Source organism: Acidaminococcus sp. BV3L6 (assembly GCF_000468835.1).
In the GTDB taxonomy this organism is placed as follows: Bacteria; Bacillota; Negativicutes; order Acidaminococcales; family Acidaminococcaceae; genus Acidaminococcus; species Acidaminococcus intestini.
Genome location: NZ_AWUR01000042.1, coordinates 1 through 56392 on the forward strand (window position 1 = coordinate 1; position 56392 = coordinate 56392).

The 56392-nt window shown below is 50.3% G+C and carries 53 protein-coding genes, 4 tRNA genes and 2 pseudogenes (1 of these 59 cut by a window edge); 12 read left to right on the forward strand and 47 right to left on the reverse strand.

Annotation, left to right across the window (positions count from 1 at the left end):
- Window positions 1-45: 45 nt before the first annotated feature.
- The 3 genes and pseudogenes from HMPREF1246_RS10910 to HMPREF1246_RS11110 all read left to right on the forward strand — a co-directional run.
- A complete protein-coding gene (locus HMPREF1246_RS10910; RefSeq protein WP_231368261.1) occupies window positions 46-450 on the forward strand; it encodes a transposase family protein in 405 nt (134 codons plus the stop codon).
- Between the two features lie 145 nt (window positions 451-595).
- Window positions 596-763, forward strand: a pseudogene (locus tag HMPREF1246_RS10915) (transposase); the annotation flags it as partial.
- Between the two features lie 22 nt (window positions 764-785).
- Window positions 786-1109 (forward strand): annotated as a pseudogene (locus HMPREF1246_RS11110) (transposase); the annotation flags it as partial.
- Between the two features lie 151 nt (window positions 1110-1260).
- On the opposite strand, the gene HMPREF1246_RS07615 reads toward HMPREF1246_RS11110, so the two are convergent.
- Window positions 1261-2259 carry an alpha/beta hydrolase gene (locus HMPREF1246_RS07615; protein ID WP_009015921.1) on the reverse strand — a complete coding sequence of 333 codons (999 nt, stop codon included), beginning with the start codon at window positions 2257-2259 and terminating at the stop codon, window positions 1261-1263.
- A 660-nt stretch (window positions 2260-2919) separates the two neighbouring features.
- Here HMPREF1246_RS07615 and HMPREF1246_RS10595 point away from each other — a divergent pair.
- Window positions 2920-3054, forward strand: coding sequence for a transposase (locus HMPREF1246_RS10595; RefSeq protein ID WP_158306811.1), 135 nt, complete (start codon window positions 2920-2922; stop codon window positions 3052-3054).
- A 220-nt stretch (window positions 3055-3274) separates the two neighbouring features.
- On the opposite strand, the gene HMPREF1246_RS07625 is transcribed toward HMPREF1246_RS10595, so the two are convergent.
- The 10 genes from HMPREF1246_RS07625 to HMPREF1246_RS07670 all read right to left on the reverse strand — a co-directional run bounded on the left by HMPREF1246_RS07625 (window position 3275) and on the right by HMPREF1246_RS07670 (window position 11227).
- Entirely contained in the window at window positions 3275-3748 is a 474-nt protein-coding gene (locus HMPREF1246_RS07625; protein ID WP_021737170.1) for a GatB/YqeY domain-containing protein, read from the reverse strand.
- Between the two features lie 20 nt (window positions 3749-3768).
- Window positions 3769-3945, reverse strand: coding sequence for a 30S ribosomal protein S21 (rpsU, locus tag HMPREF1246_RS07630; protein ID WP_009015923.1), 177 nt, complete (start codon window positions 3943-3945; stop codon window positions 3769-3771).
- Window positions 3946-4039: 94 nt separating this feature from the next.
- On the reverse strand, window positions 4040-4375 hold the full coding sequence (locus HMPREF1246_RS07635; RefSeq protein WP_009015924.1) for a histidine triad nucleotide-binding protein: 336 nt from the start codon (window positions 4373-4375) through the stop codon (window positions 4040-4042).
- 60 nt (window positions 4376-4435) lie between these two features.
- Window positions 4436-5743, reverse strand: coding sequence for a tRNA (N(6)-L-threonylcarbamoyladenosine(37)-C(2))-methylthiotransferase MtaB (gene mtaB, locus HMPREF1246_RS07640; RefSeq protein WP_021737160.1), 1308 nt, complete (start codon window positions 5741-5743; stop codon window positions 4436-4438).
- 2 nt (window positions 5744-5745) lie between these two features.
- On the reverse strand, window positions 5746-6489 hold the full coding sequence (locus HMPREF1246_RS07645; RefSeq protein ID WP_231368262.1) for a 16S rRNA (uracil(1498)-N(3))-methyltransferase: 744 nt from the start codon (window positions 6487-6489) through the stop codon (window positions 5746-5748).
- Complete coding sequence (gene prmA, locus HMPREF1246_RS07650; protein ID WP_021737162.1) at window positions 6482-7423, reverse strand: 50S ribosomal protein L11 methyltransferase; 942 nt, start codon at window positions 7421-7423, stop codon at window positions 6482-6484. The genes HMPREF1246_RS07645 and prmA overlap by 8 nt, the downstream gene beginning before the upstream one ends.
- Window positions 7424-7506: 83 nt before the next feature.
- Window positions 7507-7800 carry a hypothetical protein gene (locus tag HMPREF1246_RS07655; RefSeq protein ID WP_009015928.1) on the reverse strand — a complete coding sequence of 98 codons (294 nt, stop codon included), beginning with the start codon at window positions 7798-7800 and terminating at the stop codon, window positions 7507-7509.
- Between the two features lie 10 nt (window positions 7801-7810).
- Window positions 7811-9256 (reverse strand): TrkH family potassium uptake protein, encoded by a 1446-nt coding sequence (locus HMPREF1246_RS07660; RefSeq protein ID WP_009015929.1) that lies wholly within the window; start codon window positions 9254-9256, stop codon window positions 7811-7813.
- Between the two features lie 12 nt (window positions 9257-9268).
- Window positions 9269-10627 carry a Trk system potassium transporter TrkA gene (gene trkA / locus HMPREF1246_RS07665; protein WP_021737164.1) on the reverse strand — a complete coding sequence of 453 codons (1359 nt, stop codon included), beginning with the start codon at window positions 10625-10627 and terminating at the stop codon, window positions 9269-9271.
- Window positions 10628-10711: 84 nt separating this feature from the next.
- Window positions 10712-11227 (reverse strand): hypothetical protein, encoded by a 516-nt coding sequence (locus tag HMPREF1246_RS07670; protein ID WP_021737171.1) that lies wholly within the window; start codon window positions 11225-11227, stop codon window positions 10712-10714.
- Between the two features lie 134 nt (window positions 11228-11361).
- Here HMPREF1246_RS07670 and HMPREF1246_RS07675 point away from each other — a divergent pair, with 134 nt between their 5' ends.
- Complete coding sequence (locus HMPREF1246_RS07675) at window positions 11362-12480, forward strand: acyltransferase (protein WP_021737201.1); 1119 nt, start codon at window positions 11362-11364, stop codon at window positions 12478-12480.
- Between the two features lie 46 nt (window positions 12481-12526).
- Here the strand turns inward: HMPREF1246_RS07675 and HMPREF1246_RS07680 are convergent, their stop codons facing one another.
- The 31 genes from HMPREF1246_RS07680 to thrC form a co-directional block, all read right to left on the reverse strand.
- Window positions 12527-13417: an AEC family transporter gene (locus HMPREF1246_RS07680; protein WP_231368263.1), complete on the reverse strand. Its 891-nt coding sequence runs from the start codon at window positions 13415-13417 to the stop codon at window positions 12527-12529.
- A 209-nt stretch (window positions 13418-13626) separates the two neighbouring features.
- Window positions 13627-15375 (reverse strand): pyruvate kinase, encoded by a 1749-nt coding sequence (gene pyk / locus HMPREF1246_RS07685; RefSeq protein WP_035224600.1) that lies wholly within the window; start codon window positions 15373-15375, stop codon window positions 13627-13629.
- Between the two features lie 400 nt (window positions 15376-15775).
- The gene (locus HMPREF1246_RS07695) at window positions 15776-16786 is read right to left on the reverse strand and encodes an electron transfer flavoprotein subunit alpha/FixB family protein (RefSeq protein WP_016459648.1); all 1011 of its coding nucleotides are present in this window, start codon (window positions 16784-16786) and stop codon (window positions 15776-15778) included.
- 13 nt (window positions 16787-16799) lie between these two features.
- Window positions 16800-17591, reverse strand: a complete 792-nt coding sequence (locus tag HMPREF1246_RS07700; protein ID WP_016459649.1) for an electron transfer flavoprotein subunit beta/FixA family protein — start codon at window positions 17589-17591, stop codon at window positions 16800-16802.
- 505 nt (window positions 17592-18096) lie between these two features.
- On the reverse strand, window positions 18097-21513 hold the full coding sequence (locus tag HMPREF1246_RS07710) for a DNA polymerase III subunit alpha (RefSeq protein WP_021737186.1): 3417 nt from the start codon (window positions 21511-21513) through the stop codon (window positions 18097-18099).
- A 98-nt stretch (window positions 21514-21611) separates the two neighbouring features.
- Window positions 21612-21887 carry a DUF1294 domain-containing protein gene (locus HMPREF1246_RS07715; RefSeq protein WP_021737178.1) on the reverse strand — a complete coding sequence of 92 codons (276 nt, stop codon included), beginning with the start codon at window positions 21885-21887 and terminating at the stop codon, window positions 21612-21614.
- Window positions 21888-21893: 6 nt separating this feature from the next.
- Window positions 21894-23282, reverse strand: a complete 1389-nt coding sequence (locus tag HMPREF1246_RS07720) for an NAD(P)/FAD-dependent oxidoreductase (protein WP_021737203.1) — start codon at window positions 23280-23282, stop codon at window positions 21894-21896.
- Window positions 23279-24238: a serine hydrolase gene (locus tag HMPREF1246_RS07725; protein WP_021737204.1), complete on the reverse strand. Its 960-nt coding sequence runs from the start codon at window positions 24236-24238 to the stop codon at window positions 23279-23281. The genes HMPREF1246_RS07720 and HMPREF1246_RS07725 overlap by 4 nt, the downstream gene beginning before the upstream one ends.
- Window positions 24235-24897, reverse strand: coding sequence for a M48 family metallopeptidase (locus tag HMPREF1246_RS07730; RefSeq protein ID WP_021737207.1), 663 nt, complete (start codon window positions 24895-24897; stop codon window positions 24235-24237). Before HMPREF1246_RS07730 ends, HMPREF1246_RS07725 begins: the two co-directional genes overlap by 4 nt.
- A 218-nt stretch (window positions 24898-25115) precedes the next feature.
- A complete protein-coding gene (locus tag HMPREF1246_RS07735) occupies window positions 25116-26408 on the reverse strand; it encodes an HlyC/CorC family transporter (protein ID WP_051296793.1) in 1293 nt (430 codons plus the stop codon).
- Window positions 26409-26489: 81 nt separating this feature from the next.
- Window positions 26490-27152, reverse strand: a complete 663-nt coding sequence (locus HMPREF1246_RS07740) for an HAD-IA family hydrolase (protein ID WP_016459653.1) — start codon at window positions 27150-27152, stop codon at window positions 26490-26492.
- A gap of 106 nt (window positions 27153-27258) precedes the next feature.
- Window positions 27259-27621: a hypothetical protein gene (locus tag HMPREF1246_RS07745; protein ID WP_021737189.1), complete on the reverse strand. Its 363-nt coding sequence runs from the start codon at window positions 27619-27621 to the stop codon at window positions 27259-27261.
- A gap of 12 nt (window positions 27622-27633) precedes the next feature.
- Window positions 27634-28629 (reverse strand): flotillin-like protein FloA, encoded by a 996-nt coding sequence (gene floA, locus HMPREF1246_RS07750; protein ID WP_009015944.1) that lies wholly within the window; start codon window positions 28627-28629, stop codon window positions 27634-27636.
- A complete protein-coding gene (locus HMPREF1246_RS07755) occupies window positions 28626-29093 on the reverse strand; it encodes an NfeD family protein (protein ID WP_021737194.1) in 468 nt (155 codons plus the stop codon). The genes floA and HMPREF1246_RS07755 overlap by 4 nt, the downstream gene beginning before the upstream one ends.
- A gap of 119 nt (window positions 29094-29212) precedes the next feature.
- Window positions 29213-29288: transfer RNA gene (locus HMPREF1246_RS07760), tRNA-Val, on the reverse strand.
- A gap of 8 nt (window positions 29289-29296) precedes the next feature.
- A tRNA-Glu gene (locus tag HMPREF1246_RS07765) sits at window positions 29297-29371 on the reverse strand.
- Between the two features lie 8 nt (window positions 29372-29379).
- A tRNA-Lys gene (locus tag HMPREF1246_RS07770) sits at window positions 29380-29455 on the reverse strand.
- Between the two features lie 214 nt (window positions 29456-29669).
- Entirely contained in the window at window positions 29670-30557 is an 888-nt protein-coding gene (secF, locus tag HMPREF1246_RS07780) for a protein translocase subunit SecF (protein ID WP_014128298.1), read from the reverse strand.
- Entirely contained in the window at window positions 30554-31792 is a 1239-nt protein-coding gene (gene secD / locus HMPREF1246_RS07785; protein WP_021737192.1) for a protein translocase subunit SecD, read from the reverse strand. The genes secF and secD overlap by 4 nt, the downstream gene beginning before the upstream one ends.
- Window positions 31793-31927: 135 nt before the next feature.
- Entirely contained in the window at window positions 31928-32494 is a 567-nt protein-coding gene (locus HMPREF1246_RS07790; RefSeq protein WP_009016307.1) for a 5-formyltetrahydrofolate cyclo-ligase, read from the reverse strand.
- A gap of 1 nt (window position 32495) precedes the next feature.
- Window positions 32496-32879 carry a preprotein translocase subunit YajC gene (yajC, locus tag HMPREF1246_RS07795; protein ID WP_009016306.1) on the reverse strand — a complete coding sequence of 128 codons (384 nt, stop codon included), beginning with the start codon at window positions 32877-32879 and terminating at the stop codon, window positions 32496-32498.
- Window positions 32880-32886: 7 nt separating this feature from the next.
- On the reverse strand, window positions 32887-34011 hold the full coding sequence (tgt, locus tag HMPREF1246_RS07800) for a tRNA guanosine(34) transglycosylase Tgt (protein WP_009016305.1): 1125 nt from the start codon (window positions 34009-34011) through the stop codon (window positions 32887-32889).
- 13 nt (window positions 34012-34024) lie between these two features.
- Window positions 34025-35044, reverse strand: a complete 1020-nt coding sequence (gene queA / locus HMPREF1246_RS07805) for a tRNA preQ1(34) S-adenosylmethionine ribosyltransferase-isomerase QueA (RefSeq protein WP_021737169.1) — start codon at window positions 35042-35044, stop codon at window positions 34025-34027.
- A 169-nt stretch (window positions 35045-35213) separates the two neighbouring features.
- Complete coding sequence (locus HMPREF1246_RS07810; protein WP_021737185.1) at window positions 35214-36536, reverse strand: SpoIID/LytB domain-containing protein; 1323 nt, start codon at window positions 36534-36536, stop codon at window positions 35214-35216.
- On the reverse strand, window positions 36533-37111 hold the full coding sequence (locus HMPREF1246_RS07815) for an epoxyqueuosine reductase QueH (protein WP_016459655.1): 579 nt from the start codon (window positions 37109-37111) through the stop codon (window positions 36533-36535). Before HMPREF1246_RS07815 ends, HMPREF1246_RS07810 begins: the two co-directional genes overlap by 4 nt.
- A gap of 2 nt (window positions 37112-37113) precedes the next feature.
- Window positions 37114-38121: a Holliday junction branch migration DNA helicase RuvB gene (gene ruvB / locus HMPREF1246_RS07820; RefSeq protein WP_009016301.1), complete on the reverse strand. Its 1008-nt coding sequence runs from the start codon at window positions 38119-38121 to the stop codon at window positions 37114-37116.
- Window positions 38122-38124: 3 nt separating this feature from the next.
- Window positions 38125-38730 (reverse strand): Holliday junction branch migration protein RuvA, encoded by a 606-nt coding sequence (gene ruvA / locus HMPREF1246_RS07825; protein WP_009016300.1) that lies wholly within the window; start codon window positions 38728-38730, stop codon window positions 38125-38127.
- Window positions 38727-39224 (reverse strand): crossover junction endodeoxyribonuclease RuvC, encoded by a 498-nt coding sequence (gene ruvC, locus HMPREF1246_RS07830; RefSeq protein WP_009016299.1) that lies wholly within the window; start codon window positions 39222-39224, stop codon window positions 38727-38729. Before ruvC ends, ruvA begins: the two co-directional genes overlap by 4 nt.
- Window positions 39225-39308: 84 nt before the next feature.
- The gene (locus HMPREF1246_RS07835) at window positions 39309-40040 is read right to left on the reverse strand and encodes a YebC/PmpR family DNA-binding transcriptional regulator (protein WP_009016298.1); all 732 of its coding nucleotides are present in this window, start codon (window positions 40038-40040) and stop codon (window positions 39309-39311) included.
- A gap of 55 nt (window positions 40041-40095) precedes the next feature.
- Window positions 40096-41601: a 4Fe-4S dicluster domain-containing protein gene (locus tag HMPREF1246_RS07840; RefSeq protein ID WP_009016297.1), complete on the reverse strand. Its 1506-nt coding sequence runs from the start codon at window positions 41599-41601 to the stop codon at window positions 40096-40098.
- 567 nt (window positions 41602-42168) lie between these two features.
- The gene (thrC, locus tag HMPREF1246_RS07845) at window positions 42169-43671 is read right to left on the reverse strand and encodes a threonine synthase (RefSeq protein ID WP_035224612.1); all 1503 of its coding nucleotides are present in this window, start codon (window positions 43669-43671) and stop codon (window positions 42169-42171) included.
- Between the two features lie 281 nt (window positions 43672-43952).
- Here thrC and nadE point away from each other — a divergent pair, with 281 nt between their 5' ends.
- On the forward strand, window positions 43953-45848 hold the full coding sequence (gene nadE, locus HMPREF1246_RS07850) for an NAD(+) synthase (RefSeq protein WP_021737177.1): 1896 nt from the start codon (window positions 43953-43955) through the stop codon (window positions 45846-45848).
- The gene (locus HMPREF1246_RS07855; protein ID WP_021737180.1) at window positions 45845-46348 is read left to right on the forward strand and encodes a QueT transporter family protein; all 504 of its coding nucleotides are present in this window, start codon (window positions 45845-45847) and stop codon (window positions 46346-46348) included. Before nadE ends, HMPREF1246_RS07855 begins: the two co-directional genes overlap by 4 nt.
- A gap of 77 nt (window positions 46349-46425) precedes the next feature.
- On the opposite strand, the gene HMPREF1246_RS07860 is transcribed toward HMPREF1246_RS07855, so the two are convergent.
- From HMPREF1246_RS07860 to HMPREF1246_RS07870, 3 genes are all read right to left on the reverse strand, one after another.
- Window positions 46426-47619 (reverse strand): anaerobic nitric oxide reductase flavorubredoxin, encoded by a 1194-nt coding sequence (locus tag HMPREF1246_RS07860; protein WP_009015966.1) that lies wholly within the window; start codon window positions 47617-47619, stop codon window positions 46426-46428.
- Window positions 47620-48000: 381 nt separating this feature from the next.
- A complete protein-coding gene (gene rbr, locus HMPREF1246_RS07865) occupies window positions 48001-48543 on the reverse strand; it encodes a rubrerythrin (protein ID WP_009015965.1) in 543 nt (180 codons plus the stop codon).
- Window positions 48544-48707: 164 nt separating this feature from the next.
- On the reverse strand, window positions 48708-49781 hold the full coding sequence (locus HMPREF1246_RS07870) for a hypothetical protein (protein ID WP_021737173.1): 1074 nt from the start codon (window positions 49779-49781) through the stop codon (window positions 48708-48710).
- 208 nt (window positions 49782-49989) lie between these two features.
- On the opposite strand from HMPREF1246_RS07870, the gene HMPREF1246_RS07875 reads away from it, so the two are divergent.
- From HMPREF1246_RS07875 to HMPREF1246_RS07895, 5 genes are all read left to right on the forward strand, one after another.
- Window positions 49990-50802, forward strand: a complete 813-nt coding sequence (locus HMPREF1246_RS07875; protein ID WP_021737176.1) for a hypothetical protein — start codon at window positions 49990-49992, stop codon at window positions 50800-50802.
- Between the two features lie 79 nt (window positions 50803-50881).
- Window positions 50882-50967 (forward strand) — tRNA-Leu (locus HMPREF1246_RS07880).
- Between the two features lie 581 nt (window positions 50968-51548).
- Window positions 51549-52430 carry a bifunctional hydroxymethylpyrimidine kinase/phosphomethylpyrimidine kinase gene (locus HMPREF1246_RS07885; protein WP_009015962.1) on the forward strand — a complete coding sequence of 294 codons (882 nt, stop codon included), beginning with the start codon at window positions 51549-51551 and terminating at the stop codon, window positions 52428-52430.
- On the forward strand, window positions 52411-52977 hold the full coding sequence (locus HMPREF1246_RS07890; RefSeq protein ID WP_021737200.1) for a TIGR04002 family protein: 567 nt from the start codon (window positions 52411-52413) through the stop codon (window positions 52975-52977). The genes HMPREF1246_RS07885 and HMPREF1246_RS07890 overlap by 20 nt, the downstream gene beginning before the upstream one ends.
- Complete coding sequence (locus tag HMPREF1246_RS07895) at window positions 52952-53551, forward strand: TIGR04100 family radical SAM protein (RefSeq protein ID WP_021737197.1); 600 nt, start codon at window positions 52952-52954, stop codon at window positions 53549-53551. Before HMPREF1246_RS07890 ends, HMPREF1246_RS07895 begins: the two co-directional genes overlap by 26 nt.
- An 87-nt stretch (window positions 53552-53638) precedes the next feature.
- Here HMPREF1246_RS07895 and HMPREF1246_RS07900 read toward each other — a convergent pair whose 3' ends face one another.
- Together HMPREF1246_RS07900 and HMPREF1246_RS07905 are read right to left on the reverse strand one after the other, a co-directional pair.
- Window positions 53639-54874 carry a [Fe-Fe] hydrogenase large subunit C-terminal domain-containing protein gene (locus HMPREF1246_RS07900; protein ID WP_009015959.1) on the reverse strand — a complete coding sequence of 412 codons (1236 nt, stop codon included), beginning with the start codon at window positions 54872-54874 and terminating at the stop codon, window positions 53639-53641.
- A gap of 111 nt (window positions 54875-54985) precedes the next feature.
- Window positions 54986-56392 carry the 3' portion of an ABC-F family ATP-binding cassette domain-containing protein gene (locus tag HMPREF1246_RS07905; protein WP_021737193.1) on the reverse strand. It continues 150 nt past the right edge of the window, so 1407 of the gene's 1557 nt are visible here — the last part of the coding sequence; its start codon lies beyond the right edge, outside the window — the gene reads right to left on this strand; its stop codon occupies window positions 54986-54988.

Below are 56392 nucleotides of genomic sequence, written 5' to 3' on the forward strand. Positions count from 1 at the left end.
TACAATTAAAGTGATCAAACAATAAAGAAAGTGAGTTGAATCCATATGCCTTTCCTAGATTATATCGAAAAATTAACAGGAATTAAAGAGGAATGGATTCAAAATTTAAAGGAAACGGAATCAGCCTTGGTTTTAGCGGTTCAGCTGCCGCCTCAAGAACACATCTGCCCTCATTGTAAGGCCGCTACAAGACGCATAAAGGGCTGCTATACGCGCCTCATTAAACATTTCCCACTTCTCCATAAAAAGTTGCATCTCCTGTATCGCCAGAGGCGCTATAGATGCAGCTGTGGTCACACAGTTAACGAGAAGGGCCCCTTTGCCTCTCCGTATTTCCAACCCTCTTCCTCGCTTCAACAAGTCATGCTCCAGGAGCTGCGTCAACACCTTTTTTCAAGAAGCGGCCAGACGATGCCATGTCAGCACCAGCCAGGTCATTCGCGTCTTTAATGAAGTCCATATTCCTCGTCCCAGTCACCTTCCCCGCGTGCTTTCCATCGATGAATGTAAAGGAAATGCCGCGGGTCAGAAGTATCAGGTCATCATCACTGACTCTGAAGCCAAGCGGATAATGGTCATTCTTCCGGCACGAACCACCAACGGCTTTACTGAAGGCTGCAACAATAAAATCAAGGTGGTAAAACGGATCTCATTTGGTCTGCGCAATTTTGAGCGCTTTCGTCATAGGATCTTGTACATTAACACACGCAACGAAAAAGGGCACGCACTATCTTTCGTGCATGTCCTCTTCAGGAGAGCATAGACACTTTAGCACCCCAAAATTTGACAAAGAACCGAAAAAATGGACGCCCTATTATCCGGCGTCCATGAAGCGATGGTTTGACAACTGGGATGTCATCTCACCAATTTTTAAATTTTCAACAGAGGTTCGTACGGTCTTTTATACCATGAATGCGATAGAGAGTTTGAATTCATCCTACCGCCGCTTGAATTGCCAGAGAAGCGTTTTCCCGAGTGCGCAGGCATTGCTAAAAACGTTATATCTTGCAACGTTTGAAGCCACTAAGAAATGGACTATGGCTATTAGAAACTGGGGCAAGGTCAGAGGCGAGCTGTCTATTATGTATCCAAATCGATTAATTCCGTAAGATTAGCGTATACAATTAGCATACGCTACTATATATCATAGAAGACCTTATTTACAGACTTTTCTTCATACCCTCCAGTAAAATAACCATAATTTTTGACGCATGCCTTAACACCCATGCAGATACCAACCAAAATTTCATTAATTTATATTTATCTGTTCATAAAACAATCAACTTTGTAAGCAACAGTATTCCAGAAATCAATAGTTGCTTTAGCATTTGGAACCGCTGCATCGAAACCATGGTAAACGCCCGGGATTACGTGCATTTCCGTATCAATCCCCTGAGAAATTAATTTATTGCCATAGCTGATGTCTTCATTTACAAAAAGATCTAAATCGCCAACATAAATCATGGCTGGCGGTAAGTCTTTTAAGTTTTTAGCAAAGGCAGGAGAATAATATTGACGCATTTTTTTAGGAATCTTTTTGTAACCGGCCAATTTTTTCCATGCAAACGCGTTAGTTTCGCGATCCCAGCAAACTTGGCCTGTGTACGGAGCATTATAAATGTCATCCTTACTGCCAGTACGGCTATCCAACATAGGATAAATCAAAATTTGTCCGTTGAGCTTTAGATTATCGTGATCGCGGTTGTAGAGAGCTAAAGCAGCCGTTAATCCACCACCGGCACTATCGCCCATGATTATAATTTTATCAGTGTTCAAGCCGTAGTTAGCACCGCTAGTCTTAACAAATTTTAAGCCTTTGTACGCATCCTCAAGTGCTGCAGGGAACGAAGCTTCCATTGAAGTTCTGTATTTTGGTGTTACTACTGCAACATTCATTCGGTCAGCCATCATTTGGTATTTAGGCATATTGTTATAAGCGCCACGCAACAAATATCCACCACCGTGAGAATAGTAAATAACAGGCAGGGCGGTACCGCTTTCTGTATTTTTAGGACGATAAATACGTAATTCAACATTGTCCGCATGTATTACTTCAGGAGTTATATTGGGGAAGGACTGAACAGGAGCTTTCATAAAAGCTTCTACATCTGCTTCATTTTCCATATGAAAGAGGAAGGTTGCAGCTTTTTCACGATATTCAGGTAAAATTTTATGCATGGAAGTGAGCTCAGCTGCAAAGCCTTGGGCTGTAATGATAAATCCGACAAAAAGAGGCAGTAATATTTTTGTCAATCTCATTTTTTACTCCTTTTAAATAGAAATAATTTTCACTTTATTTGTATTATACATAAATAACCATATATTATCAAGGTTCTTCACGGAAATTTGTGGAGTCATAGACAGATGGATATTGAAAAAGGACATCAAATTCTCCAAAATATAAGGTGACCAAACCAAAATAAAGGAGAATTGAGATATCCTCTATTTAGTACATTATTCAAGCAGACCTTTTTTGTCAAGACCCCAATTACCTTGTTTTCTTCCCTGAAGATCCTTTGGATGATTCCACGGCATGGGTGGTCACCGGCCAGAAACGTCATACCGATTTTCTCTGCCCTTGCTGCGGAGAGCCGATGCATGTCTATGGCACGTACCGAACCCGCCTAAGGACGGTGCCTATGCAGCCAAATGCCAGGCGCACTGTCCTTTTCGAGGGGTACCGCTTCCGGTGCCCTTGCTGTCAGGAAACGATTACGGAACTCAATCCGTACAGATGTCCTGGAACGAGAATCACCAAACGGGCCGCTGTGTAGATTAAATCACTGCTTTCCCAGGGCCTTACGATTGCCGGCGTGCAGAAGATAGCGGGCATCCATTGGGACACCATTCGCCAAGCTGAAGGAAAAGCGAATCGACGGTCTGGCAACCCCCGCCAAATGCCCTATTAACACAGGCCGATTGGAAGGATGCAACAACAAAATCACGGTTGCCAAACGAAATGCGTATGGGTACAAGAACGACAGATACTTTTTTACCTTGATTCGGTACCTGTCTTTACCTACGTATGATTTGGCATCCCCCAAAAATGCGTGAGGAACCAAGTTATAGCATAATTTTATGAATTTTTCTCCTCTCTGGTCATTGGTTGGAAGATTTTTATTTTCTGCCGGAATGACCATCACTACATCCCCTTAGGAAGTTAAAAAGAATAAAAAAGAAGATGGGGAACAAACAAAAGCTCTCCCTGTCTAATCTTACGATGATTTTGAGGACTTTCCCAATGGCTGGTGAAAAACAAAAAACTCCGATAGGCTCACCTATTCGGAGTTTTTTTTACTATTTTGAGCAATTCCTTGACGAGGGCACTGACGCGCGAACCAGCTGCGCGGCCTTGGGTCTGGGCAAGTACCCGGCCCATGACCTTTCCCATGTCCTTCATGGACTTGGCGCCGGTTGTGGCAATGACATCTTGAATCACTTTTTTCAGTTCCTCATCACTGAGCGGTTCGGGGAGATACTTCTTAAGAATCTCGATTTCCTCTTCGTTCTTAGCGACAAGGTCAGGACGATTGGCATCCTTGATTTCCTTGATGGTGTCTTCGCGCTGCTTGACTTCTTTCATCAAGACGGCCATGACGGCATCATCCGTAAGTTCGGTCTTTTCATCAATCTCTTTGTTCCGGACAGCAGCCCAGACCATACGCAGGACGGAAAGGCGTTCCTTACCGCTTTCCCGTTCTTTCATGGCGGTCTTCATATCCGTCTGCAAGAGTTCTCGTAAAGACATCACTAAAGCCCCCAAACGAATTATCTGGATTTGCGTTTTCTGGCAGCTTCAGACTTCTTTTTGCGTTTTACGCTGGGCTTCTCATAGTGTTCGCGTTTTCTCACTTCGGAGAGGACGCCGGCCTTCTGAGTCGCACGCTTAAAACGACGAAGCGCACTGTCAATGGATTCAGTTTTGCCAACTCTGATCTCAGTCATCTATATCCCTCCCTCCACGATCTCTTTCGGGAAGTGTAATTTAACATTAATACTCGGTTATTATACCGTAAAAGAGGGGTACCTGTCAACGATTTTAGAGCTTCGGCCAACCTAGTTCTTTACCGCCCAGGATATGGAAGTGCAAATGAGGAACTGTTTGGCCGCCTTCGGCGCCTGTATTGACAATGAGACGGAAGCCTTTTTCAGCAATTCCAAGTTTTTTTGTTACTTCCGGCAGGATTTTCTTTACATGAGCCACCAGTTCCACCGGCGCCGTAACGATATTTTCCGTGTGTTTCTTGGGAATGATGAGGACATGGATTGGTGCTATGGGACTAAGGTCATTGATGGCAATGACTTCATCATCTTCATAGACGCGGGGGCTTGGAATCTCACCGGAAACAATTTTACAAAATACACAATCACTCATAAAAAACACCTCTTTCTCTTGACGGGCGACGCTTGAGTGCGTCCCCTTCATCACTGACTGTCAGCAGGGTTCGGCAAGGACGCCATCATCAAAAAGGCCGGTTACGGCAACGGTCGTAAGGGTTCCCGTAAGGTCTTCTTTGGACTTAAGGTAGACCCGGACATAATTGGGTGTGAGACCTTCCCAAAGCCCTTTCCTGCCTATTTGTTCCCACAAGACGGGGTACTGGCGCCCAATGAGGGTCTTTCGGAAGATTTCATTTCCTTTGCGGTCCACTGCCTCCAAACGATGGACCCTGTCTTCCTTTTCCTTATTGGAAAGCTGGTCCTTCCGTTCTGCTGCCGGCGTTCCCTTGCGTTTGGAATAAGGAAAGATATGGATCTTGGCAAAGCCGCAGGCCTCAGCAAAGGTCAGGGTTTGGGCAAAGTCAGCTTCCGTCTCCCCCGGGAATCCGACTATGATATCCGTTGTAATGGCTACATCCGGAACAGCTGCACGGATCCTATCAATGAGCTCCTTGAAGCGGGCTGTGTCATAAGGCCGGTTCATCGCCTTTAGTATCTTATCGCAGCCAGATTGAAGAGGCAAATGAAGATGGCAGCAAAAACGCGGATCTTCCTGCATGAGCCGAAGGAGCTCCGGCTGGACTTCCACCGATTCCAAGGAGCCTAAGCGCAGACGGCACAGGGCCGGTACAGAAAGGGCAGCGCTAACGGCATCGGAGAGACGCTCGCCATTTGCCGTCTCCTTACCATAACAGCCAAGATGGATACCAAGGAGAACGACTTCCTTATACCCTTCTTCTGTAAGGTGCTCCACTTCGCGGCGGATACTTGATAGCGGTCGGGAACGCAGATGACCTCTTGCATAGGGGATGATGCAGTACGAGCAGTACTGATCACAGCCTTCCTGAATCTTTAGGAAGGCCCGGTCACGGCTGTCATCGACAGAAGCCGCAAGATCTTCAAATTCACTGCCTACAGGCAGGTCAAGGACGTCATTGACGGGCGCCGCGTCCCGCTCACCGAGGCGCTCTTCCACAAGCTCAACGATGCGGGCCCGGTCACGGTTGCCGACAAGCAGGTCCACGCCCTCAAGGGCCGCAACCTCTTCCGGCGCCGTCTGGGGATAACACCCTGTAACGACTATGAGCGGTTTGGGATCACGTTTGATGGTACGGCGGATCATGCGCCGGGATTTCCCCTGCCCCATATTGGTGACGACGCAGGTATTGATGAGACAAATATCACTGGCTTCTCCAAAAGGAACGATTTCATAGCCAGCTTCACGGAAAAGTTTTTCCATGGAAGCCGTATCGGACTGGTTCACTTTGCAGCCCAGAGTATAAAAACTGATGCTGTGCTTCACACTTAACCTCCCAGGTTTCCGGTTTCGTATTGGATAGCCGCAAGGGCCGCAAGAGCCGCGGTTTCCGTGCGCAGGATGCGTGGTCCAAGGCTGACAGACTGCCAGTCATGGGCAGCAGCAAGATCAAATTCATCCCCTGAAATACCGCCTTCAGGCCCAATGAGAAGAGCAATAGATTTTGCATCAGGAGTCTTCTGAAGAGTCCTGCGCAGGCTGCCTTCTTCCTCGACTTCGTAGGCCATGAGCTTTAGGTCCGCTTCACAGGAAGTCAGGGCGAGCGCTACCGGCAGAGGGGCCTTGATAACAGGGACGATATCCCGCTTGCTTTGCTTGGCCGCTGCCTCAGCAATCTTTTGCCAGCGCTCCAGCTTTTTGGCAGCTTTCCCCTCGTCGAGGCGAACGACACAATGAGCCATACTGACAGGTTGGATCTCCGAAATACCCAGTTCAATGGCTTTTTGGATGATCCATTCCATCTTGTCCTGCTTGGGAAGCCCCTGATAGAGGGTGACCCTCACTGTCGGTTCGTGGTTTTCTTCAAGGATCCGTACTGTTTCAAGGGTGACGGCATCTTTGGAAAAGGCCGTAATTTTCATAACGGCGGCAATCTGGTCAAGGCTTACGATTTGAACCTCGTCCCCTACTTTCATGCGCAGGACATGGCCCATGTGATGGGCATCCTGGCCTGTCACTTCCAGGGTATCGGCAAAGGGTTTGCCTAAAAAGAAACGGTACACGTCAGGCATCCTTTCTCATGGTGATTGCGGTCCAACCAGCACGGTTTTTAACATCAAGGACAGTAAAACCATGTTGCCGAGCCGCTTTTTCCACATCGCAAAGGCGCTCCTTGATGACGCCCGAGGCGAGGAAGAGCCCGCCTTGACGGAGCTTTTTGAATGCATCGGGAAGGAGCGTGATGATGATGTCAGCAATAATGTTTGCCACAATGAGATCGGCCTTTTCATCGGCATCATCGAGGAGATTGCCCTTTTTGACCGTAATCCGGTTGGAAAGGTGATTTTTGGCAATATTTTCCTTGGCCACTTCCACAGCCTTGCCGTCAATATCAATGGCATGAATGGAACGCGCGCCCATAAGCGCGGCCGTCATGGCAAGGATCCCGCTTCCTGTACCGACGTCATACACATCGATATTGGGCGTGACCAGTTCCTCAAGGCGTTCGATACACATCCGCGTTGTAGCATGCGTTCCCGTACCAAAGGCCATACCGGGATCAAGTTCGATGACTTTTTCTTCCGCCGTCGGGGTATAGCTTTCCCAATCGGGTTTGATGACAATCTGACTGCCGATCTTCGTCGTATGGAAATACTGCTTCCATTCATTGGCCCAATCTTTTTCACTCACCTTACGGAAGCGGAGCTGACCTATCTGGAAGCTGCCAATTCTCTTTTCTATCTCTGACAAGCCTTCCTTAATGGTGGAAAGGCGTCCGGACAGTTCTTCATCTTCAGGATAATAGGCAGAAACGGTCACAATCTCCGTTTCTTCCGGCATGGGAAGGTCACACAGTTCCCACGTTGTATGTTCCTTGAGCTCCTTGAGGAGCAGGGGATCGTCTATTTCAACTCCGTTACGGGCGCCGGCTTCACAAAAAAGATTGGCTGTTGCTTCGACGGCTTCACGGGTTACACTGATGCTGACTTGCTGCCAAGTATCCATTTGCTTCATCCTTTCTTTGTTATCAGCTCATTATACCACAGGTAGGGCGCTCCGTCATACAGCCGAAAAAAAAGACCAGGCCCTCAGTCCTGGTCTTTTTTGCGGTCTCGATTATACCACGCGTTCACTTTTTGGCTGTAATATTCAGCTTCCTTTTTACGGCGCCATGCGTCTCGTTCATCGCAGATGGCAAGCATTTCATCAGCAATGTCCTCAGCCGAAGCCGGCTGATTGTGCGCGACATAAAGGGCCAAACGGCGGATGCTTTTTTCAGAGCCCAAATTTGCAGCAAGCAGACGTCCAAATTCAGCAGGGTGACCCAGCAGGACAACTTCTTTTATAAGACGCTCCGTCCAGTATTCCACTTCATTTGTCATATGAGGCTCCTTAGCATTTGCTGGACCAAGTCCGTGGGTAAAAAAGCAGCAGCATGGGGAGCAGTTCCAAACGGCCAGCGAGCATATCAAAGATCAGGACCAACTTGGAAAAGTCTCCATATACGCCAAAGTTACGGCTCGGACCCACTTCTGCAAGTCCCGGTCCGATATTGTTGAGGGTGGCCGCAACAGCCGTAAAGTTGGTCGTAAAACTAAAGTTTTCGAGACTGATGGCAAGCACGGAAAGACCAAAGACAAAGAAATAACTCGTCAAATAGACATAAAGGGAACTGAGGACCTTGCGGTCCACGGTCTTCTTGTCCATCCGGACACACTGTACACCATGGGGATGAATGATTTGGCGCAGTTCCTGCTTGATACTCTTCATGACAAGGACAACGCGGCTGACTTTGACGCCGCCCCCTGTTGATCCGGCACAGGCTCCGATGATCATGAGCATGACAAGGATGGTTTTGGAAAAGCTTGGCCATAGGTCAAAGTCCACCGTTGAAAACCCTGTCGTCGTAATGATGCTGCCGACTTGAAAATAGGCCACGCGCAGGGCTTCCTCAAAATTGCCATACCGCGGTTCAATCTGCCAGGTAATGGCAAGGCCGGCACAAAGGATGATGGCAAGATACGCCCCCACTTCTTCCAGATGGAAGGCTTCATAGAAATTCTTTGTCAGAAGCAAGTAATAGAAACTGAAATTGACGCCAAAGGCAATCATAAAAATGGTGATGATCCACTGCTGAAAGGGCGTATACTCAGCGCAGCTGCTGTTGAGGACCCCGAAGCCCCCCGTTCCCGCCGTGCCAAAAGTAATGCACAGGTTATGGAACCAGTTCATCCCAGAAAAAGCCAAGATGGCAATCATGAGAAGGGTCATACCAAGATAGATACGGTAAAGGACGATGGCCGTGTTCTTTACACGGGGCACGAACTTTGATACATCAGGACCGGGGCTTTCCGCTTTCATGAGATTGATCTGCGTACCACCGCTGCCTGAGGGGATCATCATGAGAATGAAGACCAAGACGCCCATCCCGCCAATCCAGTGGGAAAAGCTCCGCCAAAACAGGCTTGTATGAGAGAGCGCCTCCACATTGGCCAATATGGAAGAACCTGTCGTCGTAAACCCTGACACAATCTCAAAAAGGGCATCAAGAAAAACCGGAATCTCACCGGTAATGACAAAGGGAATTGCTCCATAAAGGGAAAGGACAACCCAAGAAAGCCCAACGGACACAAAGCCTTCGCGCTGATAGATGGCGGGATTGGCAATCTTTTTGCGGGAAAGGAGCCAGCCTGCCGCTATGGCCCCGACTCCCAGGGCAAGATAGACCAGGCCCTGCCACTCCCCATAAATGAGGGCAATGAGGCAGGGAAGCAGCATTAAGAGGCCTTCCGTACGAAGGACCCAGGAAAGGATCCTTCCAATCACAGCATAATTCATGGCCTCACCCCACTATTTTAAAATATTATAAATATCGTGGAACCCGATATGGGTTGTTACGACAATGACCGTATCCCCAATCCGGAATTCATCCTGACCGCCTGGGATAATCAGCCTGCCGCCGCGCAGGATTCCAGCAATGATGACACCGTCCTTGATTTTCATATCGACGAGCTTCTGCCCGGTCACCAAGGAATCCTTATCAATGAAAAATTCCATGGCTTCGACGCGCCCATTCATAAGGCGATAAAGGGTTTCCACATTGGACTCCATGCTGTTGCCGGCAGCCCGGACATACTGCACAATCTTTTGGGCCGTAATCTCCTTCGGATTGATGACGCTGTCCAGATGAAGGTTATCCAAAAGTTCCCCAAAATCGACATGATTCAGCTTTGTGACAACCTTTTTCTTCACACGGTTCATGACGTAAAGGGAAAGGATGGCGTTAACTTCATCGATGCCCGTGCAGGCCACAAAGCCGTCCATATTTTCCAGATGTTCCTCATCAAGCAGTTGGCGGTCCGTTCCATCCCCACAATCGACAGTTACATCGGGCAAGGCATCCACAAGCTCTTCGCAGCGTTTCATATCCTTTTCGATGATGGCCACGTGGATATTGCGGCTGGAAAGAAGCTTGGCCAAATAATAGCTTGTAGCTCCGCCGCCGACAATCATGACGTTTTCCGCTTTGTTTGTCTTGACACCGATTTTGCGGAAAAATTCCTCGACATCGCTGGGCATAGCCATGATGGTCAGGATGTCGCCGCTCATGATGACTGTATCCCCGTTAGGAACAATGATTTCACTATTGCGTTCAATGATGCAGATAAGCAGATTATTTGTCGTCAGCTGCGCCAACTGCTTTAAGGAAATCCCAATGAGCATGGACCGCTGGGGAACGCGGAAGCGCAGCATATCGATTCGGTCCTTGGCAAAGCTGAAGATATCAATTGCCGTAGGAAAATTAAGGAGCCGCGTCATTTCCTTGGCAGCTTCCAGTTCCGGATTGATGGTCATGGAAAGATTCAGGCCCTTTTGCAGGAAATGGCTTTCCTCCGAATAATGCGGGCTCCGCACACGGGCAATGGTGTGACAGCCGCTATTATTGAGTTTGGCAATGACGCAGGTCAAAAGATTGACTTCATCGCTTTCCGTCACGGCAATAAGCATATCCGCATGCTTAAGATCGGCCTGCCGCAAGACGTTGAAACTTGAGCCGTTGCCTATGATACCCATGACGTCGTAGTTGGTCGAAATATGGTGGATGAGGTCCGCATTGGTATCAATGACGGTCACATTATTGTTTTCCTTGATAAGCTGCGTAACGATATTTCGTCCCACCTTACCGCAGCCGACAACGATAATTTGCATTTTGTTCTCCCCCACAGCAAATCTAAAAGCGTATCAATCTATTATATAACGGGCCTTTCCAAAAAGCCATATGATTGTACCATTTCATACACTTTCTTTTCCAGCAAGACGCCGAGCCACAAGTTCGAAAAAGAGGCAGCCTAAAAAGGAGGTCGCCCATTGCATGCTCCCATAGAACAGAAGAAACCGCCAGACGAGTTGAGGGCCGACCTGAAAGAGGGAGCTCACGGCAAAAAGCCCCGCTGTCATACAGGATGCCTTGAAAAGCGGGGCAATCAAGATACGAAGGCGCGCACGCTGCGCTTCTTTACAGAAAAAAGCGTAAGCCGCGTTTGAGAAAAAGACCACAGGAATCATGAAGGGAAGGGCCAGATGACCTTGCATAAAGGCCACTGCAGGCAGGGCCGCACTCATGGCCCAGATTACGGCAGGCGCCGTAAAGCGCCCCGCAAGGACCAGGGACAAATTGACAAGGCTCCCGATGATGAGCGTCATCACAAAAGGCGGCAAAGGCAGCAAAATACGCAGCTGCTGCACCATAAGAGCGAAAGCCAAAAAAAGGCTCCCCCGCGCAAAAGCCTGCATCGTATGATGGTTCATAGGGATCCCTCCTTTCTTATTTTCATTGTAGCAAGGCAAGGTCCATCTGACCAGTTGATTTTTTCGATGGCCTTTTCCCTTTGGGTATATTATAATTGATAAGTTAAGGAAACACCGTTTAGAGGAGCTCTTTTATGAAAAAACGAAACATTATCTTTGACCATTTGCGCGCCCTTTCCATGCTGGGCGTCGTTGCCATCCACGTCGGTGACCTTGTCATGCAGTCCGGTACACCATGGAACTGGCTCTACCTTTTGTGTGAAGTGCTGAGCCGCTACAGCGTGCCCACCTTCTTTTTTATCTCCGGCTACGGACTTTTTTATTCCCATCCCTTGGAAAAGCCCTTGGAGTATAGGTCCTTTATCAAGAAAAGATTCAAGAGCATCGGGATTCCCTATGTAGTGACGAGCCTCTTTTATATGGGTGTCGCAAGTCTCATGGCCCGAAACCTTGCCATGTGGCATCCCAAATACGTGCTTTTCACCCTCTTTTTTGGACTGGGAAATTATCACATCTATTTTCTCGTCATCCTCATGTGGTTCTATCTGCTCTTTCCCCTATGGAGAAGCCTCATGAAAAAGATGGAAGCCATGGGCCTTTATCTGAGCCTATCCATCCTGTTTATCTTAGAGCTTTTCTTATACCGGGTCAGTGCCCACTTCTGGGCCTATCCCCAATGGGTTGTCGATACGCCCCTTCTGTATGACCTGCTCCAATACAGGCTGAACTATTTTCCCTTCTTCTATCTCTTTGTCTTTATGATGGGCGGCGTCATTGCCCGTCATTATGAGGCCTTCCTTACCTTCATCAGAAAATGGAAAAAAGTCTTGGGCGCGGCTTTTGTGCTATCTGCAAGCTGCAACACGCTGATCTTCTACCGCTGGATCCTCATCCATCACATGCCCCTTGAGGATACGACGAATGCACTGCAGCAGCTTTCCACACCGGGCCTGACCTATACAGTCATCTTCATCCTCTTTGCCAGTGCCATTCTGGACCGCTATCCTGAAGGAAAACTGCCTTTATTGGAAAAAATATCGGATCGTTCCTTTTATATCTACCTCATCCATCCCTTCTTTCTCGACCAATTAAGCTACTGGATCGATCGAGCCATCGTTCCCTTTGACAGATTCCCCATGCCCGTCTTTTACGTGCTCCTTGTCACGGTCTCCTATGTTGCGGCCGGTCTTTTGCAACGCGTCGTCCCGCCCCTTAAAAGAAACCTTCTGGCACGTTTACCCAATAAGGCATAAAAATCTCCCAGCAACTTCCAATCATGGATTTGTTGGGAGTTCTTTTTTAGAGGAAAAGAGCCAAAAAGGGCACCGTCACGAGACTTGTCACGGTTGACGTAAAGACACAGGCAGAAGCAAATTCCGCATTGGCCCCATATTTTGCAGCAAGGATGGCCGTCGTAGACCCGATAGGCATTCCCGTAAGGATGGTTGCGACCGCCGTCAGAAGGGGATCGATGTGAAGGCCGCGAAGGCTAAGAAGGAGCACCAACGGCATGAAAAGCTGACGGATAGCGGATAGAAGCAAAGCCTTGCCCGATAGGAAGTTCTTTAATGGAATCTCTGCCAAAATCATCCCCACAATGATCATGGCAAGGGGCGTCGTGCATTCACCCAAGGCGTGGATTGCACTCACGGCAACCAGCGGCAGGTCGGGTTCAAAGAGCATCCGCAGGAGCCCCAGTTCTACGGCAATGATGCCCGGGTTGAATAGGACCCTCTTTATACGCTCCCAGCGCGGTGCCGTCGTAAAAAGGCTGATGCCCGCACTCCACATGAGGATCCTTGTAGGGATGATGTAGAGGCTGGCATAAAAAAGACCATCCAGCCCATACCCATTTTCAATAACCGGCAGACCGGCAAAACCGGAGTTACTGACCAGCGTCCCGTAGCGCATGATAGGAATTTCATCTTTTTTACAGAACCGAAAGGCTACGTTGCTGATTATGAGTGAAAGGACTTCCACAGAAGAGGCGACAAAAAGGCTCAGGAGCCCTTTTTGCAGCGTTTCAACTGTCAAGGTAATCTGGAAGGACTCAAAGATCATGCACGGCAGGGTAACAAGGATGACAAATTCCGTAAAAGCATCCCGCGCCTCCGCTTTGAGGATTTTCCCTTTACGCAGTCCATAGCCAATGGCCATATAGACAAAAAGCAACATCTGGATGGAGAGCATCTGCCAAAAGCCTTCCACATTCTTCACCTTCCTCCATTTTAATTCTATTGTAGCAGATTGGATTCCAAGAAAACGGGAAAAGCGGCCATTGCCTTCTTTTTAAATTCACGAAAGGGCCTTAGTATTTTTAAGAATAACCAAAACAGCGCCACGGAAAAAAGCCTCCGTGACGCTGTTTGTAAAGTTTTTTTAATCCATCAATGCGCTTTTTATTTGACGTTGATTTTCCCGGCATAGACCGTACCGGACTCCACGTCAAGGGTCACCACATCGCCATCTTCCAATTCCTTCATGGCTCCAGCGGCCCCAACAATCACAGGGATTCCGAAATTGATGCCCACAATGGCCGCCGGCGAGGTAAAGCCCCCTTCTTCAGCAATGATGCCCGCTGATTGGGCCGCTTTGGCGCCCATTTCGTTTTCAAGGGCGGAACAGACAAGAATGGAACCCTCTTTTATTTTATCGACATCACTGAGATGCTCCACGCGGACCACTTCGCCCGTAACGGATTTACGGCCAATGCCCTGCCCTTTGACGACAATTTCACCGACATTGACAACCTGAATAAGGTTCGTACTTCCTACTTTCCCCACGTTCTTACCAGCCGTGACAATGACCGAATCCCCTTTCCGGACAAGACCTGCATTTCTGGCTTCGTTGACGGCAAGGTCAATGAGGGCATCCGTATTGGGTTTATTGAGGCCTTTAAGGGGAACGACGCCCCAATAAAGCGCCATGCGGCGCAGGCTCTCTTCTTTCGGGGAAACACCGACTACCATGGCGTGGGGACGATATTTGGCAACCATGCGGGCCGTGTATCCAGATTCCGTAATGGACAGGATCACGTTGGCATCAAGTTCCTGAGCAATCTGCACCGTGGCATGGGAAATAGCGTCCGTCATCTGGACCTGTGCCCCAATGCCTTTATGTTTAAAGACATTCACATAGTCAAGGGAAGCTTCCGTCCGTTTGGCAATCCGGCTCATGGTTTCCACGGCTTCGACAGGATAGGCACCGGAAGCGGTTTCACCGCTCAGCATGATGGCATCGGTCCCGTCATAGATGGCATTTGCCACATCACTTGCCTCAGCACGCGTGGCATGGTAATTTGTGATCATGCTCTCAAGCATTTGGGTTGCCGTGACGGCAGGTTTGCCAGCTGCATTGCATTTTGCGATGATCTGCTTTTGGACAACAGGAACATCTTCCATAGGAATCTCGACACCCAAATCACCACGGGCGACCATGACACCGTCGACAACTTTCAGGATTTCATCGATGTTATCGACGCCTTCCTGGTTTTCAATCTTGGCAATGATGCCCATATTGGAGCCGAGGCTCTCCAGAAGGCGCCGGATCTGCATGGCATCATCGGCGCTGCGTACAAAGGAGGCTGCAATATAATCCATTCCCGCATTTGCCGCAAAGGTAATATCGGACACGTCTGCTTCCGACATAAAGGGCAGCTTCAAGATAGCCCCTGGCACAGCGACACGCTTACGGGAAGAAATCTCCCCGCCGTTGGTGACCGTTGTATGGATTTCAGTATCCGTCGTTGATTCTACCCGAAGGGTCAGTTTCCCATCATTCAGAAGGATCGTATCACCTTTTTTCACCTCTTGGGGAAGACCGCTGTAGTTTACATGGGCTTTTTCCGCTGTGCCCTCGCAGGCTTCTGCAGTCAGTGTAAAGGCGTCCCCGTCCTTCAGTGTCACCTTGTCCCCCTTAAACAGGCCCAGGCGCATTTCCGGTCCCTTTGTATCGCCGATAAAACCGATGACACGGCCTGTTTCGGCAATGGCTTCCTTCAAAAGGGCCAATCGTTTGGCACATTCCTCATGGGATCCATGGGAAAAGTTGAAACGAGCCAAATCCATGCCGCTTTCAATCATCTTGACAAGGATCTCTTTTCTGTCCGTTGCCGGACCCAAAGTACAAATAATCTTCGTTTTTTTCATGGTAAGAACTCCTTTATCTTGACCTTTCTTCCCACCGGGGAGAGTCTTTGGTGTTGTATTCATCCATCCCTGTAAAAAAGCCGTCATCCCAGGAAATAGATCGTATAGCCCACAAGCCGCGGTGCGCATGGATTGCCCTCGCAAGGAAGGGGAACTTTCCATCCAGAACAGGATCGGTACGGAACCAATCCAGGTAAAGAATGAGGACCTTCTCCTTAGCCATCCAGCAAGTGACATTTCCTGAAACCGGCTCATTTCATTGTACTACAAAGAAAGTAGCGGGGCAAATCCCTTTGACCAGAAAAGGGCAATCTCTTGACCTTCTTTTTTCGAGAGAAAACGCAAGAAGCCCGGGCCAAAAAGGCTCGGGCTTTACGAAACTTCATAGGAGTGCCGCTAATTAGGATTCCTTGAATTCCTTGATCTTCTGGGTGAGCAGAGGCAGGACTTTCAGGGCATCGCCAACGATACCATAGCGGGAGATTTCAAACATCGGAGCATCCGGATCCTTGTTGATGCAGACGATGGTATCAGATTTACTCATACCTGCTTTGTGCTGAACAGAACCGGAAATACCGCAGGCGAAGTAAATCTTCGGCGTAACGGTCTTACCAGACTGGCCAACTTGGCGAGGATGTTCGATGAAACCTTCATCGACAGCAGCACGGGAACCGCCAACTGCACCGCCGAGCACATGGGCCAGATCCTGCAGGAGGGCAAAATTTTCTTTGGCTTTCATGCCGCGGCCGCCGGAGCAGACGAACGGAGCATCATCGATGGCCATTTCACCTTCGGTGACGACCGGATCTCTTCTCAGGACTTCAACGCGGTCTTCAATCTGATGTTTCAGGGTATATTCAACAACTTCACCTTTATGGGAAGGATCAGCTTCCGGAGCCTTGAAGGTCTTCGGACGGCAGGTCCCCATCTGAGGACGGTCTTCTTTGCAGAGGATCGTGGCCATGATGTTACCGCCAGCAGCCGGACGGGTCCATTCAACAAGTCCGTCTTCTTCGACGTCCAGAATGGTGCAGTCTGCACACAGACCGGTACGTTCACGGGCAGCCACGCGAGGACCAAGGTCACGGCCATCATTCGTAGCGCCGATAAGGATGGCGTTAGGACGATATTCAGTAATCAATTCTGCGAAAGCGTTGGTGTAAAGTTCCGTGGAATAATGAGCAAACTTTGGATCACGGACAACGTAAACAACGTCAGCGCCATGAGCGATCAGGTCTTGAGGGATGTCTTTCGGATCATCAATCAGGAGGACAGCCCCAACACGCTGATGGCACTTATCGGCCATTTTTCTAACTTCGCCGAGCAGTTCGTATACGACATGAACGGGTTTACCTTCGTAATGTTCGCAATAAACCCATAAATCTTTTTCGTTACCGGTTTTCTTAGCCATTGTTATCCCTACCTCACTTCGTAATAATCTTGTCAGCGATCAGCTTGTTGACCAGCTTATCGACAGCAATTGCAGGATCTTCATCGTTGAAGATTTCGCCATGGACCTGCGTAACTTTCGGAGTGAAGCTCTTCATGACCTGAGTCGGGGAGCCGGCTTTACCGATGATGCTGTGGTCGATTTGGAGATCGTCAGCGCTGTAAACAGGAACCTGGGTCTTTCTGGCTTTCATCTTGCCTTTGATGCTGGCAAAACGAAGTTCAGGGCTGCGCATAACCGTAACGACGCAAGGCATCTTCATAGCCAGGGTCATGGACGTATTTTCGTTGTCGCGGTCAACAACGACTTTATCATCTTTGACCTGAACTTTCAGGGCAGCCGTAACCTGCGGCAGATCCAGATGTTCAGCAATTTCAGGACCAACCTGTGCCGTATCACCATCAATAGCCTGACGGCCGCACATAATGAGATCAGGAATCCCAAGATGTCTGATGGTTTCAGCCAGGGCAGCACTCGTAGCAAGCGTATCAGCGCCGCCGAAAGCTCTGTCACTGACGAGGATAGCTTCATCAGCACCGACAGCAAGGCAATCCTTCAGGACGGATTCAGCATGGGGCGGTCCCATGGTGATGACCGTAACCTTGGCACCCATGGAATCTTTGATTTCCAGAGCCGTTTCCAAAGCATACTGGTCATACGGGTTCATGATATTGGTGACACCGTCTCTGACGAGGTTGTTGGTAACCGGGTCGATTTTCATTTCGGCGGTATCCGGTACCTGTTTAACACATACAAAGATGTTCATTACAAAGCGACCTCCTAAAAACTTGAAATATTCAATCCATACCGCTTTATTGTAACACGGAGACCAGCGTCATGCAAGTTAGAAGGCTCTTATGAGCGGAGGAATGGTCTTTATTTTTATTTTCTTTACAAAATTGAGAAAATTTACGTTTTATATCCGCATTCATTGTCCACTTGTAACGCACATCTTGGTTATTTTGCCCAATCTTGTGAGAATCGGCAAAGAGAAAAGCTCTGATTTTACTGAACTCATTGAAGTTACATATAACATTTAACTTATGAAGTATTCCTTCTAAACGACAGGAAAGAAATGAAAAAGAGGCATGGAGACTCATTTTTCTCCCTCTTCCTCTTCTTTTGTCCTATAAGAAAAGCCCCCCCTATTCCTGATTGGCCGAAGAGGGTCCTTCCATTGAACCTCTTCCGCTAACAGAAACGGGAGATTCCAGAGAAGGATAAAAATGGTCCCTGTCAAAATCGCAGGGACCATAATGAAAAGTCATGACTCAGCGGAGGCCATCCTCCCCTAGGACCCTTTTGATGGCGTCGGTAAATCCCGGTGCCTTCCCGTCCACCCAGAACTGGGGCCGCGTACGGATCACTTGCCGGGTCTCTTCCACATGAAGATAGACAGGATTTTTCCCATGAAAGGCGCTGAAAATGGCGCCCAGCTGGGCTTGGACATCGGGCGTGTTGCGCCCTTTGCCAATGAAAAGGTGAATTTCCTTTTCACGCTCCCGCAAAGGTTCAATGCGATTGGCAAATAGGCGCGGTGTCTCTTCGTCAAATTTCAGCATGCCTGTAATGGCGACAGGCTGATCTTCCTCAATCTGGCTGCGGCACTCCCCATACGTACGGGGAAAGGCAATGACGCCGATGCTGCCAGTCAAATCTTCCAGCATAAAGGTCGCCATGCGCTCCCCCTTTTTCGTTGAGCGGATGCGGACACCTGTAATGAGGCCGCCAACGGTCACGCGTTCGCCGTCATGATAGTGTTCCTCCGTGCAACGGGCAATACCGGTCATGGACGAAAGGACCTTGCGGAACGCGTCCAAGGGATGGCCCGTGACGTAAAATCCGATGAGTTCCTTTTCAAGACGCAGGACTTCGTCCTTAGGGATTTCCGGCAGGTCCGGGATGGGAATGGCCGCCGCGCTCTGCCGCGTATCGCCGCCAAACAGGGAAAGCTGCCCTGTCATGCGGTCATGCTGGTCCTGGGCCGCCGCGTCAAGCGCCCGGTCCATGATGGCAAGAAGCTGCCGGCGACGGTAACCAAAGGTATCCATGGAACCGCTCTTGATGAGGTTTTCCACGACCCGCTTGTTGACCTTGGTCAGGTCTACCCGGCTGGCGAAGTCAAAAAAGTCCTTGAAAGGCCCATGGCTTTCCCGTTCCTTGAGGATAACGGCTACAGCCGTTTCCCCGACGCTCTTGATGGCGCCAAGGCCAAAGCGCACATTATCGCCATCAACGGAAAAAGCGGCTTCACTGGAATTGATGTCAGGCGGCAGGACCTTGATGCCCATATCGCGGCAGACACTGATATACCAGCTGACTTTTTCCGCCACCGTGATCACGCTGTTAAGGAAGGCCGCCATATATTCCACCGGATAATTGGCTTTAAGATACGCTGTCTGGTAGGCCACAAGGGCATAGGCAGCAGAATGGGATTTGTTGAAGCCATAACCAGCAAAGTGCTGCAGCAGGGCAAAGATTTCTTCCCCCAGCTGACGGCTGATCTGGTGCTCCCTTGCCGCGCCGGCAAGGAATTTTTCCTTCATGCTGTCAAGGAGCTTTGCCTTCTTTTTTCCCATGGCACGGCGCAGGATATCGGCTTCGCCCAAGCTGAAACCGCCGAGCACGGAGACAATCTGCATGACCTGTTCCTGATAAAGGATGACGCCGTACGTATCGGCTACAATGGGTTCCATAAGGGGATGCAGGACCCTAGCCGTGCGCTTTCCATGACGGCCGGCAATGAAGTCCTCCGCCATACCGCTTCCTAAGGGACCCGGTCGATAAAGGGCCACAAGAGGGATGAGATCGGCCATGGATTCCGGTCCCAGTTCCTTCATCAGTCGGGTCATCCCGTCTGATTCCATCTGAAAGACGGCCGCCGTATCACCTGCGCAGAGCATCTGACAAGTTTTGGGATCTTCGAGGTCAATATGGTGGATATCAAGCTTGATGCCCTGATTCTTTTCGATCATCTTCACCGTATCATCAATGACAGTGAGGGTCCGGAGCCCCAAAAGGTCCATTTTAAGAAGGCCTAAGGCCTCGGAACAGTCCTTGTCATACTGGGTACAGATATATTCATGGTCATCATCGCTTGTCGAGGTAATCTGGAGCGGGACATAATTGGTCAGTTCTCCCGGCGTAATGACAACCCCGGCCGCATGGGTCGACGTATGACGCGGCATGCCTTCGACACGGCCGGCAAAGTCCATGAGCTGGGCAATGCTGGGATCGTTCTGGACGAGCTGCTGGAGATCCCGGCTTCCTTCAAGGGCACTTTTAAGGGTTGTCCCCGGTGTGTTGGGAATAAGTTTATTGACCTGCCCGACAACGTTCAAGGGAACTTCCATCGAACGGCCTACATCCTTGATTGCCGCCTTGGCCGCCAGGGTCCCAAAGGTGACAATCTGGGCCACGTGGCTTTCTCCGTATTTACGGGCCAGATAGTCCACCACCAAATGGCGCTTCACATAACAGATATCCGTATCAATATCCGGCATGCTCACGCGTTCCGGATTAAGAAAACGTTCAAAGATGAGGTTATATTTCAAGGGATCGATGTCCGTAATGCCTGTAAGGTACGCAACAATGCTTCCGGCGGCACTGCCACGGCCCGGACCAACGGGTATATCATGGGTCCTGCAGTAATTGATGAAGTCCCAGACAATAAGGAAGTAACCTGAATAGCCCATCTGACGGATGATACCAAGTTCATAGTCCATCCGCTTTTGAGCCGATCCATCATCCTTGGGATAGCGCTCTTGAAATCCTTTGACGCAGAGCTTTTTCAGATACGCATCCATACTCGTCTCCCCTTCGGGAAGTGGGAATTCAGGAAGGAGAAGATGCCCAAATTCAAGGGTGAGATCACAGCGGTCCGCGATTTCAAGAGTATTGTCAAGAGCCTCTGCCTCATCAGGGAAAAGAGCTTCCATTTCGCTTCGGCTCTTTAGATAATAGGAGTCGTTATTAAAGCGCATGCGCTGCGGGTCAAGATAGCGGGCATTGGTCTGGATACACAGGAGGATATCCTGACCCTTGGCATCGTCCTGATGGACATAATGGAGGTCATTTGTAGCAACAAGCTTCACGTTATATTTGCGGGCCAGGTGATGGAGTTCGTCGGCCACAGCCTTTTCCTCGGGCAGACCATGATTTTGGATTTCGAGATAATAATGGTCCCTTCCAAAGATGTCAAGGTACTCAAGCATGACCTTTTCCGCCGTTTCCTTTTCGCCCCGCACGATGTGGCGGGCCACTTCTCCGGCCACACAGGCACTGAGGCAGATAAGGCCTTCATGATATTTGCGCAGGTCCTGTTTATCAATGCGCGGCTTATAGTAAAAGCCTTCAACCTGCCCAATGGAAACAAGCTTCATGAGGTTTTGGTACCCTGTCCGATTCTCAGCAAGAAGGATCAGATGATAGAGCTTGCCGCGGGCCTCCATATTCTTTACGGTGTGGGAACCGCTTGTAATATAGACTTCGCAGCCAATAATGGGCTTGATTCCCTGCTTGACGCATTCCTGATAGAATTCGATGGCACCATACATGACACCATGATCGGTAATGGCAAGGGCCGGCATTCCCAGCTCCTTGGCATAACTGACAAGATCCGGAATCCGGCAGGCCCCATCAAGGAGGCTGAACTGCGTATGGGTATGGAGATGGACAAATTGATCCATAAGGGACTCCTTATCAATAAAAAACAGGAAGATGCCGCAAAATCGCGCAGCACCTTCCCTAGCTCAAACGGATGATGCAGAAAAGTACGGGACTTTCCTTATTTCAGATAGATGAGTCCCGCCACTTGGAGCAACATGATGAGAGGGACACCAAAGCGGAACTTTATATGCTGCGTCTTGTGCCGAAAGCGTTTCATCCCGCCAAAGGCCCCCATTCCGCCGCCAAAGACGACAAGAAGGAGCAGGACCTTTTCGGGAACGCGCCATTTATTATGGATGGCACAGTACTTATCATAGGCGTAGATGAAGAAGGCCGCCACATTGATGACAGCAAGATACGCCAAAAACAGCGGCTGGTCGAGGATGGCTCGCATGACGGTTTATCCTTTCCGCGCTGCGCGCTCACCAATCACGCGGGCGGCGTAGACACCGGATGCACTCGCCTGGGAAAGGCCGCGAGTAATGCCCGCGCCGTCGCCGATGGCAAAGAAATTGGGCAGCTGGGTTTCCAGGTTGCCATCAAGTTCCAGACGGGAACTATAAAACTTGACCTCTACACCGTAAAGAAGCGTATCATCATTGGCCGTTCCTGGGGCAACCTTATCGAGCGCGTAAATCATTTCAATGATGTTGTCCAAATGCCGCTTTGGCAGGACAAGGCTCAAATCGCCGGGCACGGCGTTCAAGGTCGGTCGAAGAAAACTCTTGCTGAGACGATGGGCATTGGTTCGGCGGCCCTTGACCAAATCCCCGAAGCGCTGGACAAGGACGCCGCCGCCCAGCATATTTGACAGGGAAGCGATGTGTTTTCCGTAGCGGTGCGGTTCCTTGAAAGGTTCCGTGAACTTGTTGCTCACAAGAAGGGCAAAGTTTGTATTGCCGCTGTTGCGGGCCGGATCACTGAAGGAGTGCCCGTTGACCGTAACGATTCCATCCGTATTTTCTGCAACGACATACCCATTGGGATTCATGCAGAAAGTGCGGACCCTGTCGCCATACTGCTTGGTTGTATATACGAGTTTGGCTTCATAGACTTCATTTGTGATATCTTCAAAGACCTGAGCCGGCACTTCGACACGGACACCGACATCAACTTGGTTGTTTGTCAGGTCAAGTCCCAACTGTTCACATTCCTTGCTGAACCATTCGGCACCGGCGCGGCCCGGAGCACCAATGAGGTAAGTGCAGTCCACCGGTTCTTCCTGCCCTTTGATGAGGAGGCGATAGCCATCCTCTTTTTTTTCAATATGGGCCACCTGGGTATCGCAGCTGATTTCAATGCCATGAGCCAAAAGGAAACGGTAGATGCTTCCCATCAGGAGGCGGTTGTTATCGGTCCCCAAATGACGGACCTTCGCGTTGAGCAGATGCAGGTCATAGCCCAGCGCTTTTTTCCCAATGCGACAGTTCTTTGTGGAAAAGACTTCCCCCGGCGCGCCGTGGCGGCAGTTGATTTCATCGACATAATCAATGAGTTCCATGACGGTCTTTTTCGGCAGGTAATCACTCAGCCAGCCGCCAAATTCCGTCGTAAAGTTATATTTGCCGTCAGAAAAGGCGCCGGCCCCGCCAAAGCCGCGCATAATGCTGCAGGGCGTGCAGCGGACACACTGTTCGGTCTTTCCTGCAATGATGGGACAGTTGCGGAAATCAATGGCATGCCCTTCTTCAAGGATCACCACTTTTATATCGGGGTATTTCAGGGCAAATTCATAAGCGGCATAAATTGCCGCAGGACCGCCGCCAATGATCGCTACATCTCTTTTCATTTCTTGAACACCTCTTTGTCATTGACCGTATTGAAAATAATGGAAGAAATCTGATTGATGGTCTTCATGGTTTCATCCTTGCGAAGGGCTTTATCCGTCATGATGACAAGGATGTATTTTTCCTTGGCATAAATGATGCCCCCTGCGTTTTGGACGCGGCCCTCACTGGTTGAGACCTGGGCAAGGCGCAGTTTCTTCGGAAGCAGGGCACCTAAAAGCTGCCGATCATTCTGTTTTTCCATGAGTCCCAACAGATAGGCATCCAGTTCCTTGGAAACACAGGTTCCTTCATAGAGCCTTGTTAGGAGCGTGACCATATCATTGACAGAGGTATAGGAAATGGTTTCACTTTTTTCCTTGTCCTCAGCCGTTTCTTCCGTTTTTACAAGATCGGGGCTCCCCAAAATGGTGTCTGCATACCCTTTTTTAAGAAGGTACGCATTGATTTCATCCCATCCGATAAGGCGCACGAGTTCATAAAGAGCGGTTTCATCCTGATCGAGCATCATGTCTTCCAAAAGGATGCGGACGGAAACCTTACTCCCCGGCTTGATTTTGGAAAGAGCCGGGCTCTTTTCGCGTAGTGCCTTGGCTGACACGGTGACCGTCTCATCAAGGGACAGATTGCCTTCTTTCACCGCATCCAGGAGCGCCGCTGCAACGTAAGGCCGGATGAGTCCTCCAGCTGGCATCTTTCCCGAAAAGTTATAGAAGACCTCTCCCGTATCGAGGGATTTATAATAGACAGAGCTCGTTGCCCCCGACTGGGCAATGACATTATTAAGAAAAGTATAAGGCAGCTTTGTATCCTTATCATGGACAAGTTGGGATTCCTGTTTTTCAATTTCCTTTTTCTGGGCAATATATTTAGGGCTCTGATGAATGAGATGAAAGGATACCCCACCCACAAGAAGCAGGAGTAAAAGACACAAAAGAATCCGCTTGTTGATACTCATAAGATTTCCATAACCCCCTGGTTTTGTTTGAGCCATCCTTCCCGTACTTTTCGGTCAGGAAGATAGCTTTCTACGTAAGACCAAAAGACGCGGTCATGATGCATGGAAAAAAGATGACACAATTCATGGACAACCACATACTCCACCGCTGACGGCGTGCAAAAAACAAGATGCCAATTAAAGCGCAGATGTCCCCGGCTGCTGCATGAACCCCACCGTGTCCGTGCCTTGGATAAAGAAAAGGGCGGTGCGGGAAGCTGCATAAGGGCAGCGTAACGGCTGACAAGGCGCTGTAAAAACTCCTTTAAAAGCCCGCACAAATAGCGCTGCAGGTCCACCTTTGCCGCAGTCACAGGAAAAAAGAGTTCCCCGCTTGTTTCCTTGAAGGAAATGCCATTTTCTTCCGTCATGCGAAGCGTCACGTTCCTTCCCAAGATAGGAAGGGTCTCCCCTTCCCTCAGAGTAAGGGCTCCGTAGCGGGCGCGGCGGCGGCGCATCCTCGCGGCGTGCGTCTCAATCCATTCCTTTTTTTCCGCTACAAAACGATCAATATATATTTTTGGCGTCCCGTAAGGGGCCCGCACGATGAGCTGACCGTCCCGGTCGATTTCAAGGGCAAGGGTCCTTCGGCGTGAAAAAACAAGTTTTGAAGATACCATAGCCATTCTATTATAACACAATGTCCTTCCTGAAACGGGAAAAATATTTTAGCAGCGCTGTGACTCCGTCAGGAAAAAAGCTCTGTTCTAGGCGTCAGAAACATGATTCCAAGACCTTTTGGGAGGCAAAAAAGACCCTCCGCCCAACGTAACGGAAGGTTTTGAAAAAGCTTTTTTAGAAGAAGCAAGCCCAACATATCAGTTGGATCAGGTACGGTTCAGCTATCTTCTTCATTTTTTATGGGACGCACTTCAACAACAATTTCCTTCACGCGGTGGGCATCCGTCTTCGTCACCGTTACATGGAGATTCTTTTCGTCAAAGGAAGCCCCTTTTTCGGGAATTTCGCCCAGACGCTCAATGACCCATCCGCTGATGGAATTATTTTCCAGGCCATAGACAGCATTATCAAGGTCCAGGTAGCGGAAAAGATCAAAGAGGTTCGCGTTTTGTCCATTGGAATCGCAGTTAACAAGATACGTATGTTGGGCAATCTTGCGGAAAGATGAAGTCATGCGGTCATGTTCATCCCAAATCTCACCGACCAATTCTTCAACAATGTCCTCGGTTGTCACAAGGCCGTCAATGGTCCCATAACTATCGACAACAATAGCCATTTCCACCTTGGCCTTCTGCAAGTTTTGAATGACAAGGCCAATTTTTGTCGAAGTATGGACAAAAACCACAGGCTTCAGGATGGTCTTGAGGTCAAAATCGGGATCTTTGAGATAGGACGCGTAAAAATCACGGGCATGGACGGCCCCGATGATTTCACTGTAGTCGTCCTTAAAAACGGGAAGACGGGAGAATCCTTTTGTTGAAAAAATGGCAAGGGCCGCTTTGTTCCCCTCAGAAATATCGATGGCTTCAATGTCGACACGAGGCGTCATGATCTCCCGAACACGGATATCACTGAATTCAATGGCTGACTTGATGCGCAGGCTGTCCGCTTTCTTGATGAAGCCCCCTGTTTCCACTTCATCAACCATGAGCATGAGTTCCTCTTCCGTAGCAGAACGAGGGGGCATCTTGGAAGCATAGCGTCCCATGGCCTTTTTGACGATACGGAACAAAAAGGTAAAGGGAATAAATAGGAGGACGAGGACGGAAAGGAGCCGCGCCGATTTCATGGCATATTTTTCAGGTTGATCCTTAGCGAGGTCTTTAGGAATGATTTCTCCAAAGATCAGGATGATGACTGTCGTCAGCACCGTAGCAAGGGCAAGGCCCGAAGCTCCCATATAGGCTGTTGAGACGGCAGCAGCCAAGGAGGCCGCAGCAATGTTGACGACATTATTGCCAATCAGGATGGTCGTGAGCGTCCGGTCAAAACTGTCAAGGAGTTTCATCACGATGCTCGCCCGTTTATCACCCGTGCGGGCGATATTCTTGAGCCGCAGTTTGTTGCTTCCGGTCAGCGCGGTTTCCGCCGCTGAAAAAAACGCCGAAAAAAAGATAAAAAGAACAAGGATCAGGGCAAGGATCCCTGATGGGATTTCAAGATTTTCCAAAGTGACACTTCCTTTTAGGATGATGATTCCCCTTATTATAGAAAAAGTGGGAAGCAAGGTCAAATCAGGAGCCTGCCGTCATCAGCCAAAGGCATGGGTCAAAAGACCGTCCTTGAGGGCCTCTACCGTAGCAGCAAGCCCAAGAGGATGAGCAGCGGCAAGCTCCGTTTCCTTTCCGTAGCCGTAGGTTACCCCTACACAGTCGATGCCTATCTTGCGGGCACCTTCAACATCATAGGCCGTATCCCCCACCATGAGGACGCGTTCCTTTGTCTTTTGAAGGCCAAGCCGGTTCAGGACCTCTGCGATGACTGCACTTTTGGTTCGTCGGGAGGCATCGAAGGAAGCACCGCCAATTTCCCGAAAATAAGGCGTAAGGCCAAAATGATCGGTAATGTGACGCACAAAAACTTCCGGTTTGGCCGATGCCGTAGCAAGCAGGAACCCCGCCTCATCAAGCGCCTCCAATAGGTCCGTAATGCCTGGGTACAGTTCATTTTCAAAGATGCCAATTGCAGTGTAGCGTTTCCGGTACAGGGCTGTCGCCTCAAGGGCCATGGCTTCGGTAAACCCAGGAAGGGTCAGGAAAGAATCGACAAGGGGCGGTCCGATGAAATAAAAAAGGTCCTTTTTCGCAGGTACCGGCATGCCTAGTTCCCTGAGCGCATATTGGACGCAGCGGATGATTCCCTCCTCCGATTTCGTGAGGGTTCCGTCAAGATCAAAGAATATCACGTCTTTCATAGGTACGTTCCTTTCAAGAAAGGGGCAGGGCCCCATCAAAGTGACAGGAAAACGGGGCTGCAGCAGTGCCGCAGTCCCGTCAGCAAAAGCAAAGGTCCTATCTATTCTACCATTTTTTCTCTAAAATGACACTCCATAGAATGCCTTCCCGCAGTTTCTGCTGCCGGCTGTGGCGCCTATGCGCTGTCTGGACGGCTTTTTGAGCTTCTCTCAGGTCCTCCTGGTTCGGGACTAACTGAACGCTGGGTTTTAGCTCCTCAAGGCTTTCTTTGAGGGGACCGCGGTCCTTACTTTCCGCAAGGACTGCCGCCGCTCCATCACAAGGAACGGGGGCTTCATGCGGCCGCTTTTTTGACCTTATCCGCAGAGGCCGCTTTTCCTTGAGGACAGGACGCTTTTTTCGCGCAATGAGGTGTGCATTGGAAAAAACGATAAAAGCGAGGAAGATAAAGAAAATGAAATGATCCATGCGGCGGCCTCCTTACTCTTCACTTGGATGATCCACTCCCTGCAGGGGCTCACCGCCTGCAATCTGCTCCCTCATGGCCGTATCGGCATTGATGTTCTTCATGCGGTAATAGTCCATGACACCCAGGTGTCCTTCACGCAGGGCGGACGCCAGGGCAGCCGGAACTTCAGCCTGGGCTTCGACGACCTTGGCCTTCATTTCCTGCGTATAGGCACGCATTTCCTGTTCCTTGGCCACAGCCATAGCCCTCCGTTCTTCCGCTTTTGCCTGGGCAATGTTCTTATCGGCTTCGGCCTGGTCTGTCATGAGCTGGGCACCAATATTGCGTCCCACATCAACATCGGCAATATCAATGGAAAGGATTTCAAAAGCTGAGCCAGCATCAAGTCCCTTGCTAAGGACCGTGCGGGAAATATGATCCGGGTTTTCGAGGACGTCCGTATGCTCTTCCGAGGAACCTACCGTGGTGACAATGCCTTCTCCGACTCGGGCAATGATGGTCGATTCCCCGGCACCGCCAACAAGGCGGTCAATATTGGCACGAACCGTAACACGGGCCCGAACCTTAAGTTCAATCCCATTTTTGGCTACGGCTGAAATCAACGGGGTTTCAATGACTTTCGGATTGACGCTCATCTGCACGGCTTCCAGGACGTCGCGTCCAGCTAGGTCAATGGCGGCAGCCCGTTCAAAGGTAAGGGGGATGGCAGCCCGTTCCGCTGCAATGAGGGCATCAACAACGCGGTCCACGTCCCCACCGGCAAGATAATGGGCTTCAAGTTGATCCACATTGACATCAAGACCGGCTTTATTGGCCTTCACCAGGGGCAGGACAATCTTTGAGGGCACAACACGGCGCAGCCGCATCCCAACAAGGGTAAAGATTCCCACGTTGACCCCGGCGGCAAGAGCGGACACCCAAAGACCAAGGGGCACAAAGTGCAGAAAGAGGACAATGAGGACAAAAAGAATCAGGACAACGAAGGAACTGCTCAATAAAGCAATCATGGGACCTCCTTTTCAACAACGAGCTGCCGTGAACTGACGGCAATGACTTTGACCGGTGTGCCGGCCTCATAGAATTCCCCGCGGGTCATGGCATCATAAGGCTCCCCGTGGATTGCGACGCGTCCGGATGGGCGCAGGGGCGTTTCCGCCGTTCCCGTCTGTCCCACCATCTGGGGTAGGCGTTCAGTGGCTTCATAGCCTTTATCGGCGGTAAAGCGCAGTCCTAAGGTAATGCGGCGGCCAATGCGGCTGTGCGGGCCTTTGTGAAAGAACCAATAGCCTAGGACAAGGGTCAAAAAAAGCAGGGCACCGACAATGAAAAGCGCCTGTCCCCCACCGCCAAGATAGAGAAAGAGAGCGGCCAAGAGGGAGAAAAGACCGGTCACGCCAAAAATCCCAAATCCGGGAATTGCAGCTTCTACCATGAGCAAGACGACGCCGATTAGAAGAAACGTCATAAACATAAGGAATCCCTCCTTTTATCAGAGGCGTTTACCTCTATATTCTACAACATACGGGAAATTCCTTTTTTAAGCAGCAAAAAAGACCTCTGGAATCATCCAAAGGTCTTATTCTCGGGAGTTGGTGGGCGCTAACAGGATCGAACTGCTGACATTCTGCTTGTAAGGCAGACGCTCTCCCAGCTGAGCTAAGCGCCCATCAAAGTTGGTGACCGGAGGGGGAATCGAACCCCCGATACCGCCGTGAAAGGGCGGTGTCTTAACCGCTTGACCATCCGGCCAAAAAAAATGGTGATCCGCCAGAGGATCGAACTCTGGACACCCTGATTAAGAGTCAGGTGCTCTACCAGCTGAGCTAGCGGACCACGTCAGTCACTGAAAAGTGACTACTCGTATATAATACAGCATGAGGTCATTTTATGCAAGTACTTTTTTCTTTTTTTGAAAAAAATTTTTACAGGGTCTTGCTGGATTCCCTATGGACAAAACGTCCCTTCTCCTCCCCTTCAAAGGAGCCTTTTCAAAAGAAAACAGGATACCGTCCCCAAAAACGAAACGATACCCTGCTTTATGATTCATTTATTTGTGAGTGCCGCGGCTGCGCAGCTTGATCCACAAGGGACCAGCCAGGAAGGTCGACGTATAGAACCCACTACTAAAGCCAACAAGCATAGCAAAAGAAAAGTTCCGAATCGTCTCCCCACCAAACAGGAAGATGGCAATGACGGCAAAAAGGGTCGTCGCCGACGTATAGATGGAACGGTTCATCGTCTGCCAGATTGAATTATCCACCATATCCCCCAAGCTTTCGCTGCGGCGGTGAGTATGGAGGTTTTCCCGGATCCGGTCAAAAATAACAATCGTTCCGTTAATGGAGTAGCCAACCACCGTAAGGAGCGCCGCCACAAAGGACGAATCCATTTCAAGCTGCAGAAGGGAGAACCAACTGAGCGTGACCATGACGTCGATGATAAGGGCGATAATGGCGGCAAAGGCAAAGTTATGCTCAAAGCGGATCGTGATGTAGATGATCATGAGCACCCAGCTGAGAGCAACGGCGCCCATAGCCGATTTTACAAGGTCGCGGCCTACCGTGGCCCCGACGTTTTCCACACGCAGGACCTCATTGGGTCCCAGCCGATTAGTCATGTCCGTCATGGTCTCAACGCGCTGGTCATCACTGATGATGCCCGTACGGATGAGGACGGACTGGCTTTCTTCGGTTTGCTGTCCATCCATACTGCCCAACTGGATGATACTGCTGCCCAGCTTATGGTCTGAAAGGACATCACGGACCTCACTTACGGTTACAGGGTTCTCGAACTTCACATCAATGATGCTGCCGCCCGTGAAATCAATACCGAGATTGAAGCCCCTTGTGAGCATGGACACAACGCCCACCAAAAGGAAGATCAGGGAAATGGAAAAGAAGACCTTCGCTTTTTTCACAATGGAAAAGTGCTTCATTTTTCCACCTCCTTATCTTTTTTCGGAAGGCTGGCTCCATAGAAGAAAGGATTCTTCGTAAATTGGCTGCCAACCAAGGCGTTCAAGATGAACTTCGTAACCGTAATGGCCGTAAACATACTGATGAGGACACCTAAGGCCAACGTCACGGCAAATCCACGGATGGGGCCTGTGCCAAGATAGAACAGCACGGCAGCGGCCATGATGGTCGTCACATTGGAGTCCATAATGGTTACAAAGGCACGGGAAAAACCGGCATTTACGGCTGCGCGCAAGGTCTTGCCCGCTTTCAGTTCTTCCTTGAAGCGTTCAAAGATAAGGACGTTGGCATCGACCGCCATCCCAATGGAAAGAATGATCCCCGCGATTCCCGGAAGGGTCAGGGTGGCATTGAGGCCTTTCATGACGGCAAGGACGAGGAGCGTATAAAGAAGCAGCACAACGTCAGCAATGAACCCAGACAGGCGGTAAAAGAGCAGCATGAAGATAAAGACGCCAGCAACCCCAATGGCAAATGCCTTGACGCTCTTATCCTTGGAATCCTGGCCCAAGGTCGGACCGACGGTGCGGTTTTCCACCACTTCGAGCTTGATGGGAAGGGATCCACTGCGGAGCAAGATAGCCAGATGTTCAGCTTCCTGGGCATTTTGGGAACCCGTAATCTGGGCATTTCCGCCCGTAATCGGTTCACTGACACGAGGCGCTGTCAGGACCTTGCCATCCAGCAGGATGGCAATCTGGTTGCCTACATTCTTTGCGGTCAGTTCGGCAAACTTCTTGGCTCCTTCCTCATTGAACTGAAGGGTAACGACAGGACGGCCCGACTGATCGGCACTTGCCTTGGAATCTTTCAGGTCCTTACCAGTCAGGACCGTATTGCCTTCCATGTCCTTGAATTCAAGCATAGCCGTTTTGCCAAGCATGGCAATGGCCTGTTCCGGGTCCTTGACGCCCGGGAGCTCAACAATGATCCGGTCCCGGCCCTGACGCTGGATGACCGGTTCCGTGAGGCCGAGTTCGTTGACACGGCGCTCAATGATGCTGATGGAACGGTTCATGGCATCATCATCAACTTTGGCTTCCGGTGTATCTTCGGCTTGAAGGACAACATGGGTCCCTCCCTGAAGGTCAAGGCCCTGTTTGACAGAAAGCGCCAAAGGCTTGACTAGGAGCGCAAAGCAGATGATAATGGCCAACACTGACACAATCAGCTTGATCCGATTTTTCTGCTGCAAGATAAAGTTCCTCCTTGATGGATTGCAAATTTTTGCGGATGCCTGGCATCCAAGAAAAAAGACAAGGGACCCACAAAAAGGCACAAGGCCCTTTCATGGCTCCGGTTGAGCGCGGTCCCTCCCCTGTTATGAGGCTTATTTACACACCCTAAGTGCTTTTTCCGTCACAAGATAGCGGATTTTGAAGTCATGGGCCTGAGTCGGCAGTTCTGGAAGGACCTGGACCTCATTGGCAACACCCATGGCAACCCCTTTCGTGCAGCGGGGCAGGAAACGATCATAGAATCCTTTGCCCTTTCCCAAGCGGTCGCCGTGTTCCGTAAAGGCCGCACCAGGAACAAGGATAAGGTCAATATCCTCAGGGCTGATGACCTCGACCGGCTCCTGCGGAGTACGGATGCCATACATATCCTTTGCCAGTTTCTTTAAGGTTACAAGGCGAACAGCCTGCATATGGCCATCAAGGTCCAAGATCTGGGGGACACAGACTGTCTTTCCCATATTAAGGGCTGTCTGCATCGCCTGGTCGACGGAAACTTCCTTTCCTGCCATGGCAAGATACCCCATAATGACCTTTCCTTCTAGAAATAAGCGGCTCACAGAAATGTGGCTGTTGATTTCTTTATTGAACTTATTCAGTTCGCGCTGATTGAGCCTGGCGCGTCTTTCTTCGACTTCCTTACGGACTGTGCGCTTATCCATCTTATTTGGAAGCCTCGGAAGCAGCCGTTTCCTTCGCCTCTTCAGCAGCGTCTGCTTTGGTTTCTTCTACTTTTTCTTCTGCTTTTGCTTCTGATTTTTCTTCTTTTGCAGCCTTCTGCAGTTCCGTAGTGATAACGGTCCCGACAGCAGCGCGGCGAATCCAGATTTCAACGTCTTCCGCGACCTTGATGCGGATGCGGTCATCCTTGATTTTGGCAATTTCGCCAAAGATGCCGCCAATGGTGACAATCCGCGTGCCCACTTTCAGGGAATCGAGCATATTGGCGCGCTTTTTCTGATCACGCTTCTGCGGGCGGTAGATCATGAAATAGAAAATCACACCCATAAGGATAAAAGGCCAAGCCATTTGTACAACGTTTTCCATCTTTTACTTACCTCCTACTGGTTCTTTGGTATTGGTCTAAGAACGCCGCCCTAAATTCAGGGAACGTATCATTAGCAATGGCACTGCGCATGTCCTCTGCAAATTTTAACAGAAAACGCAGATTATGTATAGATAAAAGGCGCATGGCAAGAAGTTCTTCCGATTTAAAAAGGTGCCGGATGTAGGCTCTTGAGAAGTGACGGCAGGTATAGCAGTCACAGCCTTCTTCAATAGGTCGGAAGTCCTCCCTGAATTCAAGATTTTTGAGGACGAGCCGCCCCGACCGGACCATAGCCGTTCCATTGCGCGCGACCCGCGTCGGATAGACACAGTCAAACATATCGACGCCTAGGTTCACCCCTTCCACGAGGCAGTCCGGCGTGCCAACGCCCATCAAATAACGGGCCTTGTTTTTCGGCAGGTACTGTGTCGTCTTGCCCAAGATGTCATACATCAGCTCGTGGGGCTCGCCGACACTGAGACCGCCAATAGCCATGCCGGCAAAGTCAAGTTCTGACAAGGCTTCGGCACTGTACTTGCGCAGTTCTGGGTACATACCGCCTTGAACGATGCCAAACAGGCCTTGGTCATCCCGCGTCTTTGCGGCAAGACAGCGCTTTGCCCAGCGTGTCGTTCGCTCCGTCGACTTTTTGGCATAGTCAAAATCAGCCGGATAAGGAATACATTCATCAAAGGCCATGATGATGTCGGCCCCGATGTCTTCCTGGGCCTTCATGGCCACTTCCGGACTCAGGAACTGCTTGGATCCATCAATATGGGAACGGAAGGTCACCCCGTCTTCCGTAATCTTACGGATGGCACCAAGGCTAAAGACCTGGAAGCCGCCGCTGTCCGTCAGCATGCCTCGTTCATAGTTCATGAAGCGGTGGATGCCGCCGGCCTTACGGATAAGCTCCGTCCCAGGCCGCAGGAACAGGTGGTAGGTATTGGACAGGATGACTTGGCTTTTCATGTCGTAAAGTTCTTCCGGCGTAAGCGTCTTGACTGTTGCCTGGGTCCCAACGGGCATGAACATCGGGGTATCAAAGGTACCGTGAGGCGTATGAAGCTTGCCCAAGCGGGCACCGCTCCGGGGATCTTCCTTGATGAGTTCGAAGTAAACAGCGTGCATAAAGACTCCTTTATCAATCTTTGATGAACATGGCGTCGCCAAAACTGAAGAAACGATATTTTTCCTTCACCGCTTCCCCATAGGCATGAAGGATGTTCTCCCGACTCGAAAGAGCCGAAACCAGCATGATGAGCGTACTCTGGGGAAGGTGGAAATTGGTGACAAGGGCATCGACGAAATGGAACTTAAAGCCCGGATAGATAAAAATCTTGGTCCAGTTGCCGCCGGGCACCATGGTGCCGCTTGCTCCCGCCGATTCCAAGGTGCGGACACTCGTCGTGCCGACGGCAATGATGCGCCGGCCCTCTTTCTTGGCCCGGTTCAAGGCAGCGGCTGCTTCAGGGGAAACCGTATAGAACTCACTATGCATTTCATGGTCCTCAATGCGTTCCTCACTGACAGGGCGGAATGTTCCAAGGCCAACATTCAAGGTCACAAAAACTTCTTCAACGCCCATCTCCTTGATTTTTTGCATCAATTCCTTAGTAAAGTGAAGGCCCGCCGTCGGCGCCGCGGCGCTTCCAAGCTCCCGGTTATACACGGTCTGGTAGCGTTCCTTATCCTTGAGTTTTTCATGGATATATGGCGGCAGCGGTGTTTCTCCCAAGCGGTCCAGGATTTCCTCAAAAACACCGTCAAAGCGAAAACGGGCAACACGGCCCCCAAAATCCGTTTTTTCAAGGATGGTGCAGGAAAGTTCATCACTGAAGATGATTTCCGCCCCTTCCTGGAGTTTTTTCCCTGGTTTCACAAGGACTTCCCAATCCGTATTGTTTTTTCGCGTAAGCAAAAAGACTTCAACATGGGCGCCTGTCGTCTTTGTCCCGTGCAGACGCGCCGGCATAACGCGGGTATCATTGAAGACAAGGACATCACCCGGTCTTAGGTATTCAGGAAGGTTATAAAAATGACGGTGTTCCAATGCACCTGTCTTTTTATCCATGACAAGCAGACGTGAAGCATCCCTTGGTTCAATCGGTGTTTGCGCAATGAGCTCCTTGGGCAGATCATAATCAAAATCAGTAACTTCCATATTAACTCCTTCATGGCTCGGCCCTGGGCCTCCCCGTTTGTTTGATTCATCAATCAGGCAGAAAATAGTTCCGTCCAGCCTCCATTGTATCAGGAATGGGCTGGACGGTCAAAAATGATAGGCAAAAAGAAGACGCTTTTTTGCGTTGGTTCATCCATGGCCGTAAGGCTCAGTAACGTTCTTCAAGGGAAATGCCCCGATAATAGTGCCGGAGAATGGTCTTATAATAATCCTTTTTCCGACGGGCACTCTTTTCAAGGGCCATACCGCGGGCGCCCCACTGGCTGAGTCCCACACCGTGTCCCCAACCGCCGCCGACAAAAAAGACCTTTTCGTCCTTGACCCCGGCAAATAAGCGCAGGTCCCCAACCTTCGTTCCCATGCCTTGGCGAGTCTTCTTGTCGATGGGGATCTTCTTGCGGCCCACTTCATAACCATAGGCATTCTTGATGGACACATCGATGGAGTCAGGTTCATCCGTTCCGATGGTTACCTCAAAAAGAGTGCTGTTAAGGCCCAATAAAGATCTCACCTGGCTGCCCGTGAGGGTTACGTCACGGCGGCTGCCCTTGAAGGTCATCCGTTTGACCCGGCCGCTGGTACCGCGATCACTGGACCACTTCATGGGCGCTTTTCCCAGTGGCAGGAGACGGATGCCCTGCAGCTTGCCAATGTCATAGCCGCCCTGTTTCAGCGTCCGTTCGAGCTGAGCCTCCGTAAAGCTCTTGGTCCAGCTGTAGTTGGGAGAATCCTTGTCATCATCCTTGACGGCCTGAAGATAAGGGATATCCTTTCCCCAGACATTTACGGCCGCTTCTGTATAACCGCCACTCGTACTGTGGAAAAAGGCTTGGATGGGCTCCCCGTCATAAACAGCCGTCACGCCGCGCGTTGCCTTGACGAGTTTTGTCGTATTGGGATGCTCAGCTTCGATACCGCCATAGACCTGTCCTTGGTCCGTCGCCTTGATATCAAACCCTTCATACTGGGGATGATCCAAATGGTAGAGAGCAAAGCTGCGGGCAGCAACGGCCTGGGCCTTGATGGCTTCATCAGGCCACAAAGGAATGACTTCCTTAGCCACCACCCCATAAAGATATTCCTCCACGGGAAGCGTGTTGACAATGGTAAGGCGCTTTTTTTCACGGGTCATGACCGCCGTCAAGGCCCCGCGGTATTTCTTCCGGTTCACAAGGACGGGCTGACTGGCATTTTGGGCCACAAAAGAAAGATTGCCGCCAGAAAGCTTTTTCTTATCGGCATAAAAACGTCCGCCCTTGACGGAGATGAAATGCCGCCCTGGTGACAGGGTTACCTTCTTTCCCCGTCCATCAATGACCGTTATTTTTCCAGCAGAACTCAGTTCTGCCGAATACTGGTCCACGACCAGGCCAACCCGGATCTTAGGACCTAGGGAAGCGGCCGAGGCACTTAGGGAAAAAAGCAGCATAACGGCAAGGAAAAAAGCTATCAGGATCTTTTTCATCTTCATCGCCCCGCGTCCTTTGCCATGATTTCGGGAATGTTTTTCTTCCGCTTGCGAATCTCATAGCGATCCCGTTCGCTAAAGATGCAGCCACAATACGGCTGACGGTAAAGATCAAGGTCGAGACTGATTTCAACGCCTTCTTCATACCCCGTACGAAAATCTTCATAATAGAAGGGAATCTCAAACCGCGCAGCCGCTTCTTCGGCGGTTCTGCGGATGAGGTCATGCTTTTGGTAAGGGCTTACGAGAAGAGTCGTGGAAAACGCATCGAAGCCATGTTCCTTGGCGTAGCGGGCGGCCATTTCAAGACGCACGCGATAGCAGTAAGCACAGCGCACAGTCGGTTCACTGAGCATGCCCCGAAGCGTATCTTCCAGAGGATAGCTCTTATCCGCTACGAGGGGATAATGACGGGCCTCACAAAATTCACGAAGCGTATTGAGGCGCCGCTTGAATTCTTTGTAAGGGTGTATATTGGGATTGAAGTAATACATCGTAAAGGTATGCCCTTCAGCCGTCAGTTCCTTTGTTGGATAGCAGGAACAGGGACCGCAGCAGGCATGAAGCAGGATATTCATGGTCATCTTCCTTCCGGATAGGCAATTCCAAGATAACGATATGCCGCCGCTGTTGCCTGACGGCCTTTAGGGGTCCGCTGGAGCATGCCCAGCTGCATGAGGTAAGGCTCGTAGACATCTTCTAACGTCTCTGATTCCTCATTTAACGAAGCAGCCAGGGTATCGACACCGACAGGACGGCCGCCAAAATCCTTGACAAGCTTCGTAAGCAGGCGCCGGTCACTGCGGTCAAGGCCCAAGTCGTCGATTTCAAGTCGCTCCATGGTCTTCCTGCAGATTTCCTTGGTAATCGTGTCCGCCCCGGCCACTTCGGCAAAATCCCGGACCCGTTTCAGGAGGCGATTGGCTACACGGGGCGTACCCCTGCTGCGCCGTCCGATTTCATAAGCTCCTTCATGGTCAATCTTGACGTTCAGGATTTCCGCTGCCCGTTCCACAATGATCTGGAGTTCCTCGGCCGTGTAAAATTCCAGATGGCAGATGACACCAAAGCGGTCCCGCAGCGGAGCTGCCACGCTTCCCATACGCGTTGTCGCCCCAATGAGAGTAAAGCGCGGCAGGTCAAGGCGCACACTGCGGGCAGCAGGGCCCTTGCCGATGATGATATCAAGGGCGTAGTCTTCCATAGCCGAATAAAGAATTTCTTCCACGGTCTTGGGCAGGCGGTGGATTTCATCGATAAAAAGCACTTCGCTTTCGTCCAGATTGGTCAAAATAGCGGCTAGGTCCCCCTGCCGTTCCAAGGCAGGTCCGCTGGTAATCCGGATATTGACGCCCAATTCGTTTGCGATGATGTTGGCAAGGGTCGTCTTGCCAAGGCCAGGCGGTCCATAAAGCAGGACATGATCCAAGGCTTCCCGGCGTTTGAGGGCAGCCTGAATGAAGACGGTCATATTCTCTTTGACCTTTTCCTGACCAATATATTCCTGGAGCCTGCGCGGCCGGAGACTGTACTGCCAGCCATCCTGAACCTGCTCACCGCCGGCAATGATGCGCTGATCTTCTTCCACAGCTTATCCCCTCCTTGCCATGACCTGGAGGGCCTTTTTGAGCAGGTCCTCCGCTGACATGTCCGCCGTCACCTTGATGCGGTTCATGACGCCTGAGATTTCATTTTGGGTGTACCCTAAGGAAGCAAGCGCCTCCATGGTTTCCGTCAGGGCAGAAGCTGGGCCTTCTGGAGCGAGGAAGCCTCCATTTGATTCGGGCAGCGGGCCTTCTGGTCCCGTCAGGTCCTTTAGCTCCAAGAGCATGCGTTCTGCCGTCTTTTTTCCAATGCCTGGAAGCTTGGTCAGGAATTTCACATCCCGATTCTTGATGGCAAGCAGGAAATCGTCCACCTTTGACGCGGAAAGGATTCCTTGTGCCACCTTCGGGCCAATGCCGCTTACCGTAATGAGCTTTGTAAAAAGACCATAGGCCTCCTGGGAAAGAAAGCCGTAAAGGGTCAGGGCATCTTCCCGGACGGCAAGGTACGTATAGACCTTGACCTTATCATCAAGGACCATGCGTCCCAAATCCGATGTGTTCATGTAGATGCGGTAGCCGACACCTTGGGTTTCAACGAATGCATAATTGCTTCCAATCGTATCGACGCGTCCTTTGATAAATCCAATCATTTGAGTTTCTCCATAAGATCTTTTTCGCGGACAAAATTAAGGCCTGTAATGGCAATCGCAAGGGCATCTGCTGTATCATCCGGTTTCGGTTCTTCCGTTAAGTGGAGCAGCTTCATGACCATATAGGTCACCTGTTTCTTATCGGCCCGGCCCGTGCCCGTAATGGCCTGTTTGATCTGGATCGGTGTATATTCATAAACCGGCAGATCGGCCATGGCCGCTGACAGGACGATGACGCCGCGGGCCTGTCCAACTGCAATGGCCGTTGTGACATTGCGGTTAAAAAAGAGCTTTTCTACGCTCATGAAATCCGGCTTATACTCCTTGATGAGGCCGGTCAAGGCTTCATAGATGATCTGGAGCCGTTTTTCCGGCAGCATATCCTTATCGGTCAGGATGGATCCGTAATGGATGGGAATGAGCCGGCTTCGTTCCAATTTCACCAGACCGTAACCGCAGATCGCGGTCCCCGGATCGATTCCGAGTGCTAACATGGGGCCTCCTTGATCACAATCCATTTCCTTATATAACAAACAAGCCGGCCCTGGTAGTCCCAGACGGCCGGCCCAAATCCAAGCTTATTCCTCGTCAGGCAGATCTGCGTTGGTGTACACATCCTGCACATCGTCGAGTTCATCAAAGCTGTCGATCATTTTCTGTACTTTTTCTGCATCCTCACCGGTAACGGCAATGGTATTGTCAGGAATCAAGGACAGTTCGCTCATGGCAACGTTGATATTGTGGTCAGCAAGGGCCTGTTCCACAGCATCATAATCTTCCGGAGCGGTCGTAATGACATAGGTATCATCGTTGGTTTCCATGTCCTCGGCACCCGCTTCGAGCGCAATTTCCATCACTTCGTCCTCAGCCGGAGCGCCTTCCTTTTCGATGGTGAAAAGGCCTTTGTTCTTGAACATCCAGCTTACACAACCAGATTCACCCATATTGCCGCCCTTGGAAAAGACATGACGCACATCGGCAGCTGTACGATTGCGGTTATCCGTCAGAGCGCTGATCATAATGGCAACGCCGGCAGGACCGTATCCTTCATAGGTAATCTCTTCGTAGTTCGATCCTTCTGTCGTCCCTTCGCCTTTGGCGATGGCGCGCTTGATGTTTTCTTTCGGGATGTTATTGGCTTTGGCCTTGGAAAGGGCCAGCTTCAAGCGCATATTGCCCGTTGGATCGGAGCCGCCCATCTTGACAGCAATGGTGATTTCACGGCCGATTTTCGTGTTGATCTTGCCGCGCAAGGCGTCGGCCTTTCCTTTTTTGAACTTTATATTGGCCCACTTGGAGTGTCCGGACATACTGAATTCCTCCCAACAAAACTGTGTACTACCCGCCTATTCTATCACAAAGCGCTTATTTGCGCAAATAGACGCGTTCCATGTCAACATGCTTGACTTCGTTCTGGGCAAAATCGTTGTCGCCGGCACATTTGACCTTCGTTGTGTCAGCAAAGCGTTTGAGAAGAACACGCGTAAGCCCCGGTTCCGTGAGTGATCCCGGACCATTGAGACAGCCCTTGACACAGGCCATACCTTCTAGATATTTGATGTCAAGCTTGCCATCCTGGTAATCCTTGAGTGCTTTGAGACATTCTTCCAGACCATTGCAATAGTGGCTGTTTACCGTGATGTCATGGAATTTTTCCGTATAGTCGTTCACGGCCTTACTGACGCCGGCTTCCTGAGGGAAGCTGCATCCATCAGCGGAAGAATCAGGCTGGAAGTCCTCGGCTTCCAGTTCAGCCGGGTTGATTCCTTGGCTGTCCATCATGCACTTTAATTCCTCAAAAGTCAGGGAATAATCGATTTCATCCGGATGCTCGCGGGCTTCGACTTTCTTTGCAATGCAGGGACCGACAAAGACCGTGATGGCACCAGGATCATTGTGTTTTACAGCCTTGCTGCGGGCCACCATCGGGGAAACCGTATCGGAGATGCAGTCAGCAAGGGCCGGAGCATGACGCTTGACCGTTGCCACAAAAGCAGGGCAGCAGGAACTTGTCAAGAGTTTCTGGTCGCCGTGCTCCACCTTTTCCACGTATTCCTCAGCTTCTGAAATGACCGTCATATCTGCCCCAACGGCAACTTCCTTGACTTGCGTAAAGCCCAGCATGCGGCAGGCTTTTTTGATCTGACCGGGAGAGACCTTGAGCCCGAACTGACCGACAAAAGAGGGCGCCAAAAGCGCATAGACGCTGCGATTTTCAGCCTTGAGGTCCTGGATAAGCTGTACAATGTGGCTCCGTTCCTCGATGGCGCCGAAGGGGCAAGCCCCACGGCAGGCACCGCATTCCACACAGACATTTTTATCGATTTCCGCCTTTTTGTCAGCCCCCATATGAAGGGCGTGGACCTTGCAGGCATTTTCACAGGGACGGGAGATTTCAACGACAGCGCCATAAGGGCAGGCCCGTTTGCAGTTGCCGCATTCAACACATACATCATAATCAATATGGGCACGGCCCTGATATACGGAAATGGCCTTTTTCGGGCAGCCATTCATGCAGCGATGGGTCAGACACCGGCGGCAGACATCCGTAATCATGTACTTATTCACCGGGCAGGCCGAGCAGCCTTCCGGCAGGACGGCAATGACATGCTGCGTGCGGTCAACCGGTTCCGAAACGGCCTTTTTGGCAGCTTCAATGATATTCAGGTCCGTATCAAGACCTAAGGCTACGTTGATGCGTTCCTTCAAAACGGCCCGTTCCTTGTGAACGCAGCAGCGCAGACGCGGCGAATCCTCTTGGACGATCTGGAGGATGTCGTAGACATGGTCTGGCAGATTCCCATCATAGGCCATCTTCGAGAGCATGGTCAGGACTTTCCGTCTGATTTGCGTAATTTGAGTGACTTCCATTTGATACCCCTTCATCATATGTTTAAAATCTATGGACACTATGATATCATACTTCAGCTAAAAAAATAAGCCTCAAAACCATAAAATCCTCGTAAAAATGCTACAAAATTTACAAATTAATAGTCATTATTGCCTATCCATTGTTAGAATTATTTGTCTATTCAGTGTGGACAGATAGGGGCAGTATCAGGCTCGGCGCAAAATACATACCAATTTCCCACAAATTCTTGCCTCCACTATTTAATTCCTTTATGGACGTAGGCGAAACAGGGGCTTCTGCAATCCGTAAAGTCCTAGGAGCGGCCCGACCGACAGCGGGATTGTTTCAGGCGTCTTCACAATTTGGATTGTGGTACGGGACTTCTTACGAATCGCCATGCCTTCCTGGCTCTCAAAAGACTCTTTTTCCAAGCAAAGAAGGTCCCTAACTCTATCGAATTGGGATGATTTGTGCTTCCGAGTAAAAAATAAGAGGCGGCCCCACCCTACTTAGCTGCACTTTGTAACAGGCAAAAAAGACTGCGAAAAATGATGGTTCATTTTTCACAGTCTCTTATCGTTCTTATCTTAGTCAATGGCAAGAATCTTCTTGACTTCCTTTTCCATTTCGCCCGGGGCCACGATATCGCTTTCCCGTTCCGGCAGGCCGCGCAGTTCCTTGAGGCCCTGCGGAATGTCGATTCGAGCCTTTTGGCTCAGCTCATCCATGGCCTCAAAAGCCGTCAGGACCTTGCCTTCATAGTCATCAGGATAAAGGGCCCGCAGGACCACATCGCTGAACTTGAACGGGCTGGCCGTTGAAAGGACAATGCCGTACGTCTCGTCGCTGGTCATGAGGCGATACTTCTGTAGGGCCTTATAGGCAACAGCTGAATGGGGATCAAGGACATAGCCATAGTTATTGAAGACATCACTAATTGTTTCCTGGGTTTCGATTTCATCGATCCAAGCCCCAAAGAAGTCACTGACAACGGCATCCTGGATATCACGTCCAATGGAATAGGTGCCTTTTTCCTGGAGGGCATCCATCCACTCGTTGATTTTCTCAGAGTTATGCTCGGTCTTTTCATAAAGGAGCCGTTCCAAGTTACTTGAAACAAGGATGTCCATGGACGGGGAAATGGTTCGATGAAACTCGCGGTTCCGATCATAGGTCCCCGTGTTGATGAAATCGGTCAGGACATTGTTGCTGTTTGACGCGCAGATGAACTTCTTCACTGGCAGGCCCATGAGCTTGGCATAGTAGCCGGCAAGAATATCACCGAAGTTGCCCGTGGGAACAGAAAAGACGATTTCCGTACCATTTTGGATACGTCCCTTTTCCACAGCATCGGCATAGGCGCTGAAATAATAGACGATCTGCGGCACCAAGCGGCCCCAGTTGATGGAATTTGCAGAAGAAAAAGCGCAGCCTTGCTCCTTCAGCTCAGCTGCAAGCTCCGCTTTGCCAAAAAGCAATTTGACCCCAGTCTGGGCATCATCAAAATTGCCTTCAACCGCAACAGCATGGACATTATTCCCCCGTTGCGTCGTCATCTGCAGGCGCTGGGCATCGCTGACCCCGCCATGGGGATAAAAGACGATGACTTCTGTATCCGGCACATCACTGAATCCGGCCATAGCCGCTTTTCCCGTATCGCCGCTTGTCGCAACGAGAATCACGCTCTTTTTTTGTTCGCCCGTCTTGCGGACGGCTCTCGTAAGGAAATGAGGCAGGATCTGGAGTGCCATATCCTTAAAGGCACTCGTTGGACCATGCCATAGTTCCAGAATATCAGTATCCTTTTTGAGAAGATGAAGCGGCGCTGCAAAACCGCCAAACTTTTCTTTGCTGTAAGCAGCTGAAACACATTCCCGAAGTTCCTCCTCCGAAAAATCCGTCAGGTACCGGGAAAGGATCTGTACGGCACGGTCGCCATAAGGCTTACCCTTCATGGCATCGATCTCAGCAAGGGCCACAGGAGGAAAATCCCGGGGCACAAAAAGACCGCCGTCTTTGGCCAGCCCACTGGAAATAGCGTGGGCAGAGCTCACCATATCTGTTTTACCTCTTGTACTTACGTATAACATAGTCCCCTCCACTTCTGCTTTCGTATTCGTATCATAGCATAGTCAAATTCGATGCGCAAGCATCGTGTCTGATGAGTAACAGTCATTTTTTCCGCTCCTGCTCCAAAGAACGCCCAGGGCCATCTGAGGGCCTCATTCATAAAGGATGGCATCGTCCCCGCTTTTTTGCTTTTAACAGGGACCTTCCTTTGCTATAATGGGAAGGAACATGAAGGGAGACAGTGGACGAAAAAAGCCCAGCCGACCTGTTGCGGCTGTCCCCCGATAGGAGTTGACGCATTATGGAAATCAAGATTGCATGCGCACAGGTGGAAGTGCGCCCCGGACGTCCCGAGATCAATCTGCGCCGGGCCCTCGAAACCATTGAAGAAGCAAAGCGTGCCAGCATCGATATTCTCATCTTTCCTGAACAGCTGATTCCAGGCTACCTCTTAGGTGACCTTTGGGAGCAGCGCGCTTTTTTGCGTGACTGCCGCGATTACGGGAAGGATCTCATTGCAGCCACGCAGGATATCTGCGTCATTTTCGGCAATATTGCCCTTGATGAAAGGGCTGTGAATGAAGATGGCCGGCCCCGCAAATATAATGCCGCCTTCATTGCCCAAGATGGAAAACTCAAAAAGGGTGGCCTGTCTCAGGCTTTTATCAGCAAAACGGCCCTGCCTGACTACCGGGAATTTGATGACAGCCGGTATTTCCACAGCTTGGCAAAACTCCTGCCCCATCTTCCGGGGAAAACCCTGGAAGACCTCATCCAGCCTGTATCTGTGACCATCAGGGGGAAAGAAGTGAAGCTCGGTGTCTTTATTTGCGAGGACGGCTGGACCGAAAACTATGATTTCAATGTTCCACAGATCCTGACTAAAAACGGGGCACAGCTTCTTATCAATATTTCCTGTTCGCCCTTTACCCTACAGAAAAACCGCAAACGCGGGGAGCTCTTTAAAAAACAAGCAAGGGACTGCGGTCTGCCGCTTCTTTACTGCAACAGCGTAGGCATCCAGAATAACGGGAAGAACATCTTCACCTTTGACGGCTGCAGCACCTTTTATACAAAGGAAGGAAATGTGCTCTGCGATGCGCCTTCCTTTGAGGAGGCCTTCCTTACCGGCAGTTTTGATACCGAAACAGGAGCCCTTTCCTCAACCGGAACGGTCCATCCAAAGATGACGGAAATCGAGGAAATCTACCATTCCCTCTATTATGGAGCTTCAAAGTTCCTGGACCAGCTAGGCATCCGTAAGATGACCATCGGTCTTTCAGGCGGGATTGATTCAGCGGTAACGGCTGCTTTTTATGTGCACATCCTGGGCCCGGAAAATGTGCTTCTCCTCAACCTGCCATCACGCTTTAATTCGAGCCTCACCAAGGGCCTTGCCCAAAAGATGGCAGAAGCCCTGGGTACCCACTATGCCGTGATTCCCATTGAAGAATCCGTATCCCTCACGGAAAAGCAGTTGCAATCCGCAACCATCCATGATTATGGCACGGGAAAAGACGAAACCCTTTCCGTATCGTCCTTTGCCCTTGAAAATATCCAAGCCCGTGACCGTGGAGCCCGCGTTATTGCCGGCATGGCTTCCCTTTGGGGCGGCGGCTTTTCCTGCAACTCCAATAAGTCGGAAATGACCGTTGGCTATGCCACCTTTTATGGAGACATTGCCGGTGTCATGGCTCTCATTGGCGACCTATGGAAGCACCAAGTCTATGCCCTGGGGCGCTATCTCAATGAACAGGTCTACCACAAGGATGTTATTCCTGATGAAGTCTTTACGATCAAACCGAGTGCTGAACTTTCTCAGAAACAGACCGTCGGTACGGGCGGCGATCCCCTTCACTATCCCTACCACGATTATCTTTTCCGCGCCTTCGTCGAAAGCTGGGGAAAGCAGGCACCGGAAGAGTTCCTTGCTTGGTATCTGGATAGCACCCTGGATGCTCGCATCGGCTGTGAAGAAGGCCTATCCCATAAGCTCTTTCCCGATGCGGCCTCCTTTATCAGCGATCTCGAACGGTGGTGGAACCTTTTTTGCGGCCTCTCCGTTGCCAAAAGGATCCAGGCTCCGCCCATCCTTTCCATTTCAAAGCGGGCCTATGGCTATGATCATAGGGAGTCCCAGCTCGGGCCCTATTATTCCCGCCACTACCTGGAAATGAAAGCAAAGGCCCTATCATGATGGAAACCCGCTTGAAAGCCTATCGCGGAGCCATGGTGGCAGCCCTCTACGCAGCCCTGACCTTGGGATTGGCACCTGTAAGCTACGGTGCGGTCCAGGTGCGGGTCTCAGAATTCATGACACTCCTTGCCTTTTATGATAAAGGCCTTATTCCGGGCCTTATTCCGGGCCTGACTTTGGGCTGCCTTATTTCCAATGTAGGAAGTCCTTTCGGCATTACGGATATGCTGATTGGCACCTCGGCCACCTTCCTGGGACTTTATTTCATGCGCTTTTGCAGATCCGCCTTCCTGGCAAGTTTGATGCCCGTTTTTTCCAACGGCCTTCTCATCGGGTTTGAGCTCAACTACATGGCGGACCTGCCCCTTCTTCCTACCATGGGGTACGTGGCCCTCGGAGAAATCATCAGCGTCACGATTTTAGGAAATCTGCTGCTTCCTTTGTTCTTAAAAAATGAGACCGTTCGAAACATCCTTGATCTAAAAAACAAGAAGCCTTGAAGGTTATCGCTGCTTCAAGGCTTCTTATTTTTTAACGCGGCAGACATGATTTCCTTTTATCAATGCCTATAGATGATTTATGCGTTCAAGCTCTTTACAAAATCCTCACCAAATTGTTCACAGGTTTCAAGGCCTTTTTCATCAGGCATCCACAGCATCTTAAGTCCTTCATTCACAACCGTGAACCCGGCTAAATCAAGAAGCTCCGAAATCTGTTTCACTGAATCGCCGCTCCAGCCGTAACTGCCGAAGGCAGCTGCTTTCTTATTTTTGAACTTCAGGCCCCGGATCATTTCCATCATGCTTCCAATAGAAGAAAGGAAGCCATAATTGATTGTTGGTGAACCAACAAGGATGGCCTTTGATTTAAAGACTTCCGTTATCATATCATTCTTATCGTCAACGGCTGTATTGAAGAGTTTGACTACAATCGTCGGATCAGCCTTTTTGATGCCTTCCGCAATCTTTTCTGCCATGCGCCGCGTCGCGTTCCACATGGTATCGTAAAGGATGGTCACCTGATTTTCCTGATAAGCCTGGGCCCATTTCTGATACGCCTTTACGATGGATAGCGGGTCTTTCCGCCAAATCACGCCGTGACTTGGGCAAATCATGGAAACAGGAACATTCATGGCAAGAATCTCGTCAATCTTTCTTGTCACCATGGGACTGTAAAGGTTGAGGATATTAGCATAATACTTCATGGCCTCACCATAAAGGGCAGCCTGATCGGCTTGATCATTAAAAAGATCTTCACTTGCAAAATGCTGGCCAAAACCATCATTGGAAAAGAGGATATTCTCACCCGTCATATAAGTGAACATCGTATCAGGCCAATGCAGCATGGGAGCTTCAATGAAAATCAGCTGATGGGTCCCAAGATCCAAGGTATCCCCCGTCTTTACATTGACAAAATTCCAGTCCTTATGATAAAGACCGCGCAGGATGGCTTCTCCCTTCTTCGTGCAGTAAATCGGCGTATCCGGAATTTCTGCCATCAGGGCCGGCAGGGCACCGCTGTGATCGTTCTCATTATGGTTCATGACGATATAGTCAATCTGGTGAAGATCAATTTCCTTTTTTAGGTTTTCTACAAACTCATCGTCATAAGGTTTCCAAACCGTATCCATGAGCACTGTTTTTTTATCCCTAATGAGATAAGCATTATAACTGGACCCCTTTTCCGTCGAATACTCATGACCATGGAATTCATTCAGTTCCCAGTCAACCTTCCCAACCCAAGTCACCGTATCTGTAATTTTCTTTGCCATAAGACACACTCCTTTATCATGCTGCAAATTGTCACCTGCGGCCTTCATCATCGTGACAAGAAGGGACCTCCGCTTGATGGATCCAGTATACGTCCCGCATGCAAAAAGAACCGTTGTCCAAACAACAAATGCATAAAAAACCAGAAGCCTCGAAGGATGCATCTTCAAGACTCCTGGTTTAGAGGGAAAGGAAGGGTTTGCCCTATGGGGCGTCCGCTTGAACCTTATATCGGATAGGTTCATTATAGGGACCTATCCACCCACTGTCAACCCAATTTGTCTTTAAGTTAACATAAGGATAAAAAAGATTCCCTGCCCTCTCCTGAAGGAAAGAACAGGGAATCTTCCGCCAGTTAGTGCACCTGCATCCAGTCCGATGAATCAGAAGCAGTCGCAGTTAACCATGAAGAAGGATCTCGGATGAGCGCAGACCGGGCAAACCTGAGGCGCTTCTTCGGCTTCTACGATATGACCGCAGTTGGAGCAGATCCAAACGGTCTTTTCGCTGCGTTTGAACATGGTGCCGTCTTCTACCTTTTGGAGGAGGGCCTTATAGCGTTCTTCATGATGCTTTTCAATGGCACCGACAGCGCGGAATTTGAAAGCCAGTTCAGGGAAACCTTCCTTATCTGCCGTTTCAGCAAATTCCTTATACATATCGGTCCATTCATAGTTTTCGCCAGCAGCAGCATCTTTGAGGTTCGTTACCGTATCAGGAATGGAACCGCCATGAAGGGCCTTGAACCAGATCTTTGCATGTTCTTTTTCGTTCTTGGAGGTTTCCAGGAAGTTTGCAGCGACCTTTTCGTAGCCTTCTTTCTTAGCCACACTTGCATAATATCCATACTTATTGTAAGCCTGGGATTCACCAGCAAAAGCAGCCTGAAGATTTTTTTCCGTTTGCGTACCTTTTAATTCTTTCATGATGATCTCTCCTTATACCGTATTTTTTATTACCCTCTCTCGGTAACAACTAGAGTATACCACGTATCCTAAACAATAGCAACAACTTTTTAAGAATTATTTTTAAAAAGGAATATAATCATGATGAATGCCCATCTCAGCGTCATTTGCACTTTCATCAGGGCTTAGGATTTAGGAGAAAGAAAAAGGCGAATTGGCAGATTGGAAGATCCAGGCGGTGAAAAATGCAAGGTCGCCTCCCCGTTTTCCGGAATGGTTCCAAGAACCATGGTCTCACCGTCATGGGACCAGCCAAAGGCCAGTCCATGTCCAGGAATCTTTATTTCCTTAGCCTCTTCGCCATTCATGGAAAGAAGGCCCGCGCCGGCATAAGGTCCGCCATATGGATTAAAGCGCAGGACCGTGTCCCGCTTTCCTTTGGTCGGAAGGATGACATCATACATGACCCCATAATTGCCATAATTGACAACCTTCTTACCCGTTGTCGCGTCTGTTCCCCGCACATAGGGATTGAGGACGTCGTCAGCAAGTTTGATGCCCCAGGTTTCCAGTTTATTCGATGGGTACGCCTCTTGAAGCCGAACATGGACATCGGACGCAGGGAAGGTCCCGCGCAGGACATGATCCCCTTCATCAGGAGGCAGGATGCCATATGCGTCAAGGGCAAGACCCAGATCGGTCTTTACAGGAATCATCATGACGGAAACTTCTACAGGCCGGTCCGACTCTAGGTTGACAATGCCCGTCACTAGTTCCTGGGGACGGATGATGGTCGGTTTTTGGAGCCCAAGCAAGTCAGTCATCCGGCTTATCCTCAAGGGATCTGTTTCCTTTTGCTTGCCATAGTAGCGGATCTGGGCCTCTTTTCCGGCTTCCAGCCAGTCACGGTTAGGATCTGAAATGCCATTTCTTCCCAGCTGCACGAGGGCCGGACGAATCCCGGTTCGGCGCAGGACGATGGCAAGCCGCTTGCTGCTGTCCGTATCATTGACATGGTGGAAAAAAAGACGGAACTTGCCCTTGACCGTATCGCGGTACATGACACCGCATTTTTGAACCATTTCCGGACTATCCGAAAAAAGAAGGTTAGGCCCATCCTCGTGGATAATGACCTTTGCCTCTGTATAGCGGGGAACCCCGTCATCCCAGCGTGCATCGGCCGCCTCTCCGGTCCCGGACCAGAATGAAAGACAAGTCAAGCCCGCAAGAAGGGTTTCCAGGAATTTCTTTGTTTTCATGCGAATCTTTTCTCTTCCTTTCTATTGTGTCGTAATCTTCATTGTACCATATAAATGTGCCGTCCTTGTAAATTTTTGCGGTTCATTATATGAAATTTCCTTTTTTCTAAAATCGTAAAAGAATTTTTCCAAATTATCAGAATAATAGGTTATAATAGTTTTATCATGATTCATGGAGCTTATGATTTTTTTCAATAAAGGAGTGCTTATGATGAACGTCAATGTGGTAAAACTTGATCCCAGCGGCAACATCACGCTTTTCGTGCTCTCTCCTGTTCCTGTGGATGATCGGCGGGAACTCAATGATGCTTTGCTTTCAGCAGATCCTGACGCCGAACAGGCAGGCTGCCTTTCAGGAAGCGGCCGCTCCGTCCACGTTGAAATGATGGGTGGTGAATTCTGCGGCAATGCCTCCCGCTCCGCAGCCGCCTATTGGGCCCACGTCCATGGAGAAGAAGGGGTCTTTGAAGTAACCTGTTCCGGCGCAAAAGCCCCCATGGAAGCCCGCGTCAAAAAGCTTGGCAGCACTCCCCCCACCTATGACGCGGAAATTGACCTGCCGCTGCCCCTATCCATAACAGAAGAAGCAATGAGGGTTGGCGAAAAAGAAGTCTCCCTCATCCATGTCGTTCTTCCCGGTATCGATCACTATGTCTATTTTACGGAAGAACTTGATGCCCTGTCCCCTATGGACTACTGGCTTGCCCTTAAAAACAAGGTGAGTACTGGGCCGCTTCCCGATGCATATGGGCTCATCCTTGTAGAAGAAAAGTCGGCCCGCATGATTCCCGCTGTGTTTGTGACCGCAACAGGGACCCTCTATTGGGAGCGCAGCTGCGGCAGCGGCAGTGCGGCAGCGGCGGCAGCGCTAGGCCTGCGTCATCAAAAATCGCTTGCCCTCATCCTCAAGGAACCGGGCGGCCCCATTTCCATCAAGGCAGCCATGAAAGACGGAAAACTGACAGGCATCACCATCGGCGGGCCAGTCCGTATTGACGCGTCCTATGAATTTACGTTCTGACTGCAGCACACCAAAACGGGGAAATCCGTTGACAAAATGATGCTTCAATGCTAGAATATCTTCGTTGCACCAAACCCGTGCCGAAGTGGCGGAATTGGCAGACGCACTTGACTCAAAATCAAGCGCCCTCAAAGCGTGCCGGTTCGAGTCCGGCCTTCGGCACCAATTGAAAAAGCAAGACCATCGCGCCGCGATGGTCTTTTTTTGTGTCCAGGCATGGCGCAATTCAATAAAGTGAACGTCCTGCCACAGGAAGTTACCGCCAAGTACAGCAACCCGCAAACGGGAATCAGCGGTGCTAAAAGGGAAGAAGTTGTATTGCAAAAACGAGGGACCCCATTTCTATTTAAATCGCCGCGAAGGCGGCAGAGCCGCCTGTTCTCTGCAAGAGGTCCTGCTGCCTTGAGGAGGACGGCCCAGAGGGTCTTATTCAGCTCACTTTCGCTCTTAGCTCCCTTGTTATTTTGATGACAGATCACTCTATTCCATGGGAGACCTTCCTTTATTTTGATAAGCAGTGTCTGGACAACATAATCTTAACAATAAGGGGTTTCCCGTTATTTTGCCGGGATGATGTATCCCCTACCGAGAAAGATGTTACGCTTAGCCCATAGGTTCACGGTTTGCCTTCATTTTTCTTCGAATCGTTCCTTTTCAGGGTTCTTTTCCTGTGTTATAACAGAAAACAATGACAGACCCCAGACTTACGGGGCCATCCCAAAACACAACAAAAAGGAGACGATTTCATGCACCTGCGGGCAGCTGTCATCAACGATCTTTCCGGCCTGGGTCGCTGCTCCCTTACGGCGGACATTGCCGTTCTTGCCGCCATGGGTATAGAAGCCTGTCCCCTGCCCACAGCCGTACTTACAGCCCAAACGGGCTATGAAGGATATCATTCGGTTTCCTTGGCATCCCACATGGAAGCCTATCGGCGCCACTGGAACGCGCTCGGGATCACTTTTGCCGGGATTCTCTCAGGCTATCTTGCGTCCCCTGAAGCAGCCTATCAGACAGCTGAATTTGTTGACACGTTTCACCATCCAGGCGTGACCTATCTCTGCGACCCAGTCCTAGGGGATCAGGGACGCGTCTATAAGGGTTTTACGGACGCTTCCATCGAAGCCATGCGGAGCCTTGCGGAAAAGGCCGATTTCCTCACGCCGAATCTTACAGAGTTCTGCCTTCTTACAGGTACAGAAATGGATGCCATCATGAACCGAGAAAAAGAAGATAAAGATGCCCTTTTTGCCATTCTTACTCAAAAAGCTGCCGCCTTTTCCCAGACAGATCTTGTCATTACAGGCATTCCCCTAAAGGGTGAAAAAAGCGGAAAGGAAATCTGCAACCTTATCATTTCCAAAGGCAGCAGCCACCCCGTGATATTCCCTCATCTAGGCGGTTCCTATTCAGGAACGGGCGATCTTTTTGCGGCCGTACTCCTTGCGGCACGCCTGCACAAAGAGGGTCTCGTCCCCAGTGTCAATAAAGCAGGCCAGTTCATTGCAAAAGGCATTACTGCTGCACAAAAAGAGCATACCCCCGGTAACGCCGGCATTGATTACGAGCCTTTTCTCCCTCTCTTACGTTCCTCAAAGGAGGATGGTCATGATTCAGCCCATGCGTGAAACGCGGCTCCGGCTCCTTACCCTGACTGGAATCTTTGCCGCCCTTATTTGTCTTTTTACGGCCTATATCTGCCACATCCCTGTTGGTCCAAATGGCGGCTATCTCCATTTTGGCGATACGTTCATCTATGTGGCCGCGTCCCTCCTGCCTCAGCCCTATGCTCTTCTTGCCGGCGCCATTGGCGGCGGCCTGGCGGACCTATTGACGGCTCCCATGTGGGCACCGGCAACGATCATCATCAAAATGCTCATTACCCTGCCCTTTACGTCAAAGGCCCCAACGCTTCTTTGCCGCCGCAACAAGATTGCTCCTTTTCTTTCCTGGATCATTTCCACCATGGGCTATTATCTGGCAGAAGGGCTCATTTTTGGCAGCAAAACCGCACTTTTGACCTCCATCATAGGGAGCGCCCTTCAATCTGGCGGCAGCCTCCTATTTTATGGGTTCATAGCCATCCTTCTTGATAAAAGCGGCGTCAAGGCAGCCCTATTTCTTCCTTTGGAAAGGAGTGCGACCCATCATGGCTCAAATTCTCTACACGTATAAGGACGGTGTCTACGCCAACCTCACAAACAAGTGCAACTGCCGCTGTACCTTTTGTATCCGCTTCCAGCATGACGGCATTGGTGATGCGCCCACCTTGTGGCACAAAGTAAACCCTACCTGGAACCAGGTCAAAAAAGCCATTGACGCCTTTGATTTTACCGGTTTTCAGGAACTTGTTTTCTGCGGCTACGGAGAGCCGACCTGTGCCCTTCCCCTATTGGAACAAACGGCTCGTTATGTACGCCGCCTCCATCCAGGGCTCAACCTTCGTCTCAATACGAACGGTCTTGGCAGCCTAGAAAACGGCCGCGACATCGTACCAGAACTGGCAGGGCTGCTTGATTCCGTTTCCATCAGCCTCAACGCACCGGATGAAAAGGAATATAACCGTGTAACAAAGCCCACCCTCACCGGTGCTTATAAGGCCATGCTGGACTTTGCCAAAGCCTGCAAAAAGAGCATTCCCGATACGCGCATGACCGTTGTTGATGTCCTTTCGCCCGAGGATATTGAAAAAAGCCGCAAGGTCGCGGCCTCCTGCGGCATCAAGCTCCGCGTCCGCAAGTTTGGCTGACGGGCCCCGGCATACTGGATCGTTCTTCTGACGAAAACAAAAAAGTTCCCTTTGAGCCTCATCAGCCCAAAGGGAACTTTTTTTATTTCAGTCAAATTTACGGTCGTAAAGGTCGCTCTTTGTGAGGAATTCTTCAACCGTTTCAAAACCGAGCTGTTTTAAGAGTTCAATCACATAGGGGTTTTCGGCCGGCGTTTTGTACGTTGATTCATCGCTGTAGGCCATAACATTCAGTTTTCCCTGTTCCTTAGGGACAAGGGCCTTCGGTCCGCCGACGCAGCCGCCGCGGCAGCCCATACCTTCAAAGAAGTTGCCTTCTCGGTTCCCTTTCAGGATTGAATCGATCATGGCCTTACAGTCAGGCACACTGTCGGCGCGGCGCACTTTGACTTCAATCTTGCGGTTTGGATCAAGGCGTTTTACCGTTGCGGCAACAGCCTCTGCCACACCGCCAGCATAGGCATACCGAATGCCCGCTCTAGACGCGTGTGGTACATTATCTTCTTCCAAGTGCTCAAGGTCAATATCAGTCGTCGTAAATAGGTCCCGCAATTCCTCGTAAGTGAGGACATAGTCGATGGCCCCCTTAAGGTCCGGCTCCTTGATTTCGGCTTTTTTAGCCATGCAGGGCCCAATAAAGACCGTCTTGGCATTGGGGTGCAGCACTTTGACTGTACGGCCGCCAGCAATCATAGGAGAAACGGAGCCCGGTACATTGGGCATCAGTTCATGATAAAGACGGCGAATCATGGCAATCCACATAGGGCAGCAGCAGCTCGTCAGCTGGAAGTCCCCCTCTTTATTGACGTTCTTGTTAAATTCCAGTGCTTCCTTGAGCGTCAGGATATCGGCAAAGACAGCCACTTCGAGCATCCCCGAAAAGCCCAACATCTTTAAGGCCGTGCGCAGGCGGCCAGCCGTGACCTTGGAACCAAACTGACCGGAAAAAGCCGGCGCTACAAGAGCGTAAATCGGTGTTTCCGCTTTCTTGAGTTCTTCCACAACGGGAATGATATCTTTCTTGGTCTTTAAGGCATCCAGTTTGCATGCGTCGACGCAGGCCTGACAGCCTACGCATTTATCATTATCAATGGAAATCCCGTCCTTGCCTGGATGCAGGGCATCCCAGTGGCAGACCTGGGCGCAGCTGCCTTGTTCCTCTTCAGAGCAAGTGCAGTCCTTGGCGCGCCAAACAAGACTCGTTTCTTCCGGATGGGCCAGGCATTCAATCATCTTGGGATCGGCGTCCTTGATGTCCGTAACGTCCTTTCCTTCCACAGCACGAGCGAGCATTTTTTTATACAGTTCATCCAGTGTAAGCATATTGACTCCCCTCTAAAATACGGCATGCTGCCATTTTTGCGGAGCAGTGAGCGGTGCATTCACATTCACACTCCACAGCCTCACGTTGCTTTGTATTACATTATATACAATTTAGACAATCTTTGTCGACCATCCTTCAATATTCCAGACCTCGTCAATCCAGTCTTCATAAAAATCCGGTTCGTGGGAAACAAGGATCAAGGTTCCCTTATAGTCCTTGAGGGCACGCTTTAGTTCTTCCTTGGCCTCCACATCAAGGTGATTTGTCGGTTCGTCAAGGACGAGCAGATTGGCCGGCTGCTGCATGATCTTGCAGAGCCGCACCTTGGCCGCTTCACCGCCCGAAAGGGCCGTCATCTTGGTCGTAATATGATCATTGGTGAGGCCGCAGGCGGCAAGGGCGGCACGGACTTCGGCATTGGCCATGCCCGGGTATTCCTGCCACAGTTCCTCAAGGGCCGTGTTCTGGTTGCCCTTTGCGCTTTCCTGCTCAAAATAGCCGACGGAAACAAATTCCCCTCGTTCCACAGTTCCTGCAATGGGCGGAATCATGCCAAGCAAGGTCTTTAACAGGGTCGATTTCCCAAGGCCGTTCGTCCCACGGATGGCAATCTTTTCGCCCCGCTCGATCTTGAGGTCCACCTGTTTTGTCAGGGGATCGTGATACCCTAGGACAAGGTTTGTGCCTACAAGGACAAAACGAGAAGGCGCCCGGTCTTCCTTGAACTGGAAATGGGGTTTGGGTTTTTCGGCACGTTTTGTAAGGACTTCCATCTTGGCCAGTTTCTTCATTCGGCTATTGGCCATCCCCCGCGTCGCGACACGGGCCTTATTACGAGCAATGAAGTCCTGTTCTTTTTTGATTTCTGCCTGCTGCCGTTCATAAGCGGCATCCAACTGGCGCCGTTTGATGGCCACCATTTCCTCAAATTTTTCGTAGTTTGCCGTATAACGTGTGAGACCCAGGTTATCGACACGCCAAATGACGTTCGTTACGGCGTTAAGAAATGGCACATCATGGGAAATGACAATAAAGGCATTCTCATAGTTTTGCAGGTAGCGCGTAAGCCACTCAATATGTTCCGCATCCAGATAATTGGTCGGTTCGTCAAGAAGCAGGATGTCAGGATGTTGAAGGAGGAGCTTTGTAAGAAGCACCTTCGTGCGCTGACCGCCCGAAAGCTCATCGACCTTATGATCAAGGCCAATATCGCGCAGTCCAAGGCCCGCCGCGACTTCCTCGATTTTTGTATCAAGGTTGTAGTAATCAGCCGCCTCCAACCGTTCCTGGATTTCGGCCGTATCCGCCATGAGGCGCTCCAGCTCGTCCGGTGAAGCCGATGCCATCTTATCGTAAGCGGCAAGCATTTCCTTTTCCTCATCGACAAGATCCTGAAAGGCCGTGCGCAGCGTTTCGCGGATGGTCTTTCCCGCCTCAAGGGCCGCGTGCTGGTCCATGTATCCAACCTTCGTACGCCGCGCCCAGGTGATCTTGCCATCATCAGGGGACAGTTTTCC

What these genes read in the sequence shown, in the direction of transcription:
- HMPREF1246_RS10910 (WP_231368261.1), top strand. Translation starts at nt 46, where the DNA reads ATGCCTTTCCTAGATTATATCGAAAAATTAACAGGAATTAAAGAGGAA.
- HMPREF1246_RS07615 (WP_009015921.1), bottom strand. Translation starts at nt 2,259, where the DNA reads ATGAGATTGACAAAAATATTACTGCCTCTTTTTGTCGGATTTATCATT.
- HMPREF1246_RS07625 (WP_021737170.1), bottom strand. Translation starts at nt 3,748, where the DNA reads ATGTCTTTACGAGAACTCTTGCAGACGGATATGAAGACCGCCATGAAA.
- rpsU (WP_009015923.1), bottom strand. Translation starts at nt 3,945, where the DNA reads ATGACTGAGATCAGAGTTGGCAAAACTGAATCCATTGACAGTGCGCTT.
- HMPREF1246_RS07635 (WP_009015924.1), bottom strand. Translation starts at nt 4,375, where the DNA reads ATGAGTGATTGTGTATTTTGTAAAATTGTTTCCGGTGAGATTCCAAGC.
- HMPREF1246_RS07645 (WP_231368262.1), bottom strand. Translation starts at nt 6,489, where the DNA reads ATGCCTGACGTGTACCGTTTCTTTTTAGGCAAACCCTTTGCCGATACC.
- prmA (WP_021737162.1), bottom strand. Translation starts at nt 7,423, where the DNA reads ATGGATACTTGGCAGCAAGTCAGCATCAGTGTAACCCGTGAAGCCGTC.
- HMPREF1246_RS07655 (WP_009015928.1), bottom strand. Translation starts at nt 7,800, where the DNA reads ATGACAAATGAAGTGGAATACTGGACGGAGCGTCTTATAAAAGAAGTT.
- HMPREF1246_RS07660 (WP_009015929.1), bottom strand. Translation starts at nt 9,256, where the DNA reads ATGAATTATGCTGTGATTGGAAGGATCCTTTCCTGGGTCCTTCGTACG.
- trkA (WP_021737164.1), bottom strand. Translation starts at nt 10,627, where the DNA reads ATGCAAATTATCGTTGTCGGCTGCGGTAAGGTGGGACGAAATATCGTT.
- HMPREF1246_RS07670 (WP_021737171.1), bottom strand. Translation starts at nt 11,227, where the DNA reads ATGAACCATCATACGATGCAGGCTTTTGCGCGGGGGAGCCTTTTTTTG.
- HMPREF1246_RS07675 (WP_021737201.1), top strand. Translation starts at nt 11,362, where the DNA reads ATGAAAAAACGAAACATTATCTTTGACCATTTGCGCGCCCTTTCCATG.
- HMPREF1246_RS07680 (WP_231368263.1), bottom strand. Translation starts at nt 13,417, where the DNA reads ATGCTCTCCATCCAGATGTTGCTTTTTGTCTATATGGCCATTGGCTAT.
- pyk (WP_035224600.1), bottom strand. Translation starts at nt 15,375, where the DNA reads ATGAAAAAAACGAAGATTATTTGTACTTTGGGTCCGGCAACGGACAGA.
- HMPREF1246_RS07695 (WP_016459648.1), bottom strand. Translation starts at nt 16,786, where the DNA reads ATGGCTAAGAAAACCGGTAACGAAAAAGATTTATGGGTTTATTGCGAA.
- HMPREF1246_RS07700 (WP_016459649.1), bottom strand. Translation starts at nt 17,591, where the DNA reads ATGAACATCTTTGTATGTGTTAAACAGGTACCGGATACCGCCGAAATG.
- HMPREF1246_RS07710 (WP_021737186.1), bottom strand. Translation starts at nt 21,513, where the DNA reads ATGGATCAATTTGTCCATCTCCATACCCATACGCAGTTCAGCCTCCTT.
- HMPREF1246_RS07715 (WP_021737178.1), bottom strand. Translation starts at nt 21,887, where the DNA reads ATGCGAGCCATCCTCGACCAGCCGCTGTTTTTGGCGTATCTTGCTGTC.
- HMPREF1246_RS07720 (WP_021737203.1), bottom strand. Translation starts at nt 23,282, where the DNA reads ATGAAAAGAGATGTAGCGATCATTGGCGGCGGTCCTGCGGCAATTTAT.
- HMPREF1246_RS07725 (WP_021737204.1), bottom strand. Translation starts at nt 24,238, where the DNA reads ATGAGTATCAACAAGCGGATTCTTTTGTGTCTTTTACTCCTGCTTCTT.
- HMPREF1246_RS07730 (WP_021737207.1), bottom strand. Translation starts at nt 24,897, where the DNA reads ATGGTATCTTCAAAACTTGTTTTTTCACGCCGAAGGACCCTTGCCCTT.
- HMPREF1246_RS07740 (WP_016459653.1), bottom strand. Translation starts at nt 27,152, where the DNA reads ATGAAAGACGTGATATTCTTTGATCTTGACGGAACCCTCACGAAATCG.
- HMPREF1246_RS07745 (WP_021737189.1), bottom strand. Translation starts at nt 27,621, where the DNA reads ATGGATCATTTCATTTTCTTTATCTTCCTCGCTTTTATCGTTTTTTCC.
- floA (WP_009015944.1), bottom strand. Translation starts at nt 28,629, where the DNA reads ATGATTGCTTTATTGAGCAGTTCCTTCGTTGTCCTGATTCTTTTTGTC.
- HMPREF1246_RS07755 (WP_021737194.1), bottom strand. Translation starts at nt 29,093, where the DNA reads ATGTTTATGACGTTTCTTCTAATCGGCGTCGTCTTGCTCATGGTAGAA.
- secF (WP_014128298.1), bottom strand. Translation starts at nt 30,557, where the DNA reads ATGAAGCACTTTTCCATTGTGAAAAAAGCGAAGGTCTTCTTTTCCATT.
- HMPREF1246_RS07790 (WP_009016307.1), bottom strand. Translation starts at nt 32,494, where the DNA reads ATGGATAAGCGCACAGTCCGTAAGGAAGTCGAAGAAAGACGCGCCAGG.
- yajC (WP_009016306.1), bottom strand. Translation starts at nt 32,879, where the DNA reads ATGGAAAACGTTGTACAAATGGCTTGGCCTTTTATCCTTATGGGTGTG.
- tgt (WP_009016305.1), bottom strand. Translation starts at nt 34,011, where the DNA reads ATGCACGCTGTTTACTTCGAACTCATCAAGGAAGATCCCCGGAGCGGT.
- queA (WP_021737169.1), bottom strand. Translation starts at nt 35,044, where the DNA reads ATGGAAGTTACTGATTTTGATTATGATCTGCCCAAGGAGCTCATTGCG.
- HMPREF1246_RS07810 (WP_021737185.1), bottom strand. Translation starts at nt 36,536, where the DNA reads ATGAAGATGAAAAAGATCCTGATAGCTTTTTTCCTTGCCGTTATGCTG.
- HMPREF1246_RS07815 (WP_016459655.1), bottom strand. Translation starts at nt 37,111, where the DNA reads ATGAATATCCTGCTTCATGCCTGCTGCGGTCCCTGTTCCTGCTATCCA.
- ruvA (WP_009016300.1), bottom strand. Translation starts at nt 38,730, where the DNA reads ATGATTGGATTTATCAAAGGACGCGTCGATACGATTGGAAGCAATTAT.
- ruvC (WP_009016299.1), bottom strand. Translation starts at nt 39,224, where the DNA reads ATGTTAGCACTCGGAATCGATCCGGGGACCGCGATCTGCGGTTACGGT.
- HMPREF1246_RS07835 (WP_009016298.1), bottom strand. Translation starts at nt 40,040, where the DNA reads ATGTCCGGACACTCCAAGTGGGCCAATATAAAGTTCAAAAAAGGAAAG.
- HMPREF1246_RS07840 (WP_009016297.1), bottom strand. Translation starts at nt 41,601, where the DNA reads ATGGAAGTCACTCAAATTACGCAAATCAGACGGAAAGTCCTGACCATG.
- thrC (WP_035224612.1), bottom strand. Translation starts at nt 43,671, where the DNA reads ATGTTATACGTAAGTACAAGAGGTAAAACAGATATGGTGAGCTCTGCC.
- nadE (WP_021737177.1), top strand. Translation starts at nt 43,953, where the DNA reads ATGGAAATCAAGATTGCATGCGCACAGGTGGAAGTGCGCCCCGGACGT.
- HMPREF1246_RS07855 (WP_021737180.1), top strand. Translation starts at nt 45,845, where the DNA reads ATGATGGAAACCCGCTTGAAAGCCTATCGCGGAGCCATGGTGGCAGCC.
- HMPREF1246_RS07860 (WP_009015966.1), bottom strand. Translation starts at nt 47,619, where the DNA reads ATGGCAAAGAAAATTACAGATACGGTGACTTGGGTTGGGAAGGTTGAC.
- rbr (WP_009015965.1), bottom strand. Translation starts at nt 48,543, where the DNA reads ATGAAAGAATTAAAAGGTACGCAAACGGAAAAAAATCTTCAGGCTGCT.
- HMPREF1246_RS07870 (WP_021737173.1), bottom strand. Translation starts at nt 49,781, where the DNA reads ATGAAAACAAAGAAATTCCTGGAAACCCTTCTTGCGGGCTTGACTTGT.
- HMPREF1246_RS07875 (WP_021737176.1), top strand. Translation starts at nt 49,990, where the DNA reads ATGATGAACGTCAATGTGGTAAAACTTGATCCCAGCGGCAACATCACG.
- HMPREF1246_RS07885 (WP_009015962.1), top strand. Translation starts at nt 51,549, where the DNA reads ATGCACCTGCGGGCAGCTGTCATCAACGATCTTTCCGGCCTGGGTCGC.
- HMPREF1246_RS07890 (WP_021737200.1), top strand. Translation starts at nt 52,411, where the DNA reads ATGATTCAGCCCATGCGTGAAACGCGGCTCCGGCTCCTTACCCTGACT.
- HMPREF1246_RS07895 (WP_021737197.1), top strand. Translation starts at nt 52,952, where the DNA reads ATGGCTCAAATTCTCTACACGTATAAGGACGGTGTCTACGCCAACCTC.
- HMPREF1246_RS07900 (WP_009015959.1), bottom strand. Translation starts at nt 54,874, where the DNA reads ATGCTTACACTGGATGAACTGTATAAAAAAATGCTCGCTCGTGCTGTG.